The following is a 57,671-nucleotide window of genomic DNA, read 5'->3' as shown; positions in this document are numbered from 1 at the left end:
GTGGCGAAAGCTTCGGGCCGGGGTACTTCGTCAAGCCGACCGTCATCGTCGATGTCGATCAGCGCCACCGCCTGGTGCAGGAAGAAATCTTCGGGCCGGTGCTGGTGGCGATGCCGTTCGATGACATCGACGAGGTGATCGGCATGGCCAACGACAACCCCTATGGGCTGGGGGCGAGCATCTGGTCGAACGACCTGGGGGCGGTGCATCGGATGATTCCGCGGATCAAGTCCGGGTCGGTGTGGGTCAACTGCCACAGCGCGCTCGACCCTGCCCTGCCATTCGGTGGCTACAAGATGTCCGGCGTCGGCCGCGAAATGGGTGCGGCGGCCATCGAGCACTACACCGAACTCAAGTCGGTGCTGATCAAGCTCTGACCTTCAGCCGCTACCGGCCCTTGCACAGGTACACCACTGAACGCGAAAGCTGTGAGGTACCTGTGGCAGCGGGTTCACCGGCGAATCGGCCGGCACAGGCAGCGCAAAAACAACAATAAAGAACCTTGGAGCACACCATGAGGCACACACTCGCCTGCACATTGGCCCTGCTGTTGGCTGCACCTGCCGCCCAGGCCCACGCGCTGTACAACCAAAACGGCACCACCCTCGACGCCGACCTCGAAGCCTTGTTCGGTGCATTCCACAGCGACGAAAGCTACAACCAGGCCGGTAACCGCCAACCCGGCAGCAGCAACTGGCGCGAGGGCTACGTCAAGTACGGCCTCAGTGCCAGCCAGGCCCTGGCCGACAACGGCGCACTGTATGGCGCCTTCAACCTGCTCAGTTCCGCCACCTGGGGCGATGGCGACGCCGCTGGCCTGACCCTGGGCGATGAACGCCGCACGGCCATCGAAGACCTGTACCTGGGCTGGCGTTCGGCCAACCTGTTCCCAGCACTGGGCGAGGATGGCATCGACCTCTCTGGCGGCCGTCAGGTGGTCAGCCTGGGCGATGGCTTCCTGATCCAGGGCGACCCGGTCAACTTGGGCAAGGTCGACCTGGGCGCCAACTTTGACCGCGGCGGCGCCTATTACCTGGCCGCGCGCAAAGCCTTCGACCGCACCGCCGTGCTGCGCCTGGGCGGCAAGCAGGGCTGGCGCGGCGACCTGATGTGGCTCAAGTCCGACAACCACTACCAGGCCGACACCTCCCTGGCGGTGGCCAACCTGGAACACGTCGCCGAGGCCGGCACCGTTGGCCTCAGCTGGATCCGCGGCCTGGACGTAGACCAGCGCTACGCGCAGATCATGGGCCTGGAGCACCGCGACGGCATGGACACCGCCAGCCTGCGCGGGCGTGGCAACCTGGGCGTGAAAGACCTCGAGCTGGCTGCCGAGTACGTGACCCAGGACAAAACCGGCGGGCGCGAGAATGCCTGGTACCTGGAGGGCAACTGGACCTTCTCCGAGCTGCCCTGGTCACCCACTGCCACCTACCGCTACAGCCGCTTCTCCGAAGGCTTCGACCCGCTGTTCTATGGCCTGAGCCGAGGCTACGGTACCTGGTTCCAGGGTGAAGTGGCGGCCAACTATGCCGGGCCGTTCAACAAGAACAGCCAGGTGCACCACGTGGCGCTCAAAGGCAAGCCACGGGACAACCTGACCGTCGGCGCGCTGTACTTCGACTTCGATACGCTGGACACCGACCAGGGCAACCTCGGCGGGCGGGAGCTGGACCTGTATGTGGAGTGGATGGTCAACGACCACCTGCTGATCAGCCCGCTGGTGGGGTTCTACAAGCCTGAGCGCAGTGTGGCCAATGGCGGCACGCAGATGGGCAGCCGTGACACCGGCACCTATATGCAGTTGGTGGTCGGGACCTTTTTCTGACCTGCAACCCCGGGGGGCAAGCGAATAGCAGTTCAGAGGCTCCGATTCGGGACCCTGGGGCCGCCATGCAGCCCTGGGTTCTCAGGCATAGCCCTGCTCTGTGAGCCAACGTCGCAGCATTTTCTGATGCTCGACCTGCTGCCCCTCAAGCACGACACTGAGCGCCTGGCCGGCCTGCAGCACGCGAACTATCGGCGCCAGCTCCACACCTTGCAAATGCCAAACCCCCAGCGGCTGGTCCGTCGTCACCACGACCTCGGCCTCATCCACCAGCCCGTCACGCAGCACCGGCTGCCGCGCCACTCGCACCGCGCGCCAGTCCGCGCTCAGGTGCAGCGGCTGGGCATCCGGCCAGCCCTGACGCCGGGCCCAGAACGGTTGCCCCGCCCGGCGTTGCTCCTGGGCATAGAAATCCCGGCCAATGCGAGCAAAGCGCAGGAACAACTGCTCGATCCGCTGCTGATGAAACTGGCGCGCCAGCCCTGCGCGTTCGGGTTTGCGCAGCAAGGTGTTGATCACCACAGGCGCCTGCAGCGCGGAAGACAGTGACTGGAAAATGCCATTCCCCGACAAGGGGTCAACCGCCATGGCGGCATCACCTACCCGCAGCCAGTCTTCCCCGACGCAATCGCCCGCCAAAATTGCCGTGCTGCTGCGTGCATGCACCTGCGCCGGCTCCAGAGCTCGCGCCCCGAACAGTTCGGCTACAAGAGAACTCTGACCTCGGCGCTCAGCGCAGTAGGCGGCCAGCTCGGACTTGCCCGGCAGCCCAGCGGCGTCCAGCGTGACTTGCCAGTAACAGCGGCCATCCTCCAGCCGCGCCATCCACGCCCAGCCATCCTCCAGGCTTTCCACTGCCGAGGCAGGCGCCCCTGGGCTACCCTGCCAGGCATTGAGCAGGCTGACAGTTTCCGGCCCGCGCAGGCGGTCCGCGGCCAGCGGTGCCTGACGGCCTCGGGCCTCAACGAGAAAATCAGCGATCAGTACCTGCCCATCGTCCAGACGAACACGATGACCGCCCTCGTGCACGAGCTCGCGCACCCGCCCCTCGACCACACTCACGCCCGCACGCTGAAGGTCCTCGCGCAGCGCCCGGTCAAACCGCTGTCGATCCAGCAGAAATTCCTGGTTCATGTGCAGGTGCTGGCCATTCCAGTGCACCTGCCGGGTAGCCGGCATGGCCGCCTGGCTCAAGGCCCCACCAAGGCCCGCATGCCGCAAGCCCTCCAGCACCCGTTGCGAAACCCCTTCAACTGCCGCGAAACGGCGCCACTGCGACACCACCGTCACGGTGTAGCCCAGCCGCCGCAAGCCGATGGCCGTGGCAGCACCTGCAGGGCCGGCGCCCAGCACCACAATGCGCGCATCAGCCACGGCTGGCACCTCGTCGTTCAGGGCCGATGAACGTCGCGTGATCGCGCAACCAGTCATGGACCTGCTGGCGATCCATACCCGGTTCGTCACGCAGCAACGCCGCAATCCTGCCGCTCAAAGCTGCACAGCCCAAGCTCGCGCCCGCTCTGCCGCCCGCACCTACATAACCGCCGAAAGCTGCCTGCCGGGTGCCAAGCCAGGACCACTGGCCGGGCGCGCAACGCGCATCACCGGTAACCCGGATCACCCCAGGGTAGCTGGCCGGGTACACCGGTCCACCCTGTGCCGGGCTGGATGCACACAACAACACACCGCAAGCCAGCGCTTCGGCACAGGCCTGATGCAGCACAGGCCGGTCGTGCTGTAACCCCAGGCTGAGGTTGACCAGCGTAGCCCCCGCCTCCACCAGCCACAGCAGCGCCGCAGCCACCTGCAGGGCACTGGTACTGGCCTGGTCGCTGAACACCTGGGCCACCAGTACCGGCATCGGCCCGGCCTCACGCTGCAAGCTGGCAAGTACCGCGCTGCCATGCCCTAGCTGGTCGGGCAGCATTTCTCCTTCACGCAGCTGACCGTCCTCCAGCCAGAAACGCCGGGCGCCCAGCAAACCGCTGGCCTGCTGCGGCGAACAGCCACTGTCGATGATGCCCATACGCAAGTCAGTGCCCATGCTTGATCACCTCCTGCGGCAGCACCCGCAACTGGCCGTCATGCAGCTGCAAGTGCAGGTCGGCATCGGCGAGTATCGACGCGCGGTGGCTGATCAGGATGCGCGTGCGGCCGGCGAACAGTTGGTCGATGGCCGCGATCACTTCGCGCTCGGTGGCTTCGTCCACTGCCGAGGTGGCCTCGTCCAGCACCAGAATCGCCGGGGCCTGCAGTACCGCACGGGCGATGGCGATGCGTTGCTTCTGGCCGCCGGACAACTGCTGGCCCCGCTCGCCCAGCAAGCCGTCCAGGCCCAACGGCAGGCTTTCGACCAGGCTGTCCAGTCGCGCCAGGCTCACCACACGCTCCAGCTCTGCACGGCTGGCTTCCGGCACGCCGTAGGCCAGGTTTTGCGCAAGCGTGCCGCGGAACAGCACGATGTCCTGGCTGACAACGGCTATACGACGGCGCAGCGCGGCCAGGTCCAGTTCGCGCAGATCAGTACCATCCAGCAGAATGCGTCCGGCGTCCGGGTCGTAGAAGCGCTGCAGCAAGTCGATGAGGGTCGACTTGCCCACCCCCGAGGCACCGCTGATGGCCACCTTCAGGCCACCCGGCACGCATAGCTGCACGTTGTCCAGCACGGTACCTTGCCGCCCTTCATGGGCAAAGCTCAACGTCTCCAGGCGCAATTCGCCCGGCCCGTCCGGAATGGGTTGCGGGTTGGCTGCCGGGCGCACGGCCACGGCCTCGCGCTTCAGCTCCATCACCCGCCCCAGGCTCACTGCCATGCGCTGCACCGCCACGTACAGGCCCAGCAGGCTCTGCACCGGGCCTACCGCCATGCCCATGTAGGTGGAAAAAGCGATCAGCGCACCCAACTGCCACGTCCCCTGGATCACCCACCAGCCGCCCACCAGAAACGCGCAAGCGCGGCACCAGGAAGTGAGCGTGCCGGGGATGGCCTGGGTGAAGAATTCGGTCACCTGCACCTTCAGCAACTGGCGCATGTAACCCTGGCCAAGCTGATCCAGCCGCCCTGCCTCGCGGCCTTGCTGGCCGGCCGCCTGAATGAACTTCATCGCCGGCAAGGTCTCGACCAGGAACGACGAAACATCCGCCGAGCGCTCGCGCAGGTTGCGCACTTCGCGCTCCACCTTGCGCCGCATCCAGCGCAGCCACAGCACCTCGATCGGCACCAGCAGCGCCAGCAACAGCGACAGCTGCCACGACAGCATCAGCATCAACGCCACCGCGCCCACCAGGCCAATCACCGCCGAAACCGCGGAAAACAGCGAATCCACGGCAAAGCGCTGGATCTCTGCCACGTCGCCATCCAGCCGCGAAAGAATGTCGCCCATGCGCCGCCGCCCATAGAACGTTGGCGACAACTGCTGCAGGTGCCGATAAAGGTCATCACGCAGGGCAAACAGGATGCGCCCCGACAGGCGCGTATGCAGGTAGCGGTTGACCCCGGCCAGCACCGTGCCCAGCAGGCCCGCGCCGATCATGATCGCCGCCATGTGCCAGAGGGTCTGGTAATCCTTGGCCAACAGCCCCTCGTCGATCAGCGTTTTGACCAGCCAGGGCTGTGCCAGCGCCAGCAGCGAGGCACCCAGCGACAAACCGAGCAACAGCCCGATGGCGCGCCGATGGGGGCGCACGAAACCATACAGCCAGGCCAACGCCTGGCGCATGAGTACAGGGTCGCTGGAGTCCACCAGCCTTGCGAACAATGGGCCCATGGTTCAGCCGCGCAACTGTTTGAGTTTGCGGTACAGCGTCGCCCGGCTGATCCCCAGTGCCTCAGCCGCGGCCGAAACATTGCCCTGATGGCGCGCCAGGGCGCCGCGAATCAGCTCCAATTCGTTGTCCTTGAGGCTACCGGAGGGCGCCGTGCCACTCGCCAGTTCGTCCAGCAGGCAATCGGTGAGGTGGTCAAGGGTCAGCACCTGTTCACCGTCCTCGCGCATGGCCAGCGCCGTGCGCACTACCATTTCCAGTTGGCGAATGTTGCCCGGCCAGTCGAAGCCTTCGAGCAATGTGGTCAGAGCCGGGTCCAGGGTTACGCCACGGGCATCGGACTTGTCCAGCAGGCTTTGGATGATCTGCGCCAGGTCATCACGCTCGCGCAGCGCCGGCAAACGCAGCGACACACCGTTGACCCGATAGTACAGGTCTTCGCGGAAATGCTGTTCCAGCACCAGGCGTTTGAGGTCGCGGTGGGTGGCGCAGATCAGCGCCACATCGATGTCCTGCTCGTCACCCGCCCCCAACGGCGCTACCCGGCGCTCCTGCAATACCCGCAGCAGGCGCGCCTGCAAGGCTAGCGGCATGTCGCCGATTTCGTCGAGGAACAGCGTGCCACCATGGGCCTGCATCAGTCGCCCGACCATGCCGCCGCGGCGGGAACCTGTGAAGGCGCCCTCGCGGTAGCCGAACAGCTCGGATTCGATCAAACCTTCGGGGATGGCTGCGCAGTTGACGGCCACAAACGGTTTGTCGGCCCGCGGGCTGGCCTGGTGCAAGGCCCGGGCGACCACCTCCTTGCCGGTACCGGTCTCGCCCAGCAGCAGCACCGGCAGGCCATTGCCCAGCCCCTGGCGGGCCATGCGCAGGTTGCGCGCCAGCCTTGGGTCGCCACCGGCCAGGGCGTCGAGTGCTGGCGACTGCTTGCTCAGCGTCGGCTTGCTGGCCGGCGTACTGCCATTGACCCGGCCATGGCGCGGCAGCTGCAGGGCACGGAAGTAGAACGCCCCCTTGGCCGTCTGCACACTACTCACCCCGCCCTGCCACAGGCGTGCGATGAATGCAGGTGAACGCTCGCCGAGCAGGTCCGCGCTGCGCCGGCCAATCAGCTCAAGGCGCGGCACTTGCAACAACTGGCAGGCACTGTCGTTGGCGGCCAGTACTTCGCCGTCCAGGCTCAGTGCCAGCAGGCCATGCCAGCAACTGTTGAGGTACTGCGGGCGGCTGTGGAAGGCCAGCACCAGTTGGTCCGGGTGGCACAGGCCGAACATACGGCTCTCGATGTTGCCAGCTGCCAGCATCAGCGTCGACAGGCTGTCCTGCGGTTGCGCCATCACCCCTTCGCGGGTGATGTCGAGCACGCCGATCACCTCGCCACGCGGGTCGCGCAGGGGCACCGAGGTGCAGGAGAATGGGCTGAGCCGGTCCAGGTAATGTTCACCGCAGTTGATCAGCGTCGGTCGGCCTTCCACCACGGCCGTGCCGATGGCATTGGTGCCGCGCAGCGACTCGCTCCAGCAACTGCCCGGGTGCAGGTCGCGCAGGCCCGCGCGGCTGAGTACGTGGGTCTGGCCTTCGATGGCCAGCACGTTGGCCTGGGCGTCGCCGAGGATGACGATGCCCGCCTTGCCCTGGCGTGCCACCAGGTAGTCCAGTTCCGGGGTGACGGCGTCGACCAGCAGGCGGTTGCGCTCCAGCAGCATGCGCAGGTCGTGGCCCTGCTCCAGCCCTAGGCCGACCTGCTCGCCCTGCAGGCAATCCAGGCCATGGCCCAGGCTGCGGCGCCAGGACGCGTCGATCTCGTCGCGCAGCATCCCCAGCGGCAGCTCGCCTTCGCTGGCCAGCTTCAGGCGGGCCTGGCGGGATTCATGCAGCGGGTCTTGGGCATTTATTATGGGGATATGTCGTGCCATTTGTACTCCAGCGCATGCTCTGGCACGGGCAGTGTAATGGGCCACTGTGCCGCCGCAGTCTGCATTAAAGAGGCTTGGGCATAATCAAAGAACACGAGGGTCGCACAAGTTTACATACACGTAAAGACAGGGGAAATACAGTCTAAAGGTCCGCTATAGAGCAACAGCGATCAGGTGAAAAAAGCAAGATTGACCGCAGTTGATCATTCACGACAAGGCCGTCAGGGTGACGGCCTTGTGCATCATCAGCAAGGAAAGACAACGAGCGCTACGCCCGTTGCGCATCCATCACCTTCCCTCACGTCAGGTCATAGTCATCTATCCTCACCGGAGATGAGCGCCCGAGTGGGTCTTCGTAAATGGTGGGGTTCTTCAGGTAACGCTTCATTAGCTGCTCCGAAGTGAAAGTGTGTATACGTTCGACCGGCATCCACCTATTTCTAGGGTTAACATGATAAGTAACAGGTTTGAAGTTTTCATGTCGCTCCAGCATGGGCTTGCCATCCGCACCCAATACATAAGCGTGATCCTTATACACCCACTCCACCTTCCTAGGCTGCAAGTTGGCCCTCGCAATATCGACTCCAACGATATCTACAATTTCCTGATATGTATGCACGACATCGAATTTGGTCAGGGCCTCGCCTGACGCCCTAGCTTCCCCAACCAGCCCAGCGACTTCCATTGGCCCTCTGTAACCTTTTACCTCAACCCCAAGCTTCATGGCTAAGTCCCTGGCAAAGCTGCTCCCCGAATACTTACTGATAATCGCCGAGTCGCAAACATGCAACTTTAACTCATAACCGTGGTAATTAACATTATGGTGATCCATATAATCAAGAAAGTCGTATGCATTCATTGAACTCCCATTCACATCGATATAACCGGGCCCACCATGCCCTTCAATTACAAGCCGAGGCCTGCCCTTATGGACATCTTCAAAGAGCCTGATGTCTCGACTCAAGTTTCTAAAGTTCGATCCTCCGCCCATTGTCCGGTTAAGGACAAATCTCGTGGAGGACGGCCGCGACGCTGCGGCCGCTGCGCCGCCCGACATGCCAGCAGCCATGCTGGCCAGACCAAAACCGAACCCTACAACAGCCAACCCAGCTGATAAGTCTTTATCGCTGTCTTCCAACATGACTGAAGCGATTTCAAAACTGGCCGCTACCAGTGCCAACCCCGTCGTCGCGGCTGCCACAGCTAGGCTAGCGCCTCCCGTAAAGGGAGCCACCACAACATTGAGCACAGACATCGCGATACGGAATTCCTTGGTATACATTGCCGGTATCGCTTCTTGCCGGCTGTACTGGGCAACGACCTGATGACCGCTCGGGTCATGGTAGTTGACCGGATCACCCGCGCAGTATGCATACGCCGCGGGTCCACCGGCTCCAAATGGACTCCAACTATCCGGCGTGCGAAATGACATCAACTTAGGATCGTATACTCGATAGCTGCCCAAATAGTAGGTGTCGTCCGGTAACAACACCTCGCCCTTGAAGCCAAGCCAATTCTCCCACTCGTCGCCTGCATCAGCGTAGCCATAGGGTGAGTAAGTATGGTAACTGACTGCCCCCTTCTGGTCGACCGTAGCGAACACAGTGCCGGCCGCGTCACGAAGTTCGAACGTGCATGATACCGACGGCTGACTTCCACCCTTCTTATCACGCCGCTGCTGCAGGTAACACCCCGGGCTCTCGTTAAGCAGAATCAGCTGTCGCTGCGTGACACCGCGCCACATAGTAGTGTTCGATGTTACCTGTGAGCGAGCGTACACTTTGCCACCCCGATAATGAAGTTGGAAACCTCGGGCGGAGTCATTATTACCAGCCGTATAAAGGCCCCGAATTCGACCGAGGTCATCGTAGCCGAAAGTCACGCTCACTTTGCCGGGAGCATAGACATTGCCACGCCACTCTGACGTTTTGACTTGCCCATTCTCATAATAACTGGTGCCAAACCCATTCCATCGACCCTTATCGTCACTCTTAATGACGGTTGAACCGTGCTTGCTCAGCAAGCCTGGTTTTTTTTCAGTAAATTCACGATCGATGTGTGCACGCCAACTGGCGGAGCCGGGCGAAGCAGGTCTTGCCTGGAGATTACTAGAAATAACATTACTCAGTACATCGTAGCTGAATGCCTGCTCATGGACAGTGTTTGTATTGTGAACATACCCTTGGCCCGTGGTGCTCCAGGTGATCAGGCGACCCTGCACGTCGTACCCAAATGTTTCTTTGAAGTGCTCTTTGCTGGCTACCTTCAACGTATTTTCTTTTAACTTACCCGCTGATGTCAGCTTGCGTTCCATGACATGAGTGGGCATCCCTTCGCTGCTGAAGGTACGAGACGTTTCGTTACCCATTTCATCATAAGCATACGCCACTGTTACGGTGCGACCGCCCGCCTCATCCTTAACCATTTCCTCCTTGAGATGGCCGTCATCCGCATAGGTAAAGGAAGTCTTGCATGCCTCGCTGCTCAAACCGCTCAGTCGCCCATACGCATCATACGCGTAGTGGGTGACCGTGCCGCCGATATCCGTCACGTCCAACAACCGACCGCGTAGACTGTAACGGGACGACGTTGATAACGTTGCGGCCTTAGCGCCAGACGAACTATCGTGTACGGGGCACGTTTCAATATAGGTAATGGTATCCATGTTCCATCGCGACACGTAGCCTGCCATGGCTGCGGGCCCCGTGAGGGCAGGAGCATTATTCGATCTGGAGGATCCGGGATAGCTGAATTCCTGTGAAACACCATTAACCGTGCGGGTAGAGACTCGCCCAAGGCTGTCGAGGGTCTGACTGCCCAGGGTAATGGCGGCGGCGTCGCTTCCGTGAACAGTGGTCAGGGTCGCATCAGGGCTAAGATGGGTTTGTGAGTATTCACTGCGCAGCTCGATGCCATTACTAACCTGTTTGGTTACCCGCCCAAATGCATCGTATTCGTAGGTTGATGACGGCTGCGAATTCGACGTTTTGCTGTTGAGCAATCCTGCTGAATTATAGCCATAGGCCACCTGATTGATGATTGTTTCCTTATTGCCACTGCATGAACGCGACGTGAAGGATTGGAGTGCACCGTCGGAGGTAAACGCCAAGGTGCGTTTCAATTGGCGTGTCTTGTCACTGCTGCTAGCTTGGGTAAAGGTAAGGCTTTGGGTCGCAGCGTCGTACTGACTGCTGTATTCGAATGAGCCATGGGTAACACGGGTGCCCTCATTGGTCGCCGCCACAACTTTCGATTTCCGGTTAACCTCTTTATTTTCAGCATCTCGCAGTATATGTGTCACCGTGCAGCGTTTCTTGTCCTTATCAGCTGCCCACTGGGTAGTCTGGCTAGATAGTCGCGTGCCTGCCCCATCGTAATCGTACTCGACGAGGCTGCTCACCCGCCCTTTATCATCGCGGGTTATGCTTGCCCACAACAGCCAATTCGTTCCGTCTACACAACGTCGCACCTCTTGCTCACGCCCCAAAGCATCCACAGTCACACGTTGACCTGCGTTGGTTTCGCTGTCGATTGTCTGATAGCGAATATGCCCATTGCTCAGCAGTGCGGTGGAGTACTTCATTTTGCTTGAAGCTTCGTCGCCTTGGCTGTACTGCTCACCTTTAAGCAACCCCCCCGTCGGTAAAACTCCAATCGGTTTGCAGGGCGTTGCTGTCTTTTGTCTGCACCACTTGGTCATTATAACCAGTAATTGTCTGGCTCGATGCGTACTGAGTGCCTCCGACTTCGAGGGTGGTGCTAAGGGTGCGTTGTCGTTTATTCTGAGCATCCACAGCACGGACAATCGAAGTTTTTTTACGTGAACCGGCTATCTCTTTGCCTGTTTTATCAAGCAGGTAAACCGTCTGCGAAGTGACCTGACCGAAATCCGGCTTGCTTGCATCCGCACTGTATTCGAGCCGTTCGACTTGAATCCGTGTTGCGTTCCAATTCTTAAGTTTGAAACCATTAGCATTGAGTACGCTTTGTGCTCTCAGGCTCGCTTCAAGATTTTTCTTCTGCGCACTGTATTCTGACTTCTCGTCATCCGAAGAGGCTTTCTTGATCTGTTCATCCAATGTCGTAAGCCAGTCCCCCGCAGCGCTTGCTGCCAATTCAAAATGTCTGGTGCTGAGGTCTACACTTTCCAAATTGGGCCCTAGCACCATGAGTCGGTGTGTCGGCACGACAAGCGTCGTTGTGGCTATGCCGTCGATTGACGCTCGGGTCAAGGTCTCATAGCCATAATAGGTGACGTGTTGGACCTGTGGCTTGCCATCGACCACGTGACTGACCTTCTGCGACTCAACATGAGCAACAAGCCCGTTGCCGTCTCCAGGGTACTCAATCTTTATTGGCAGGTTGAATGTAGCTTTACCGTAATCGCTATGTGCAAGCGATGCACGAACCGACGAGAGCGTCCAGACACTACTGGTTAACCCCCGATCGCCACCCAGTTCCAGGGGTAACAAGTCGGTGTATTGCATGCCGAATAAGGCCCGATACATCCACGCACCGAAACCGGCCTCGGCGTGCACGGCCCTCCATTCCTCCACCTCATAATGCTTATAATTTTTATAATAGGTCCATTCAGTAATTTGCCCGCCTTCCTCCAGGCGCACCAAGTTACCCAGCGCATCGATTTTCATTACACTTTTTTGCTCGGCATGCTCGCCGGTTTTACACGTCGTTGTCAGAGTGGCTGTGCCAGACGCTTCATCCAGTTCGACCTCATGACGCCGGGAAGTAGTCGCTCCACTTGCGGATGTCAACGTTTCTGACGTCTGCACGCCGTCCTTGTACTCCAGGACCTGAGTCGTGACCTTTGTATCGCTTCGCTTGAACGCAATAGTCGTCTTATCAACCTCATAGGTATATTCACGACTCAGCACATCGAGGCCATCGGCGAGGGAAACGGTATGACATTGAACTTTTTCACCCTTGTACTTCAATGTCTCCGCATCGATCCTTTTCATTGCTTTTTTGTTGACCGTACCGTATTGGGTCTCAAGGCTCACGCCATTGATTCTGCCGCTACTTGTATCGATCCGATAGGTTTGCTCTTCTGCCAGCGCATCGCCCCCGAGCACCTTTACCACCCAGGTGTTTTCTTCGACTTTTATATCGTATGTGATGGTGTGCTGAGCGGTGGGATAGACATCTACTGAAAACTGCGTATCCGATTTCCACTTAAGCTGCACTAAATCCTCAAGGTCGTCGGCGATTGAGAGCAGTCGTGGCTTGCGTGAATGCCTTTCGCCCCAGGTAAAAGTCAGCGACCTGCCTACGGCAGGTACGAAACGCGTCAACAATACGTTGGACACTTCCGAGGGGTGCCCTTCACCGCAACAATCGAATATGTAGATAGCACCATTTTTTGAGATAAGCGCCACCTGACATTCGTCCAACTCATGGTAATAAGAGTATTCCTGCTGATGCTCGGCAAGCTCATGTTCCGACATGCTGTCAAGCTGTGCCTCACCGACAAGCCGCTCACGGCGTTCTTGGGAGTTTGCGTACTCCACCCTTTTCTGGGCAAACACACTGGCGTCCAGCAAAAAACCAGCGCCCTCTTGGCGCCCATGGTTATTCAAAGACGTACTGACCCGTCGACCATCCGGATGCAGAAGTCCTTCGAATTCCAACGTGTACTCATATTCGCCGCTGCGACATTCTTCGTCCCACGTCACCAGTTTTAATTCTTGCGTCCAGGAACCCACTGGCAGCAGGCTGACATCAGGGCTGTCAATAGGAGAGCTTATGGCCAGCTCGAATAACGCCCCACCCTCTTCACTACCTAACATCGCAAGCGGAAGTTTCAACCCCCCTTTCCCGGTCATCGGATTTACTTTAATGCAATCAATTTTTTGAAAATTACAATAAAGACCTTCAACATCCTTGGCAATTGTCACGGCATTATTCGCGTTGGTCATTTCATCCACCTCTTGAGACATTCAGTGCTTGAATTTTCCGCCTGCTGCGATGACAGCATTCGCGACACACAACGCCCTGACAACTGATAAAAATGACAGTAGTCTCCCGACATTTTTCGTGCTCCCACCTTTGCTGACAACCCGCAGAGGCGCCCTTGCGCCCCTTTGCCAAGATGACAACTGCTGTTTTTGATAATTGCAGCTGAGCGCTAGTGTGGTGTTTCAGAAATACCACACTAATGTCTCTATGCTCGCCGCGAGGACAGCCACATGCGCGTTAGGCTGAACTTTGCCTCGTGCTGCGCCGAACGCCTCTCAGCCCCTCGAGTTGTGAAGTAAGCGAGAATCTGAAAACAGGCGCTATGAAATGGAACAAGCCGAATACCCGGCGTCTGGGGCACCTGAAGCATATGCACTATGAAAGGAGCCAAGTCGCAGCTGCTGCCGGGAGGGTGGGGTTGAGGCCTTTGGGCGGCCCCTGCGACTTGTGCATCATCGCTGATCCCGGGGCCGCTTCGCGGCCCGTTCGCGACGCAAGGCCGCTCCTACAGAGGCCTGCGTCGGCGGAGTGTTTCAAGCGACGGGCATCAACCTGACCCTATGGAAGGCCGACTGCCTTATTTGTGAGGGAGCTGTCGCACGGTCAGGTGGTCGAACACCAGCATCGCATCATCTTCTTCGGTATCGACCACCACGGTCAGCACCTCGGGCCCGTCGATGATCATCTCCTTGGTGCCGTACCGCATGGCGCCTGGCCCCTCATCCGACAGATCCTCATAATCACCGCCTATCGCGGTTTGAACCCCACAGTAGCTGTTGCACCCCCAGGCGAAGGTGACCAGCCGACGCCCTGCGCCTTCGAGTACCAGCTTGATCGTAGAGTCTGCTTCCAGGTGATGGCCCTTGATCAGGCCTTTGCTGCCCTCATGCGGCCCGTCACTCACGCCCCTCGTTCGTCGGTCGAGCTGGAACTCGACGCCGTGGGTAACCAGCCGCGCGCAGGACCCGGGCTGTACGTCTTCGAAATCTATGTGTGGTGTGGGCGTTGGTCGACCTACTGCCTGATCCCCTTCGGCATAGCCGAAGCTCATGATTCCAGACCGGTCTGTCGGGAATCGCACATTGATCACCGGGACCAGTTGCTCGTAGAGCTGCTGGTAGCGAAGCTGGTCATACTGCGCCTTGGCAAGCGCTTCGCGCTCCCCTTCCACATAGAAGAAGGAATGCACCGGCAACGCTCCCCCTTCGCCTTGCTTCCACACCGGCAGCAACACTTCATTGTTCACAGCCCATTGCGCATCATTCAGGCCCTGACGGGCCTGTAGAGCAGTATTGAACGCACCGGCCGACGCCGCCTCTGTTTGGCGCAAATTCCAGCCGCACACCCGGTAGTTTTCAGCCTGCGGATACCTGGCCAGCCATTGCTGCGCGGTATTAACCGCCAGGGCCTGGCAGGTGTCGGTGGTTTCTTCAAACCCTCTGATCGGGCCACAGCCCTGCAGGGTCGACCTCTGGTTGGTGTTGGCATTGATGGGAAACGTGCAGAGTACATTCAGATGGGCAAGGCTACCCGGCGGGGCGTATTGCGGAGGGTAAAGGGTCAAGCCATTCTGGTTACCGAAGGGCTTGCCGAAGTTGCTGTCGCGGCGCACCCAGGAAAACGCCACGCTTCCCTTTTCCAGCTGGCTGTCGCTAGGTTCCCAGGGCAAAAATCCGATACTGCTGCTGGTTGTACGCAGCGCGATGCCGCTACACAAATAGCCGGGCTTGTCCGGCCCACCGCAGTCGTCGGTGGTGCTGTTGTACCACGTGTTCAGTTGATGCAGCGCCGTCTCGCCGCGTGCGTTGAGCACACGCGTCGCATCAGCGGCCAGTAGCGGTGGCGTCGAAATGCCAAGCAGGAGGGCAGCGATCAGGCGAGATAAGTTCCTCATTACGGACTTCCTCTGTCATCCATGGGATGTCCGCCGATTAATTCACTTGTAACAGTTTGCCGCTACTGGCAGAAATGACAGGGCGTGCTTCAAACTGGGCCAGCCTTTGCGGGTAAAACCACATCTGGGAGCGGGTTTACCCGCGAAGGGGCCCTCAAGGTGGATCACGGCTGCTGATTCTGGCTCAGGTACTTGTCCACTGTAGCCTTGCCCTCCCCCGCATCTCCCGCCACCTGCCACAGCCGCCGTTCAATCCCTTGCGCCAGCAAGTGCCCTACCGCTGACTCGATCGCCGACAGCACGCACAGCTGCGCCGGTTCGTTGGTGGTGTAGCCCACCTCGGCCTCCAGCAACTTCTTGAACTCGATGAACTTGAACACCCCCGCACTGCGCCCCACCGAATAGATGGTCTTGCTGGTCATCACGTTGGCCAGCACCTGCCCGGTGCGTACGTCCACCGCGCGCAGGTTCACGGTCACCTGGTCGACCCGGTATTCGCGGGAGATGTCGATGCCCAGGTAACGCGCCCCTTCCCCGCCACTGCGCACGTTGGTGTCGTAGGCGATGATGCCGCCTTCAAGCATCAGGTTGGCCGCCTGCAGCGGTGGCAGCTCGCCCATGATGTTCTCCGCCACATCCGGCTTCTTCTGCGAGGCGCGGATGATCTTGCGCTCGGTCAGCAGGTTCTGCAGGCCTTCACGCTCCAGCACCACGAACCAGCCACTGGCACTCAGGGCATCCATCAACATGCTGGCCGCGCCCTGGGTGACGCTGGTCGAAAACGAACTGGCCGGGGTCGGCTTGTACTGCCCAGTCTGGTCACGGAAGCCATACACCACCGCCATCAGCCGGCCTTTGGGGCGTGGCATGTTGATCAGGTCGTAGTAGGTCGAGGCCCGAGGGGTCAGGGTCGGGGTTTCCGAGTCCTGTTCGGCCGACATAGGGTCGCGCAGGCTGCAGCCTTGCAGGCCGTGCAGGGCGGCGAGGATCAGCAATGTGCTCAACAGACGTTTCATGGTGTTCTCTCCCCAACTCAAAGCCCTTCCCTCTCAGGGGTTCAGGCCGCTGACCTCAATGATCGAGATTTCTCCGGTGACGCGGTCGGTGACCTTGATGCTCAAGGCACCCGAGTCGTCGATCACATCGATCAGGAAGGCATCGGTTGCCATGCTGCCCGTGCTGCCATTACTGATGTTGTCCAGCAACTGCGAGAGCATTCGCGACTCCAACTGGTTGCTGAAGCGCTCCAGGGCCGTGGTGCCCGAAAAGGCGGAAGCACGGTCCTTGAGGTCGGGGTCGTCGTAGTCGTTCTGTGCCTGGGCGTTGTTCAGCAGCCAGGTGCCGTTGAGCGGGTTGCCACCGAAGGCCGGGTTGACCGGGGTGTACACCAGCTCCGTGGCCTGGGCGGCACAGGCGCTGGCCAACAGGCAGGCGGCGATGCAATGGGGAATGCGGGTTTTCATAGCTCGTCCCTCTCCAGATCGGTGGTGTCCTGCAGCAAGCGTTGCAGCTTGCGTTGAATGATCTGCTGCTTGACCAGGTCGGCGGCCGCGACAGCCTCGTCTTTGAGTTCCGTGGTGTTGGGTGGCAGGAAGCGCCGGTACAGCACTTCGCGCTCGAACTCCACGGTAACCAGGCTGCCCCAGCGGGCATCCGGGCGTTCGCGCACCACCAGGTTGAAATCCAGGCGGCTGGTGGCACGCAGGCGGTCGGCGAAGTAGTAGTAAAAGTCGTGGCCGATGTGCGAGATGGTGTTGTCGACGATGAAGCCCATCATCTCGTCCTCCTCAGCCGCCTTCAGCAGGCTGCAGGGCGATGCCGCCAGCAGCAGGCTCAGGCACAGCGCAGCCAGGCGTTTCATGGCGAGTCTCCCGCGCCGGCCTGGGGCTGGGCACCGGTGGGGCTGTCGGCGAACGCCTGCTCGGCGACGAACTGCCAGTCGCTGTAGTGTTCCAGCCCTTCGAAGCCCGACCACTCGGCGGTAAAACCACTGTGCTTGAACGGCGTGGCATCCGAGCGGCTGTGTACGCCGGTGATGCGGCCATCGATCGAGCGCAGCAGGCCCCAGTCATCGCTGTTGGTGATCGGGTCCGGGTAGAGCCTGCGGATGTGCCGCTTGGCCTCGGGAAAACGGTTGTCCTGCAGCAGGTCGGCCAGCTCCTGCGGGTACTGGGCCAAACCCGGCGAGGCGCGGTAGTAGCTGCGCAGGGCCTGGGCATACTGGCTGCCCACCCACAGCAACTGGCGCTCGTGATCGCGCCGGGCAACGCTCGACCAGACTGTCCCGGTGGCGGCCAAGGCCACGCTGCTGACCGCAATCAACAGCAGCACACCCAGGTAGGTGAAACCGGCACAGGCCTTACCATTCGGCATAGAGGCTGCCATCACGCGCCCTCCCTGTAGCACCGCTTTTGATATCGGCCACGCCGCCGGCCACGCCCTCTGGCGGCGGCAGCAGTTGCCAGGCATCGCTGCGTTCGGTGATCGGGTCGACCGGGGTGCTGCGCAGGTAGCGCAGCTCCACCAGTTGCTCCAGCGAATCGGGGTAGTGCCCGGTGTCGCCGTAGAAGTGGTCCAGCGACTCGCGCAGCACCGCCAGGCTCTGGCGCAGCGTGGCCTCGCGGGAGCTCTCCAGGCTGTTGAAGTAACGCGGCATGGCGATGGTCATCAGCGTGGCGATGATCGCCATCACCACCAGCAGTTCGATCAGGGTGAAGCCTTGGCTGCGTTTCATGGCCGTCACCATTGCCCGTAGGGGATGTTGTTGAGGCCTTTGCCACGGGCCTTGGAGTACACGTCGAAGACGTCTTCGCCTTCACGCGGGCTGTCGGGGCTGCTGTCGTAGGCACGCAGGCCCCAGGCCCCCTCGTCGTCATCCTTGGCCGCCAGCAGCGGGTCGTGGGGGATGCGCCGCAGGAAGTAGAACTTGGCCCCTTTGGCACTGCGCACATCGCGCACGCCTTCGACCAGCACCTGCAGGTTTGGCGGGTAACCGCTGGCATCCAGGCGCTTTTCGATGTAACCGGCGTCGAAGGCACGCTTGTAGGCGTCGATGGCATCGCGGATCTGGTACAGCGCCTCGCGCAGCTGTTGCTCCTTGCCGCGGCGCACCACGGTTTCGGTCAGCGGCGCGGCCATGCTGGCGAGCAGCCCAAGCAGTGCCAGGGTCAGCACCACCTCGATCAGGCTGAAGCCTTGCACGCGGCGTTTCATGGCCGTGGGCTCCCGTTGGCGGGCACTACGGCCATCTGGCTTTCGACCACCGGCTTGTCACTGGACGGCGCAGTGCCCGGCACCTCCATCGGTGGCAGTGGCGCCATTTGCCGCACCTGCAGGCTCGACTCGGTGCCGGTGGCGAACTCCATGTCAGACGGGCTCTGGTACGGCAGGTTGCGCACGATGCGCGGGGTGATCGCCAGCACCAGTTCAGACTTGCTCATGTCGTCCTTGTTGCTGCCGAACAAACGGCCCAGGCCGGGAATGTCGCCAAGGCCCGGGATCTTGTTGCCGCTGGCGTTGTGGTCGTTGCGCACCAGCCCGGCCAGCACCTGGGTTTCGCCGTCGTGCAGGCGCAGGCTGGTCTGGGCGTTGCGGGTATCGACCTGGACCGGGATGGTGCCCTGGCGCGTGGCTTCCAGCGGGGTGGCGTTGCTCACTTCGAGTGCGATCTTGATCGCCACTTCGTTGTTCAGGTGCACGGTCGGCTGCACTTCGAGCTTCAAGCCCACATCCAGGTAGGTGACACTCTCGGTAATCACCGGGCCCTGGGTCGAAGGCACCGAGGTGGCGCTGATGATCGGCACCCGCTGGCCAATGTGGATACGCGCCTGCTCGCGGTTACTGACGCGAATCACCGGGCTTGCCAGGGTGTTGATGTCTTTGTCCTGGGCATTGATCTTGGCCTGCGGCGCCGGCGAGATGCTGATGCGGCTGGAGTCGATGCCGCGCAGTTGGTCGAGCACGCTGACCGACTTGCCGTCGGAGGTCAGCACGCCGAAGGTGTTGGGCCATTGCAGGCCGAGGTCGAGGATGCGCGAAGTGGCCACCTCCATCACCTCCACTTCCAGCACCACCTCGGGGTTGGACTGGTCCTGGGACTGCAGCAGCTTTTCGGCCATGCGCACGGCATCGGGGCTGTCGCGCATGGTCAGGGTGTTGAGGCGCTCGTCGACGAACACGTCACGGGTCTTGAGCATGGTCTTGACCATGTTCAGCGCCGTGTTGGCGTCGATGCTGGTCAGGTAGAACGTGCGCATGACCAGTTCCTGATAGTCCTTGGTCTTTTGCGGCGAGTCGGGGTAGATCATCAGGGTGTTGTCGTTGACGATCTTCTGGCGTAGCTGGTTCTGCTCCAGCAGCAGGGCCACGGCGTCCTCGATGCGCACGTCACGAACGAAGATGGTGGCCTTCATGTCCGGGCGCAGGTCCTTGTCGAAGATGAAGTTGATGCCGGCGACCTGGGACAGCACTTCGAAGATGGTCTTCAGGTTGGCGTCGCGAAACTCCAGGGTCACCGGGCGTTCCAGCTTGCTGCGCAGCTGCGGGAACGGCTGCGCGGTGCGCGCCTGGACGTTCTCGATGTCACTGCGCAGGGTCATGCCCTTCTGGTTCTGCGGGTCCAGGCGCAGCACTTCGCGCATGTAGCGCTCGGCGCCGAACAGGTCGCCCTGGCGCAGGGCCGCCTGGCCAAGGGCGACACGTTCGTCGAGGGTGCGGATCAGCTCCAGCTGGCGGATGCCTTCCTGGGCGCGGCGGTTGTTCGGTTCGATGCTCAGCACCCGGCCATAGCCCATGCGCGCACCGGCGAAATCGTGGCGGATGCGGTCGCTGTCGGCCTGGCTCAGCAGCGCCTCGACCGCCGCCTGGCGGCCATGGGCCAGGGCGATGTTCAGCTTGGTGTCGCGCGGGTCTTCACGCAGGGCCTCTTCCAGACGCGCGATCCCGGCTTCGTACTGTCCCTCCTTCATCAGTTCTGCGCTGTCTTCACGTACCGCACTGGAGCCGCAGCCTGCGATGGCCACGCACAGCGCCAGAAGCAGGAACGGAGCAGGCTTGCACAGCTTTGACGACTTCATGGTGCGCTCCCGACAGACAAGGTCTGCGACTGGTGCAAAGGCAGGTAGACCAGGTCCAGCTCATTGGCCGAGACCCGATCGAGGCGGTAGGTGTCTTCGATGACGTCGCCCTGGCGCACGACGTACAGTTTTTCGCCGCTCTGCAGAAACACCTGCAGGTCGTCGCGATCGCCCAGGCGGCCGACGAACTGGAAGGGCAGCGCCGGGGCGGTGGGCGCGGCAACCACCACAGGCGCGGCGATGACCGGTTGTTCGGTGACGGTGGCCAGGGTTTGCGGTTTGCTCCAGCGCTGGCTCGGGAACAGATCGGTAGAGACCCGTTGCGACCCCTTCGCGTCAGCTCCGCGCCCCGATGTGTCCGCTTCCACACGGTCAGGGGTACTCACAGAACCTGTAGCAGCAGGCTTGCCCGCGAACAGCCCCACACTGTCCTCTTGGCCGAACCAATGCTCCGGCGCCCACGCCAACGCGGCAGAAAGCCCTAGAAACCCGGCCCAGATCACCGCACGTTGAGTCTTCATCACGACCTCGACAAGTAGAGGGTCATGCGCAGGCGGGCGTTGAGCTCGCTGTCGCCGATGCGTTTGCGTTGCAGCTCGAGGTCTTCCAGCACCAAGGTTGGCAGCTGGCCCAGCAGGCCCTTGAGGAAGCCGCGGATCTGCGGATAGCTGCCGCGCACCGGCAGCACGATCTGGTAGCGCGCCAACTGGGTTTTCGGGTCGATGCCCAAGGCATATTCGCCGCGTGCCAGGCTGATGTGCTCGGCACTGGCCAGGTGATACAGGCGCTCGATCAGCTCGCTGGCCTGCGGCTGCCCAGGCAGTTGCTGGCGCAGCGTGTCGAGGGCCTGCTGCTCGGGTTTGACCGCGATCTTCAGCTCGCCCCGCTGCACCCGCCCCACTTGCACGCTGGCATCCGCCTCGCTCGCGCGCAGTTCGCGCACGGTTTGCCAGTGCGGCAACACAGCGGCCAATGCCACGCCGACGGCCAGCAGGCCAACGGCGACAGCGGCTAGGCCCACCGGGCCGATGCGGCGCAGACGCTCCTGCATGATCAGGCTGCTCAGCGGGTCAGGGACGCGCATGGCCGGTCTCCCAGGTAGCGGTAAGGGTGAAACGCACCGGGTGCTCCGGCTGGCCCACCATCACCTCGTGGTTGAGCAAGGAAACATCGCTGAGCTCGGCGCTGGCCTCCAGGCGCTGGTGGTACTGCAGCATCGCCTCCAGGTTGCGCGCCTCGGCGGCGATGCGTACCTGGCCCTTGCGTGCATCCGGGGTCAGGCCAAGCAGCGCGACATCGTCCTGCGGCTGCGCTTCGAGCATGGCGAACAGCTGCTGCCAAGGCCGTTGCAGCTGCTGCGAGACACTGCGCATCTGCGCCAGGCGCTCGGCCTGTTCGCGGCTGGCAGCACTGCTTTGCGGGGCCGCAGTGGCCGGGCGCCGGCCCAGTTGCAGTTCCAGGCTGTGCAGGCGGCCTTCCAGGTCGACCTGCTCGACTTGCAGGCGTTGTTGCAGCACCACCAGGGCGGCCACCACGGCGCAACCCAGGGCCAGTAGCGACCAGGCCAAGGCGCCGCTGCGCCGGGGCTGGAATTCCAGGTCGAGGCGGCGCATGTCAGGCCACCGCCCGCCACATGGCGCACAACGGGTCGGCTTCGCTGGCCGGTTGGCACAGCTGCACCGCCGCCAATTGCGGCACGTCGCCGCGGCCGGGTGCATGCAGGTACACCCGTGGCAGATGCTCCCCGTACAACTCGCAGGTGCGTTCGATCAGCGCCTGCAGGGCCTGGTCGTTGTCGGCACAGCCTTGCGCCAACACCTGCTGCCAGGCACCCCCGGCGGCCAGCAGCAGCACGCTGCGGCGTGGCTCGGCGAGGACAAACAGGAAGTCGCCCTGCCCCAGCTGCGCCGAGCAACGGTTGTAGGCGGCCATCAGGTATGGCTGCACCGAACGCAGCTGCAACCGGCTTTCCCGCCCCAGTGCCTGCAGCCGTTGCAGCAAGGCCTCTGGCAGCGCGGTGGCAATGCGCGCGGCGCCTGCCGGCTCCGGCGAGAGGACGATGCGCCAGTCGCCCAGCGACTGCCCGTAGAGGTTTTCAAAGCATGCCCGCGCATAGGCATCGAGTTCGCGCGGGTGGCCGATGGCATCGCTCCAGGGCACCAGGCAGAAGCGGCTGTAGCGGGCCGACAGCAATACCCGCAACTGGGCACCGCGTACGGCGTGCTCGGCAAGCAGCGCGGCCAGCGCCTCGAGGGCGGCGTCCCAGGCCGGTTGGGCCGCCTCGCAGCTGAATTCGCGGCTGCCTAGCCACTGCTGTTGGTTGGCGTGCCAGCGGCCCAGGCCTACACCCTCGGCGCCGAGCACGGCACAGTATCTATGAGCACCACGATCACGCGATAAATGTGACACGGTTGATCTCCTCAAGGGTGGTGCGGCCTTCACGGACCAGGTCCAGGGCCGAGGCGCGCAGCAAGCGCAGGCCGCGCTGGCAGGCGAGTGTCTTGATCTGCGAGAGGGGGCGGCGTTCGACGATCATCTGCCGCAGGTCGTCGTCCAGATGCAGCAGCTCGGCGATGGCACTGCGGCCGCGAAAGCCACTGCCGCGGCACTGCCCGCAACCCTGGACGCGGACAAACGTCCAGCCGGCCACGGCGTCACGGGTCAGGCCTGAGGCCAGCAGGGTTTCATCGTCCACCTCGCAGGCTGTGGCGCAGTGCGGGCAGGCCAGGCGAATCAGGCGCTGGGCCAGGATGGCGTTGAGCGCCGAGACGAAGCTGTAGGGGTCGACCTGCATCTGGCTGAAGCGGCCGATCACATCGAAGACGTTGTTGGCGTGAATGGTGGTGAATACCAGGTGCCCGGTCAGGGCCGACTGCACGGCGATCTGTGCGGTGTCGGGGTCGCGGATCTCGCCAACCAGGATCTTGTCCGGGTCGTGGCGCAGGATCGAACGCAGGCCGCGGGCAAAGGTCAGGCCCTTCTTTTCGTTGACCGGTATCTGCAACACACCGGGCAGTTGATATTCGACCGGGTCTTCGATGGTGATGATCTTGTCCACGCCATGGTTGATCTCGCTGATCATGGCGTACAGGGTGGTGGTCTTGCCGCTGCCGGTGGGGCCGGTGACCAGGATCATGCCGTAGGGCTCGGCGGCCAGCCGGCGCAGGGCGCGCAGGGTGTCGTCGGCAAACCCCAGGGCCTGCAGCTGCACACCGCTGACCTTGTCGGACAGGTCCTGTTTGTCGAGCACCCGCAGCACGGCGTCTTCACCAAAAATGCTGGGCATGATCGAGACGCGGAAGTCGATCTGCCGTTCGCCCACGGCCACCTTGAACCGGCCGTCCTGGGGCACGCGCTTCTCACCGATGTCGAGCTCGGCCATGACCTTGATGCGCGAGATCACCTGGTCGGCGAAAGCGCTGCCGCTGGCCTTGCCGGCACCGTTGAGCACGCCGTCGATACGGTACTTGATGGTCAGGCCCTGGCCGGTCATGCCCAAGTGGATGTCGCTGGCGTGCAGCTTGAGGGCGTCGTAGAGGGTCGAGTTGACCAGTTTCACCACCCGGCTCTGGTCTTCGCTGATGCTGGTCAGCGACAGGCGTTGCAGCGGGTCGCTTTCGCTGCTGGCTTCGCTGTCGTGGTCAAGGGCATCGACGGCATGGAAGCTTTCTTCGTGGCGGGCCAGAAACGTCGCCAGCTCGGCGGCGTGAGCCAGGTACAGTGGCGCGCCTTGCAGCACATCGTCGATCCAGGCCAGGCGCGAAGAGTCGAAGGGGTCGGCGAACACGCCCAGCAGTTCGCCTTCGCGCTCGATCAGCACGAATTCGCGTTTCAGGCACTGGGCCAGGCTGACCTTGTCGAAGCGTGGGCTGCTGGCCAGCAGGGCTTGGCTGTGCAGCACCGGGTAATGCAGGGTGATGCCCAGGCGGTGGGTGAAGGTGCCTGGGGTGTCGTTGGCCAGGCGTTCCAGACAGTTGAGCAGGCGTTCTTCACCGGCTTGCAGACGGGCCTGGGCCAGCAGGTCACGCGGGTAGGCACACAGTGGCTGTGCTGGCTGCAGGGGTGTGGCGGCTGTATCGACTGCTTCGGACATGGCCTGCGACTCCACTCAGGGGGCGCGTCGCAGGCTGGCTCAGCCAGGGTAGCGGGCGCCGCTATTCCCCTGTGAGCAGTTGTTCGTCGTCAGCACCTGGGGGCTTTGCGCCATTGCGGCGGCGTTCGGCCAGTACCCAGCTACCATCGTACAACTGCAGGGGGAACGATTCGTTCCTGGTCTGGCGTCGTTCGACGAACCCTTCTGCCGGGTTGTCCGTGGCCCTGCGCCGGCGCTCGATGCCCATCAGGTCGAAGATCGCGCGGGCCAGTTCCGCCAACGGGAACGGCTTGAACAGGACATGGGTCACACCCAGTTCGGCGGCGCGCTCACGGACCTCGGCAGTCGGGTGGGCGGTGATCAGCACGAAATGGCACTGCCTGTTCTTGCGCACGGTCTCCAGAACCTGAAACCCCTCCATGTCGGGCAAGCGGTAATCCAGCACGATCACTTGCGGTGCCAGGCTTTCAGCCTGCTCGATACCACTGGCACCGTCGTGGGCAACATGAACATCCAGGCCTTGCGCCTGCAAATACGCTTGCAGGTTCTGCGCGAGGGTCTGTTCGTCATCGACTACCAATACTCTGTTCACCAAGGTCGACTCCCCAATACTGCCCGGTTACCCGGTCTGCGAAGTGCGGCCTCGATAAGGCTTGAGCAGGCTTCGTGCCAGGCGTGAATAATCATGCTGCACCACTGTAAGTCGTTGATCTGGCAAGGCTGCCCGAAGGCGCCCAGCCTGCTGCGCGCAGCCAGGCTCGCCCAGTTCCCCACATCCGGGGGACCTGATGGCACTTTGCCAAGTCGTTATCCCCCAGCTTTGGGGGAACACCATTGCGGGCCTCAGTCGGCGATTTCCACTTTAGCGGATTCGCGCAAACGTTGGCGCACGGTTTGCCGAGCCTGCGCCTGCAATTGCCCGATGAGCGTGGCCCTGGCCAAGCGCAGGCCCTGTTCTCGTATGACAGAAGGATTATCACTTTGGTTCTGCGCTCCTTGCAGGGTTTGCCGATTGGCCTCGTAGAAGGCCTCTACTTGTGCCTGGCTGGGCGCGTCGACCGCACTCAGTTGGGCATACAGCTGCTGGGCTGCCATCTCGTGACGGGTGTACTGAGCGTACTCTGCCCTATTGAAACCCGCCTCCGCCAGCCGCCGCTCGAACACGGTCGGGCTGCCGAATGCAGCCTCCACTTCGCCAACATGGGCAGCTACCTGTGCGTCACTGATGGCGATGCCCTGGCGCTGGGCTTCCTGCCACAACAGCTCCTTGTCGATCAGCTCATCCAGGGCCTGGTCACGCAGGCGTTTGTACAGCGTCGGGTTGCGGATGCTGGCTACCGCCCGCCCCTGGGCTTCGAGGTATTCCGTGAAGTAACGCTCCAGGCGCAGGGTATCAATCTGCACACCGTTCACCCGCGCTGCCGGCACATCGGCCCAGCTCGCCGTGGTGGTCAGCAACAACAGGCACAACAACAGGGTACGCATGGCAACCTCCGCTCAAAGGGCGTCCGGCACAGGCCGGTACGGGGTAACCGAGGTGAATCGCGGCCCCGGCAAGGCCACTGCCACCACATGGGCACCGGCCATGCCCTGCCGGCGGCCGGGGCCAAAGCCCAGGGCCGGGGTCAGGCCGGTCGTGACATCGTGCAGGCCTTCCAGGGCCGTGATCAACTGCTCGCGGCTGGCATCCCGGCCAATCTGCTTGAGGGCTTCGGTGAGCAGGCGCAGGGCGCACAGGGTATTGACCTGCAAGGACGCCTGGCGTGGGTCGAGGCCCTGGCGTTGCTGCAGGCCGGCCAGGGTTGCCAGGCCCTGTTCGGTCCAGTCTTCGGGTACGAACGGATAAGCCAGGAAGACCCGTTGCGACCACTGCTCAGACAGGCTTGCCAGCCCCCCGACCACCTGGCTGGAGGCCGCGAACAAGTACGGTTTGCGACCTGCCGCCTGCAGCGCTGTGGCCAGGTCGGCAAAGGCCTGGGCGCGGCCGAGAAAGACGATGCCCTGGCCGTCCACGGCCTGGCCATCGAAGGCCTGGATGGCGCCAGGTGCCCAGCCTTGCTGCACAAGCTGCTCGCGCACCTGCTCGGCCAGCGGCGCTTGCTCGTTACCGGCGTAGACCACGCGCAGGCCATCCGGGCCGAGGCCCAAGGCTTCGCGAGCATGGCCGGCCAGGCTCAGCAGTTGCACGGGCAAGCCCGGCAGAGGGTCGAAGATCTGCGCACTGCCGCCACTGCGCGGGGTGCTGCCGATCAGCGGCACATTCTGTTGCGCCAGCACGGGCGCCAGACGCTGGTCAAGCATCGGTGCCAGGGGGGTGATCAGGCTGAACACCTGCTCGTGTTCCAACAGCTGGCGCAGCGCCTGTTCGGCGCTGTTTGGGTCGTTGCCGGGGTCGAGCACCACCAGCTCCAGGCGCCGCCCATGCACACCGCCTTGCTGATTGAGTTGCGCCAAGCCGTCTTCAAGCACCGCGCGCACCACATGCCCCGCTTCGGCCAGCGGCCCAGAAGCGGGGAGCAACGTCCCCAGCCGCAGTACGCCCTCCTCCACGCCCGGGTCGCGGTCCTCGGCCAGGCGTTTGAGGTAGGCCGTGAGGTTGCGCTGGTCGGCCAGGGTCAGCTCGAAACGCGGCATGGCGGTGTCGAGGTGGTTGCCGGCAGGGTCCACACCCCGCTGGATCGCCCTGGCAAGGCTGGCGTCAGTGTAACCCGGGTAACTGCGCCCGTTGGCCTGGCGCTCGCCCTGCCCCAGTGCCAGGCGCTGCCATTCGAGGCTAGGTGGGCGAACACCGCCCTCGGCGCGGCCGCGCCCGTCGCTGCCGTGGCAGCTGGCGCAGGGCAGCACGCTGGCCGGCACGCTCATGTCGCTGGCGCCCACCCGCGCCAGCAATTGCGCGTCACTGCTTGACAGGCCTTCGCGGTACAGGCGCTTGCCAGCCTGTTCGTGCTCGCTGAGGTCAAGGGCGAAGGCTGAGCTGGCAACGCTTAAACCTAGCGTCAACAGCAGGGCGTTGTATGCGCGGCCAAACCCGCCTGCACTCATGATGTTCACCGACCCGCCAGCGGTTGGGTCAGCAGCTGCATGCGCTGGGCGATCGCCACAGGTGGTGCATCCGGGCGGATCTTGCTCCAGCGCTTGCCTGCCACGTCACCGGCAATCAGTTGCGTGGAATGCTGCTCGGGGCTGGGCAGGAACTGGCCGATACGGCCCAGTACCAGGTCGACACTGGCCTTGTCGCCCGTCAGGAACAACCAGTTGGGGCCATCCACACCCTGCTTCTGGGCAAAGGCCTTGAGCGCCGCCGGGGTGTCGTTGAGCGGGTCGCTGCTGATCGAGACGAACGTCACCTGCCCTGCCAACACCGGCCCCATGGCCCCACGCACCTCCCGCAGTTTGCGGGTGATCAGCGGGCAGGCGTCGGTGCAGTGGGTGAAGATCACGTTGAGCATCACCACCTTGTCCTTCAGCACATCACTGTAAAAGCGCAGCTCGCGGCCGTTCTGGTCCTTGAGCACGGTATCGGTGAACCAGGTCTGCGCATCGCGGGTACCGCCGCCACTGCTCATCGCCTGGGGCGCGGGCTGTGGTTCGGGGGCCTGGGGCGCATGGCCGTCATGGGCGAAGGCCACCGAGGCGAGAATCCACAGGCAGCCGCCCAATACCAGCCAGTCGAAACTGCGCATACCGACGCGGCGAGAGGTCGAATGGCTCATGGTTGCACCTCGTTATGGTCGGCGATGGGTTCGGCGCTGTGCTCGGCAATGGCCGTGCTTTTGGCATGCACCCGGCGGGCGCTCAGGCGGTTGATCTCCGCGACCAATACCGTCGGGTCGGTGAAGCCGTAGTAGCGGGTCCAGTGCCCGCTGCGGCCATCACCCACCAGGATCAGCGGCGGGTGCTGGCTCAGGTCGGCACTGAAGCTGCCCAGGCCTTTGAGGGTTTCGGTGATGGCGTACGGCGTACCGGTCAGCCAGCTCCAGCCTGGCCCTTTCTGAAAGGCCTTGGCGTAGTGCTGCAGGCGCTTGGCGTCATCGCGCTGCGGGTCGACGCTGATCGACACCAGGTGGATCTCATCGCCGACACGGCCGCCCAACTGCTGCTGGACCTTGCCCATGATCGACGACACCACCGGGCACACCGTGGTGCAGCTGGTGTAGATGAACCCCATCACCACCAGGTGATCCCCGACCAGGTCCTTCTCCAGGCGCACCGGCATGCCGTCCTGGTCGAGCAGCGAGACATCGGCGAAGCGCAAGCTGGCCTTCTCCTGCCGCGCGGCGGGCGGTTGCTCGGCAGGGCCGCCGTGGTCATGCCCGGCGTGGGCCAGGGCCAGGTTGCTGGACAACATCAGTGGCAGCGCCAGGCTCAGGCCCAGCCGTGTAAAAGCATGCTTGGCGTTCATCGCACACTCCTTATTTGCATCTGGGTAGCGTCCCCTTGGGCAGCCGTGGAGACCGAAACCGGCAGGACGCGCAGGCTGGTGTAGTTTTCTTCGGCAAACTTGCGGCCAAGCGACGGCGACTGCACATGCAGGTACCAGGCGCCGGCTTCAGGCAGGGTCAATGCAGCCTGGTAGATGCCCTCGCCCACTTCTTCGAGGCGCAGGTTGCGCGGCATCGACGACGGCGCCAGGAAATAGCGCAGGCTCAGGTCGCTAAGGCCCAGCCGCGGCTCGCCGTCATCGCCAACGATGCGCACCCGCGCGGTGAAGGCGCTGTGCTGCGGCAGCGGCTGTTCAAGGCCGAGAAACTCGGCATGCGCGCCCTTGTGCTTGCGGGCATTCGGCGCTGCGGCGACATCGGTGCTGAAGCAGTGAATGATCTGCGGCTGGTTGAGCAGGAAGGCCACATCGAACTTGCCGGCCGCCGGCATTTTCACCGTCGAGCCGTACACCCCCGGGGCCACCTCGCGCAGGCTGCGGTCGACGACGATGGCGGCGCGGGCCTGATGGCCGCGGTTGTTGTAGCCGGACATCGGCGCGTTCATGCCCTCGGCGTAGAAGTAGGTGGTGTTGTCCACCGGGTTGACCACGAACACCGAGTTGTCGTCACGCGATACCGACAGCCCCTGGGCCAGCGGCAGGTCGCCGGCCTGGCGCGGCGCGGCGGGGCCTGCGTCGAAGCCTTGGACGATCGGCGAACGCCCCTGCCCAAGGCTGCCCAGGTTGATCATGCTGACCCTGGGCGAGGCCAGGCCACGCACGTAGGCATAGCCCTTGGTGAAGGTCAGCTGATACGGTTCGGCCGCCACCGGGATGCGGTGGATCAGCGTGTCGGTACTGGCGTCGATCACCAGGGCCTGGTTTTCCAGGGTGTTGAGCACGATGCCGTAGCGCCCGTCACTGCTGAAGCGCATCGGGCCCAGGCCCTGTTCGGCCGTGAGGGTGTGGCGCAATTGATGGCTACGGCCATCGAATACCCGCACCGTGCCTTCTCTGCCGTCGACCACGTAGACCGCCTGGGACAACGCCGAGTAGCTCACCGACAGCGGGTGCGGGCCCACCTCCAGGGTCTTGGTCAGGCGCATTTCGGGGATATCGATGATGCTCAGGGTGCCGCTGTCGCGGTTGCTGACGTAGGCGTAGCGCGAGTCGCTGCTGAAGGCGATCTCGTGGTGCCCGGAGCCGGTGGCGAAGGACTTGAGCGTACTGCGCCCGGGCACATCGATCACCGTTACCCCACCCTTGGCCGGGTCACTGCTGTTATTGCCCACCCAAAGACGGTGCTGGTCAGGTTGCAGCACCACCCGCGTCGGTTGCTCGCCGGCGTCCAGGTCCGCCACGCGGGTGAAGGTTTCGGTGTCGATCACCGACACCTTGCCGCGCTCGGGGATCGACACGAACACCTGTTTGTCGTCGCCGGTGGCCGTCCAGTCCATGGGGCTGCCTGGCAATTCGATGCGGGCCATGGTGCTGGTGACACCGCCCACCGACACCGTCGGGTCGATCACCGTCAGGCTGGCGTCCTTGTTCAGCATCAACAGGAAGTAGCCGTTGAGGTCGAGCAACGGCCGGGCGCCAATGCTGCTTTTCAAGAACAGTGCGACACGGGCCTTGCAGCTTTGGTCACGATCGCCGACCGGTGCCGACTGGGCTGGGTCGATCCAGGCCCCCGGCGCCATGCCCGACAGCGGCTGGCCACTGGTCTGGTCGCTGACCTTGAAGCGGATGCTGGCAAAGGCGCCTTCGCGCAGCTCGCCCCCGGCCAGCGGGCGGACCTCGAACTCCACGGTCACGCCGTCCCGGCTGAGCCGATGCAGGGCCTGCGGGTCGGCAGGCTCCTGCAACAGCTCGCGCGGGTCGCACCAGAGTTTTTCATAGGCAACGCCCAGGCCGATCAGCGCTACCCCCAACAGTACCCCCAAGTAAGCAGGGCGAGTCTTTTTGTTCATGCTCGCGCTCCCATGTCGTTATTGTGCTGCAGCCGTTGCCGGCGGCGCTTCGTTGGTTACCCGCAAGATCCCCCACAACCCCGAGAGGTTGCCGTAGGCGGCGTAGTCGCGGAACAGGTAGTCCCCCGGCACCGCGTTGGCCCCGCCTGCGCTGGGCAGCATGAAGCTGAAGTGCGCTGCCGGCAGTACGCTTTCCTGGGCACCGATGTAGATGGACATCGGGTTGTAACCGAAGCGCACCGAGCCGATGCCGGGCAGGCTCATCGGGTAGCCATTGACGTCATTCTTCTCGGCCTGGTAGGCGTGCAGCGGCCACAGGTGCCCGTCCAGCTGGTAGGTGATGCCGCGGCTGCCACCGCTTGGCATCAGCACATGGCTGCGCGCCGGCTGGCCAGGCTTGGCCCACAGCACCGGCGTTTGCGGGTCGCCACCGACCAGGGCGTTGCTGTAGGCCATGTGGGCATTTGGCACATCGGCAAAGCCATTGCCGTCGGCGTGGCCGAAGGGTGCGTCCGGCGCCATGCCGAAGCGCAGCCACAACGGTTCGGTCTTGTAGTTCATGGCCATGTTGCCGTTGTCTTTAGGGTCGCCCGGCACGCCATTGCCCTCAGTAGCGATACCTTCCACAGGCCGGCCATCAGCCCAGCGCATGTTCATCGAGCGCTGCCACACCGTGACAAAGTCGCGGTAGTCGGGCTGGCCGCTGACTTTCACCGTCGCCTGGGCACGGCTGGCGGTGTCCTCGGTGAAAGTGGCAGCCTGCGGCAGGATGCTCATGGCACCCACCAGGCCTTTTTGCGGTTGCTTGATGAAGTCCGACGGGGTCAGGTTGAGGCCGCCGAACTCGATCGCCGTGGTGTTGATGTTGTCTACCGTACGGCCCAGTTGCAGCACCGGTTTGCCTTCGCGCTCCAGGTGGCCGGCGTAGTACTGGTACACCTTGGACGGGTAGGCGCCGCTGTTGCCGGCACGCGGCGGCACGGTCTGCACCGGGTTGAGGCCAACGTTGGCACCGTCGGACTTGGTGATGTCGTAGGCCAGCAACTGGGCATGCAGGCCCACATGGCTGGAAGGCCGCATCAGGTTGTTGTTGAAGGCGGTGGAGCCTTCGCTGCCGTTGCGGTCACGTTTGACCACGTTCTGCATCACTGCGGTGCTCGGCAGGTCGGGCATCACCAGCGGCAGGCGGTTTTCCAGGGTGATGCTGATGCAATCACCGGCGCTGGCGCGCAGCACCAGCGGCTCTACCGGCACGCCGGGCTTGAGCTTGCCGGTGCTGGCATCCAGGTCTGCCTTGCGCACATACAGCACAGCGGTCGGGTCGTGCAGCGGCGCGCTGTGGCCACCGACGGTGAAGGTGGTGCCGTCCTCCTCGTCGACCACCGTGACCTGCGGGATGCTGGTGGTGCGGCTGTTGAACACCAGGGTGCCGCCGGCGGCCTTGAGCGGGCCACCGACATGCTGGCCAACCCCCGCCGGGTCGGCGATGCTGACACCCTGGCGGTTCTCGAGGATGTCGTTGGCCAGTGCGGCGACGATCTCGTAGTTGCGCTTGATCGTCGCCCGGGTGCCGATGCCATTGACGTTGGCCGTGGTTTTCGGGCAGATGCCGTCAAAGTTCACGGTGTTGCGCATGGCCACCGGCTGCGGGTTGTTCGACAGCGGGAACAGGTCCGGGCGCAAGGTGGTGTAGTTGCGCATGATGCCCCAGATGCCATTCCAGTAGCCTTCCAGTGCCGCGTCCAGCGAATACAGGTAGTCGCCGTTGGTGGCGGCGGAGCTGGAGATCATCGACACCGGCGCCATGAAGCCCAGTTGCTCGGAGATGCCGAGCATCTGCGACGCTTTCCACCCCGAGTTGGAGCTGCTGCCAAAGCCCGAGCCGTTCTGCAGCCACTTGACCCCGTGCAAGGTGACGTTGTGCTCCTCTTCATGGCCACCGGCATGCATGCGCAGCCGCACGTTGTCGCCCGAGTAGGTGCGCAACATTGGCGTGAACGGGTCGCCGGGTTCGCTGCCGGCGGTGTTGATGTGCGGCGGGAATACCGTGGTGCCACCGGTGGGGCCCACCGCCGAGGTGATCGCCGAAGGCGCCATGTTCATCGCCGGGATCGCGCGGTCAATGCGGCTTTGCAAGGCATAGCTGAGGTCGCCGCCCAGGCCGTCGGCCTGCATGCCACGCTTGCCGTCCGGGGCCACCTTGTTGGGGTCGAACACCCGCAGGGCCAGCGGCTCGTTACGGTAGTTGACGACGAACATGCCAGGGTCATCCACCGAAATGGCCTGTGGGCACGGCCGGGTCGGGCACCCTGGGCTCAGCCCGCCACGCGACTCGACCACCGATTCGAGCAGCGACGAGGCTTTCTGCCGTACCGGAGGGTTGATGGCGTAGCGGAAGCTGTCGGCAGTGGCCGGGTACGCCTGGCCATTGGGAATACCGTCGGGCCCCGCGCCAACGTACACGCCCGCTTCATAGGCATGCTGGAAGTCGCTGTACTCGAGGAAGAACTCGCGGTAGCTGTCGTTACGGCCATCGCCGTCATGGTCACCGGTCTTGATCACCGCCTGCCACGAGGTCGGCCCGCCGTCCTGGCGAGACGGGTTGTACAGCTGCTCGCCGGTTTCGGCGTGGTACCAGGTAGAGCCGGCAGGCTCGGCCAGTACCGTGGCGTAAAGGCCCAACTGCTGGTGGGTCGATGGGCCAAGGTGGTCGTGGGTGAAGATGGTGCCCAGGCCACGGTCGACGTTATGCACGTTGACCACCGGGTCGGCGAACCAACGCTGCATCGCCGTGCGCGCGCCCAGCCAGTCGGCCCGGCCGAAACGCCCGAAGTAAGGGTGTTGCTTGGCTTTCGGGCAGGCGGCGGTACCGTCCCGGCTGTCGCCTTCGGTACAACCGTTGTAGGCACGAATGGCATGCACGCGCTCGACCACGCTGCCGGGCGAGAGGATGCCGTCCTCGTAGTTCCAGCCGTTGGCCGCACCGTCGGCTGCGGTGAGGTCCCACTTGGGCAGGTGAATATGCTGGCCGATCACGTCGGTCGGGGTGCGTACCTGGTAGTCGTCCATCTCATAAATGGAGGGGATCAGGTTGGTGTGCTGGTACATGGTGCAGTCGAAAGTGTTCATGCGCATCACCAACGGCTCTGGAGGGCGCTGCTTGGTGATCACCGGCCAGGCGTCTTCCCAGAGGGCGATGATGCGTGCCTGCGGGAAGTGGTAGCCGACCTTGTTGTAGACCGCATCGAACTGGATATTGGCGCCCTTGTAGATGCGCGGGCGGTCGGCGGTGAAGGCAGAAGCGCCGCGGAAGTTCATGCCGGTCAGGCTCTCGCCGCTGGCGTACTCGCCCACCCCCGACGACTGGGTGAGGCGCTTGCCACGGTCGTCCATGCAGGGTTCAAAGAACGGCGCACCGGCGGTCGGCAGGGCGCCGTTGGTGCGGAAGTTACGCGCCACCGGTTGGCTGCCGGGTATCAGCGCATAGCTGGGGTGCTCGGCCTTGGCGTGGAATTTCATGGCTGCCTGCTCAACTTCCGTGCCCTCTTCGGGCAGGTAGATCGGCTTGGCTTTGTGCACCACCTTGGAGAAATCCAGCTTGGTGGTGGTGGTCTGTGCTTCACCCCCTGCCGAAACACCATCCAGTGCATGCCGGCCGAGGCCACCATCCCAACCATCGACCTGGTTGGCGTCCAGGTTGGCCCACAGGGCGTTGCCGCTGTTCTTGAGTTGCTGGGCTAGTGCAGGGTCGAGCATGTCCAGCGGCGGGGTGGGAGGCCGTTGGCCGACGCTGCTTTCCATGCCACCGATCCAGAACGGATAACCGGGGTTTTTCAAGGTGCCGTCGGCGTTACGGTTGCTCTCGCTGCGGTCGACCAGTGCCAGCGAGCCGACGGCCTTGGGTTCAGCTACGCCATGGCCATGGTCATCGTCGCCCTCCTCGCCGTCGTCATCCTCCTCGTCATTGGCTGCCACCCGTTGCTCGGCAAGCTTGGGTACCACGACCACCTTGCCCGGCATGGGCGCCATGGCTTTGCCAGGCAGTGGGACGATGGCGGGGATGGGTGTGCCCGCAATGATCTCACCGTCGGGCAAGGCCCGCGCGCCAACCGCCGGTTTGCCGCTGCGCAGGGCAAACGGGGTGCTGTGGTAGCCGTTCGCGGCCTGGCCACTGACCTCCAGCCGGGTGCCTTCCTCGAACACATCGTGCACCCGCCACATGGCCCACATGCCCTGGGCGAAGTGCGGGTAGAAGTGGCAGTGATAGATGGCATCGCCGGCCACCCGGTTACGGTTGCCAGAGCCACCGTTGGCGATCTCGTAGGTGTAGCCGATGCCCGGGCCGATACCCTGGGCGTCGACGTAGTCGGAGTTATCGTCGTTGGGGTTGAACAGCCACTGGTGCCCGTGCAAATGGAAGATGTGCTGTTCGTGACCGTTGTGCGTGTTGCGGAACTTGGTGAAGTCACCCATGTAGCTGTGGTGGACGTTGGCCGGTTCTGACGGGTACAGGGCCATGCTGGCCTTGACGCCGATGGCGCTGGCCGGCGGCGTCTCGCCTGGGCGGATGTTCTCCAGGCCAACGTTGGCCGGCACATCCACCAGCGTGCCGATATCGCCCACGGTGTGGGCGCTGAGGAAGAACTCTTCGTAGGCGCAGGACAAGCAGTCGTGCATCGGGCCCACGCCCAGGCGGTTGGCCACCACTTCGGCGCCCATGCCCCCAGAACCGTAGTTGATCATGAACGAATCACGGGTCGGCTCCAGTACATGGCCCATGACCGGGTCGGCCCAGTAACCGGGGAAGGCCTGGGTTGCTGCCACTTCGTCAGCGAACTGCGAGGCGAAATCACGGAACGCGTCCAGCCGGTTGGGCAGCGCCGGGTTACGTTTGTTGACGCTTTCCAGCGGATAGGTCGAACGCGGGAAGCTGCCATCTGGGTTGGGGCCCATGACAATGGCATCGGTCTCGCTGTTGAGGATCTCGTTGCCATCGACCATGGCGATGATCGGTTTACCGGCCTTGCCTTCGGTGATCCAAGGCTCGGCCTGGGGGTAGCGTGCCTGGTAATCGATAACCGGTTGGCCAGTGGCGGTGCGGCCGGTGCTGGCCAGGCGCATCTCTTCTTCTGTGAGGGTGTTGCGGAAGGTGCGCCCGCCTTTGGGCACCACCACCACCTGGCCGAACAAGCCATTGGCAACGTTGCCGGCACCGCCCTGGCCGCCGAAGGTCGCGCCTTGGCTGGTGGCGGCGAACGCCCCTTCGCGTTCGGCATACAGGGTGTAGCTGCGGGTATTGCCCGGTGACACCAGGAAGTTGCCGTTGCGGCCGGTGTTGGCAGCAATATCGCCAATGCTGTTGACCGCTTGCATGCCGTTGACCTGGAAGCCTACGTGGCGGTCGCTGACCTGCTCATCGGCAACGAAGTGCTCACCGCCTTCGTTTTCGAATTCGGTTTCCGGCCCTTCCTCCTCCTCACCTTCGGCCTCGTTCTCTTCGTGGTCGATGCCGTGCTTGTTGGGGTTGGCCTGGTAAGCCAGCAGGTTGGTCAGGTTGACGGTGAGGCAATCGCCTGCCGCCACGCGCAACACGATCGGCCGTGGACGCTTGTCCGGGCGCAAGGTGACTTTGCCAGGCACGGCGGCGCCACCTTTGCCGAGCGGGACCTGGTGCTCGTCCACCACATCCTCGCGCAAGGCGAACATCATGCCGTTGGCGTTTTGCGCGCCGAGGCGGTTGAACATCAGCGGCTGGTCCAGTGCCACCACATTGGCGACCAAGGTGCGCTGGCACTGCACAGCTGCCTCGCTGGTCGCTTCCCAGCCGAGCAGGGCCAGGAAGAATGATGACAGGACGGGGCCTTTGAGCGGGGTCGACATGCTGCACCTCCGGAACACAGGAACTCTGCGAGGAGGTTCAGCAAGGTATATGCCACATGTGAATTGCTATTAATTTCAGTGTGTTACGCGATCAACCGAAACAGATTGGGGAGGATTCCCCAACGGCTTTCCCCGATTCGGGGGATGGGGCTGCTGCGCAGCCCATCGCCTTAACCCATCAACCCACGCACACAGAAATACAAGATCGAAGGCCCCATCAGGCAGCCCAGCCCGGTATGGAACGTCGCCGTCAACGCGCCGTAGGGCACCAGCCGCCGGTCCGTTGCCGCCAACCCTGCCGTCACCCCCGACACCGTCCCGGCCAAACCGCCGAACACCATGGCCGAACGCGGGTTGTCCAGGGCCAGCAGGCGCGCCGATACTGGCGTGAACACCATGACCAGAATCGCCTTGATCAACCCCGTGGCAATCGACAACGCCATCACATCGGAGCTGGCACCCAGGGCCGCCCCCGTCACTGGCCCGACGATATAGGTGACGGCGCCCGCGCCGATGGTGGTCATGCTCACGGCATCGCGGTAACCGAACGCGTAGGCGACCGCCGCACCGACGATAAACGGCAGGACCGTGCCCAGCAGCAACGCCACGGCGCCAATCATCCCGGCCTTGCGGGCCTCGGTGGCCTGCACTTCGAAGGCCGTGGCGACGATGGCGAAGTCTCGCAGCATCGCCCCGCCCATCAGGCCGATGCCTGAGAACAGCGCCATGTCCGCCAGGCCTTTTTGCCCGCCGGTAACAGTGCCGCCCACCCACGCCAGCACCAAGCCGATGACGATGGCGATCGCCGAGCCGTGCACCCGGCCGAAGGTCAGGTATTTCGACATCAGTACCGACAACCACATGATCGCACCGACCACCGCGAAGGCCGTGATCAGGCCGTTGTGCTCCAGGGCATTGTCCATGATCGGCCACATGATCAACGACCTCCTGCAGGGGCAACCTGCACCGGGGTTTCGGGGGCGGGCTCAAGCGCGGGCAAGGGTTCGCCGCGGTGGCTGCGGCTGATCAGCGCGATGGTCGCACCGCACACCAGTACCGCGCCGATCGCCGCCAGCAACGCCACCGGCCCGCCATGCAGGGCGGTGACCACATTCTGCTGGGCGGCCATGGCCACCACCACCGGGATGTACATGGCGCCCCAGAAGCCGACGCCGAACTCGCACGCCTCGCTCATGCCGCCATGGCGCTGCCTGTACAGCCGCGCACAAATCAGCAGGATCATGGCGATGCCGACCCCGCCCACGTTGGATTTGACACCCAGCAGCACGCCCAGGAAGTCGCCGACGATGACGCCGGCAAGCGTGCATACCGCCAGCAGAGCCACACCATAGATAATCATTGTTGTTGTCCTCAGGTAGTGTCGAAGTTGCTTGTTGTTGTTCTTCGTAAACACACACTTGCGCGGCTCACGCGGTCAATGTGGGAGTTGCCAGATTGTCGGGGCCGCTTTGCGGCCTTTCGCGACACAAGGCCGCTCCTACAGGCATCGCTCCAGCCTGCCATCATCGGTTCTGGGCCACCTCCTGGCGCAGCAGCGCGTCGAGGGTATCCGGGCGGGTGCCTTCCACGCTCACCACCCTGCCCTGTTCAAACACCGGCCGGGCCAGGCCGCTGAGCACATTGCCCGGCGGTATTTCCAGGTGCAGGCGTACCCCGCGTTCATAGGCGTTGCGCAACGTGGCACGCCAATCCACCACCTGTGCCATGTTGCCGGCCAGGTCGTCGCGCAAGCGCTGTATATCGAAGATTGGCCGTGCACTGCTGCCACTCAGGTAGGTGATCGCAGGCCGGCGCAGCTCGACCGTGGCAAAGGCCTTGGCAAGCTCTGCAGCCGGGCCGGCGAGCAGCGGGCAATGGGATGGCACGCTCACCGCCAGGTGCCGTGCGACGCCTTGGCCCTGGCTGCGCGCGCGGCGTGCCACCGCGGCCATGGCCGCCTCGCTGCCGGCAATGACGATCTGGTTTTCACTGTTGAGGTTGGCGACGTAGACCTCACCGCCCACCGCCCTCAGCAAACGCTCGACGCTAGCCAGGTCGAGGCCGCTGAGTGCGGTCATACCGTAACCGTGCGGATAGGCGCACTGCATCAGCTCGCCACGCAGGGCCACCAGCCGCACAGCATCGGCGAACCCCAGGGCACCCGCCGCAACCGCAGCGGGATAGGCGCCAATCGACAGGCCGGCCACGTAGTCCGGCGCAGGGCTGCGCTGCATCAGCCAACGGGCCCAGGCAACCCCGCTCAGCAACAGGCAAAGCTGCACCGCACGGGTGCCCTGCAGGGCCTCCTGGCTGTCCAGGCCCAGGGCGCTCTGGCCCAAGGTATCACTGGCCTCTTCCAGTAATTGACCGGCGCCGTCAGGCAGACGATGCAACATGCCCACCTGCTGAGCCCCTTGGCCGGGGAACGCGAACAAGCTGCTCATGCCGCGCACTCCAGGGCAGCCCAGGGGTCGCTGACCAGGCGCGCGCCGAGCGGCGATTTGAGCAATACGCGCCGGGCACAAGCTGCCCACTCGCGCAGGGCGACGGCGCCTGCCGGTGTTTCCAGCTGCACATCAATGCGGCACGGTGCGCAGTCGAGGATGTCCAGCAGTTCCAGGGCCTTTGCGCGCGTCAAAGGGTGCGGTGCACGCAGCACCAGGTCCAGATCGCTGGCCAGGTGCAGCACGTTGATACCCGTGGCCAACTGATAGCCCACCCCACCCGTCGGGCCCCAGGCCAGCCCGCAGGTGTCGAGCACCGGGGCCACCGAGGCCAAGGCCTGTAGCGCAGGCCAAGGGCTCGGCGCGCACCCGCGCAATGCCTCAGGGCTTTGCAGACGCAGGATATCGCCCAGGCGCATCTGCGTGCCCAGCCGCTGATCCCGGCTTTGCCCGCGCACGCCCACCGCCACCCAGCCGTCAGCGCAGGCTGCACGGCGCACCACCACAGGTTGGCCGCTTGCCACCACCTGCAGCGCCCACTGCGGGGTATTGTCAGGCAGCGCAGACAGGGGCAAGCCCCAGAGCAGGTCGTGTGGGCGTGGCGTGTTCATCTCAGGCCCCCTGCCACTGACGACGCAGGTGCTCGCGCACCTCGCGCGACGCCCGCCGGTTCTCGCCCGTCAGCCGCGATGACAGGTCGGTCGAGCTGCCGATATCGCGCACAGCGTCGGCCAGGCAAGTACGCACCCGGGCCAGGTCGTCGGCGCTTGGCGTCTCGGCGTTGTCCACGCCAAGGCGTCGCCACAGCAAACCCAGCGAGGCGTAGCTGTCGAGGTCGTAAGCCATCGGCGGCACCTCTGCGGCCAGGGCTTCCAGCGCTTCGACGCTGCGCAGGGTAATGCGCGCGGCGGCGGCCTTGCCCATGGCATGCACCATCACACCAGCGTCATCCAACGCGATCAGGCGCTGGGCTTGATAGCCATGCGCCAGAAAAGCACCCGACATCGCCTTGCCGACCAGCAAGCCAATCACCGGGTGCCCGGCCAGGCGCGCCTGGGCATACGCCTGCACCGCACCGGCCAGGGCCTGGTGAATGCCCAACGCTTCTTCGCGGCGGCCATAGGCCTGGCTCGGCACATCGATGACCGCGACAATCGCGCGCTTCTCGCCGTGGCGGTCGGCCTCGACCGCCTCGCTCACCGCCTTGGCCAACCCCCAGCCTTCCAACAGGCCTACTTCACCCGCGCGGGCCCGGGGGAACGGATTGTGCGCATCTGGCACCACAGCAATGAAGCGGGCCAGGCGGTTGTCCAGTTCGCCGTCGATCACCTGCAGCGACGCAGGGTAGCCCAGCAACGCTTGGCCGCCGGCCAGGCCCGGCAGCCAGTTCGAGGCACGGTTCATTTGGCTTCTCCTTGATAGAGGGTGCGCACGGCGGCGGCATCCAGTTGCGGGCACTCATCGCCCAGGCGCGACAGCCGCTCGAGGAACCAGGCATGGCGGCTGGCCCGGTCTGTGGCTGGGGTGTCGAGCAGTTGCAGAAGCTGCTGACGGATGGCATCCACATCGTCGGCGACGTAGCCATCCACCAGCCCGCTGGCATGGCGCTGCTCGCCGCCGGTGAGGCTCCAGATGAACGGCCGGTCCTTGGCGTCGTATTCGTCGATGCCCGCTTCCTGCTCGATCACCTGCGGGCCGTTGAGGCCCAGGCGCGCCTCGCGGGTGACCAGCAAGTGGCTGCACAGCCCGGCAGCGATGGACATGCCGCCGAAGCAGCCGACCGTACCTGCGATCAGGCCGATCACCGGCTGGTAGCTGCGCAACGCGACGATCGCGGCCTGGATCTCGGCAATCGCCGCCAGCCCAAGGTTGGCTTCCTGCAAGCGCACACCACCGGTTTCCAGCAGCAACACGGCGCTGGTCGGGGTACCGTTGCGGTTGTCTTCGATGGCCAGCTCCAGCGCACCGGCGATCTTGGCCCCGCCCACCTCGCCCATGCTGCCACCCTGGAAGCCCCCTTCGATAGCGGCGACCACGGTATGGCGGCCGTTCAGGCGGCCCTTGGCGATGACCACGCCATCATCGGCCTGGGGCACGATGCCCTGGCGTGGCAGCCAGGGCGACATGAGCCGGTCGAACGGGCCCAACAGTTCGCGGAAGCTACCCGGGTCGAGTACGGCGCGGGCCCGCTGGCGCGCGCCCAGTTCGACAAAGCTGCGGCTTTGCAGCAAGCGTTCGATGTCCGTCATGGGGCGATCTCCTCGAAGCCTTGCTCCAGCCGCAGGCGCACCACGCCAGGGGTGGCGCCGAAGTCATGGATGTCGATGTTCACAGCGGGCCACTGGCGGCCTTCGAACAGGCGCTGGAACAGTTGCGCCCAGCGGGCGCCGCTGCCGTTGACCGAGGTTACGACCTGAATCTGCAGGCTGCCGGCGGTGCCGGGCTCGATCAGCACCTCCAGGTCGCCGGAGCTGACGCAGCCCACCACGGTGCGGCCACGGCCAGGTTCGGCGGCGGCGAATTGAAAGGTCAGGGTTTCCATGTCACAGGCTCCCGGCGTTGTCGAGGAACAGGCAGGCGGCCAGCAGATCGGCGGCGCCGCCCGGTGAGGCATTCAGGTGCAGCAACTGCTGGTCTAGCCGGCGCAGCTGCCGGCGCCCGGCCAGGGTGGCACTGCCACCCGCCTCCAGCACGGCACGGGCGCCCTGCTGGACCGTGGCCAGCCCTTGCGGCCCGGCACGCCAAAGCACACAGGTGTCGGCCAGGGCCGCCATGATCGCGAGCAAGGCATCGAGCCGTGCTTGGTTTTCACGGGCGCCGGCAGCGCGGCTGCGGTGCAGTTGCGGCAGCCCGTGAGTGATCACAGCAGGGAACCCCAACTGCGCCTGCTCACGGGCACCGCCGCTGCCATAGCGGCGCTGTATCTGCACACCATGGCTGTCTTCAGGGGTTGCGCCTGGGTCGTCGATCAGTGCAATGCGCCCGGCGCGGGCGGCCAATGCAGCGGGGCCAGCCTGGGCACCCAGCGCACTGGCGGCCACCAGCAGGCCCAAGGCCCAGATCGCGCCGCGGTGGGTGTTCACCCCGCCCGTGGTCGCCAGCATCGCCGCTTCGCCCTCACGGCCAATACGGCCCAGGGCTGCGCGCAGGGGCACGCCGATCTCGCCAATGGCCTCGGCCGCTTCGGCCATCTGCCGCAGGCAGGGCCACAGGGCCAACGCCGAGGCATGCATCAACGCCAGCGTCATGTCCGTGTGGGCACCGTTGCTGCGACGGTCTACCAGGCCCGGTTTGGGCGACAGGTCGGCTTCGTCGATCAGCGCATCGACTGCCAGGTCGGCCAGGCGGTCGGCCAGGGGCAAGGTGTGCAGGTTGAGTGCTTTCATCACCAGCTCCTGAACCGTGCGGGCGGGTTGTACAGGCCGCCAGACCAGTCGACCAGGTCGGCAATACTGCGCGCGGCCAGCAGCTCGCGGCTGGCGTCGGTGCGGCGGATGCCGAGGTCTTCGGGCAATGCCACCAGGCCTTGCTGGCGCAGGCGTTGGGTGTCTTTGGGGTCGTGCCGCAGGCCAATGGCGGTGACGCCGGCTACGGCAGCGATCATCTGCCGGCGCTCTTCGAGGGAGCGCGCCTTGTACAGGTAGGCGATGCCTTCTTCGGTGAGCAGGTGGGTGACGTCATCGCCGTAGATCATCACAGGGGCCAGGGGCATGCCGGCTTTTTTCGCCACTTCGACTGCATCGAGGGTTTCGACGAAGGTGGGCTTGCCGCCCTCCTGATAGGTTTCGACCATCTGCACCACCAGCTTGCGGCCGCGTTCGAGCATTGTCTCGGGCACGGTCATGTCGAGCCAGGCCGGGGTTGCGTGGCGGCGGCCGCGGGGGTCATGGCCCATGTTCGGCGCACCGCCAAAGCCGGCCAGGCGGCCGCGGGTCACGGTCGAGGAATGGCCATCGCCATCCACCTGCAAGGTGGCACCGATGAACAGGTCGACGGCGTATTGCCCGGCCAGCTGGCACATCATGCGGTTGGAGCGCAGCGAGCCATCGCGGCCGGTGAAGAACACATCCGGGCGCTGGGCGATGTAGTCCTCCATGCCCAGCTCGGTGCCGAAGCAATGCACGCTTTCGACCCAGCCGGTCTCGATGGCGGGTATCAGGGTGGGGTGAGGGTTGAGCGTCCAGTTGCGGCAGATCTTGCCTTTCAGGCCCAGGGATTGGCCGTAGGTCGGCAAGATCAGTTCGATGGCTGCGGTGTTGAAGCCGATCCCGTGGTTCAGCGACTGCACCTGGTGTTTTTCATAGATGCCACGGATCGCCATCATCGCCATCAGCACATGCACCGGCTTGATGTGGCGCGGGTCGCGGGTAAACAGCGGCTCGATGTAGAACGGCTGGTCGGCGACCACCACGAAGTCGACCCAGGACGCAGGGATATCGACGCGCGGCAGGTCGTCGACCCGATCCACCAACTGGTTGACCTGGGCGATGACGATGCCATCGCTAAACGCGCAAGGCTCCACCAGGGCCGGGGTGTCTTCGGTGCTGGGGCCGGTATAGAGGTTGCCATCGCGGTCGGCCATGAAGCCTGCGACCAGTGTCACGTTGGGGATAAGGTCGACCAACAGCCGCGAGTAAAGCTCGATATAGGTGTGGATGGCGCCGACTTCGAGCAGGCCGTCTTCCAGCAACTGCCCGATGCGCAGGCTTTGTGGCCCGGCGAACGAGAAGTCGAGCTTGCGGGCGATGCCACGCTCGAACAGGTCCAGGTGCTCGGCACGGCTGACGCTGGGCATGATCATGTGCAGGTCGTGCAGGCGCGCTGGGTCCACCTTGGCCAGTGAGCGCGAGAGGAAATCGGCCTGCTTCTGGTTGTTGCCTTCCAGTACCACCCGGTCTCCGGGGGCGAGCAACAGCTCCAGGGCCTCGACGATACGGTCGGTGGGCAGCACCACGCCGTCGGCGAGGTGGCGGGCCCGGTCGAGGCGGCGCTGCTTCTCGGCGCGCCGCCGCGACCATTGCAGCGGTGGATTCTTCGTTGTTGTCATGGTGACTCCACGGGTTCGCTGTCGTGGGGTCACCTTAGGGCGGTGCGGGCATGGGCATCAATCAAGCTGGGTGCGCGATCGTTACGCTAAAGTTAATAATTGGGGGCTCATCCACGCCCACCAGACCCTTAACAGACTGCTAGAGTGACAAAAATGCAGGACACCCCTGCAGATTTACCGATTGTGCACGGCAAATTCGCATGACAGGATCCAGCTATCCTCCAGCGAACTCCAGACTTCACTTGGAAAATCAATAACAAAGCAGGGAGAACGCGATGACCGCGCATGCTCACACTTCGGCAACGGATCATGTCTTGGCCGAGGTCCGTAACCAGATTGGCCACCTGACCCTGAACCGCCCCGCCGGCCTCAATGCCCTCACCCTGGACATGGTCCGCAGCCTGCGCCAGCACTTGGACCAGTGGGCAGAAGACCCGCAGGTGCGCGCCGTGGTGCTGCGTGGCGAAGGGCCTAAAGGGTTCTGCGCCGGGGGCGATATCCGCTCGCTGCACGACAGTTACAAAAACGGCGATAACCTGCACGAAGACTTTTTCGTCGAGGAATACGCGCTCGACCTGTGCATCCATCACTACCGCAAACCGGTGCTGGTACTGATGGACGGCTTCACCCTCGGGGGCGGCATGGGCCTGGCTCAGGGGTGTGACCTGCGTGTGGTCACCGAACGCAGCCGGCTAGGCATGCCAGAGGTCGGCATCGGCTATTTCCCGGACGTTGGCGGCAGCTATTTCCTCCCGCGCATCCCGGGTGAACTGGGCATTTACCTCGGTGTTACCGGCAGCCAGATCCAGGCAGCCGATGCCCTCTATTGCGGGCTGGCCGACTGGTACGTGAGCAGTGACGCCCTCAGCGCCCTCGACCAGGGCCTGGACAAGCTGGCCTTCGGTGACCACCCGCTCAAGGACCTGCAAAGCCTGCTGGCCAAACTCGGCACCCAGGTACTGGACGACGCACCACTGCAGAAGCTGCGCCCGATCATCGACCACTTCTTCGCCCTCCCCGACCTGCCGGCGATCATCGAGCAACTGCGCGCCGTGAGCATCGGCGACAGCCACCAGTGGGCCCTGGCCACCGCCGACCAGCTGGAAAGCCGCTCGCCACTGGCCATGGCAGTTACCCTGGAGATGCTGCGCCGCGGCCGCCACCTGGCGCTTGAAGCGTGCTTTGCCATGGAACTGCACCTGGACCGCCAGTGGTTCCAGTACGGCGATATCGTTGAGGGCGTGCGCGCCCTGATCATCGACAAGGACAAACAGCCGCGCTGGAACCCGCCAACCCTAGCCGGGCTCGAGCGCCGGCGGGTCGACCAATTCTTCGAAGGCCTGTGAGCCCGGGAGTACACAGATGCAAGACCTGGAACTGAGCGAAGAACAGATCATGATCCGCGACATGGCCCGGGATTTTTCCCGTGGCGAAATCGCGCCCCATGCCCAGGCCTGGGAAAAGGCCGGCTGGATCGATGATGGCGTGGTGCGCAAGATGGGCGAGCTGGGGCTGCTCGGCATGGTCGTCCCGGACACCTTTGGCGGCAGCTACACCGACTACGTCGCCTACGCCCTGGCCGTGGAAGAGATCGCCGCCGGTTGTGGCGCCACCGGGGCGATGATGAGCATTCACAACTCGGTGGGTTGCGGCCCGCTGCTGGCCTATGGCACTGCCGAGCAACAGCAGGCCTGGTTACCGCGCCTGGCCACTGGCGAGGTGATTGGCTGCTTCTGCCTGACCGAGCCGCAGGCGGGGTCCGAGGCCCACAACCTGCGCACGCGTGCCGAGCTGGTGAATGGCGAATGGGTGATCAACGGCGCCAAGCAGTTTGTCAGCAATGCCCGTCGCGCGGGCTTGGCGATTGTCTTCGCCGTGACCGACCCGGCGCTGGGCAAGAAGGGCCTCTCGGCCTTTCTGGTGCCCACGGACAACCCTGGTTTCAAGGTCGAGCGCAGCGAGCACAAGATGGGCATCCGCGCCTCCGACACCTGCGCGGTGACCCTGGACGACTGCCGCATCCCTGCCGCCAATATCCTCGGCGAGCGTGGCAAGGGGCTGGCCATCGCCCTGTCCAACCTCGAAGGCGGGCGTATCGGCATTGCCGCGCAAGCGTTGGGCATCGCCCGCGCCGCGTTCGAAGCGGCGCTGGCCTACTCGCGTGATCGGGTGCAGTTTGGCAAGCCGATCAACGAGCACCAGAGCATCGCCAACCTGCTGGCCGACATGCAGGTGCAGGTCAATGCCGCGCGCCTGCTGATCTTGCATGCGGCCCGCTTGCGCAGTGCCGGCAAACCGTGCCTGTCGGAGGCTTCGCAGGCCAAGCTGTTCGCCTCGGAAATGGCCGAGCGGGTGTGCTCCATGGCCATCCAGGTGCATGGCGGTTATGGTTACCTGGAGGACTACCCGGTAGAGCGCCATTATCGGGATGCGCGTATCACGCAGATCTACGAGGGTTCGAGCGAGATCCAGCGGATGCTGATTGCGCGGGAGCTCAAGCATTATTCACTGTAACAGCCGGCTAGCGCGGCCGCTGTTGGGGCGGTCGCGCAACCTGGCTCAGCGCCAGTAGCGCGCGTCATCCACTACCCGCGCATGCCCTTCGAACAGCGCGGGCAGTTGCTCTTTGAGGTAATCGATCCAGGTACGCACCTTGGCATCCAGGTAGTGGCGCGACGGATAGATCGCATACAGCGCACTCTCACGCAGGCGATACGGCGCCAACAACCGGCGCAAACGCCCCTGCTCGATCGCCTGGCTGGCGGTGTAGAACGGCAGCAGCCCGATGCCCATGCCCAGCTCGCTGGCCAACAGCATCGCATCGGCCACGTTGGTGAGGAAGCTGTCGCGCGGTGCGATCACACAGTGATCGACACCTTGGGGGAACACCCAGTCGCCTTCGTACATCGGGTACGCCATGCGCAGGCAGCGATGCCCATGCAGGTCTTCCGGCCGCTCGGGCACGCCAAAGGTCTCCAGGTAACTGGGTGCCGCGCAGGGGATGCTGAAGATGTTGCCCAGCGGCACGGCGATCAGCTGCGAGTCCGGCAAAGCCTCGTCCACGGTGATCACCACGTCATGCCCTTCGGCCAAGGGGTCCGGGTTGCGCTGAGACAAGGTCAACTCGACCACCACCTCCGGGCACAGCGCGTTGTAGCCCGCCACCAGCGGCATCAGCAGCAGGCCCAGGCCATGCGGGCAGTGCAGGCGCAAACGCCCACGGGGGGTAAGGTGCGCGCCTCGCGCCTCGCCGACGGCTTCTTCGGTCAGCAGCATGATTTGCCGCGCGCGCTCCAGAAACCGTTCGCCCGCCTCGCTCATGCGCAAACGGCGCGTGGTGCGGTGCAGCAGGCGGGTCTGTAGCTGGTTCTCTAGCTCGGCAACGATGCGCGAAACCTGCGCCGCAGAAATGTCCAGGGCATTGGCGGCTGCGGCGAAGCTGCCGCATTCGACCACACGGGTGAAAGTACGCATGGCATGCAGCATGTCCATGGGGGGTGGGCTCCTTGATCGGTCTTATTCTTACGTTCCAGGCAGGAATCTATCACGGCTTAGCCCATTTATTGTGGATCACCAATGAATACATCATTGGTAAAACATTGAAGAAGGAGCCTGCCATGAAACGTTCGATCGCCGTCCTTGCCTTTGCCGCTACCCTCGCCTCGTTCGGCGCCTTTGCCGACGCCAGCACACAGCAGCCGGCCGCGAGCACGGGCAACTACGAATACGGCATGCCGCTGGATGTCGCCAAAGTCATCTCCATCACCCCGGCCAGCAACGCTGCCGACTGCCAGGTCGGCACCGCGCATATGGTGTATGTCGACCACCAGGGCCGTACCCGCGAGGTCAACTACCGGGAAATGGGCAACTGCTCGCAGCAGTGAGTCAGGCCAGTACCTGGGTGATCCAGCTGATCTGCCGAGTGAAATCGCGGCGCTTTTCCTCGGGTATCGTATCCCGAGCGCGTTCGAAGTTGGCCAACGTCTGCTGCTTCTGGCGCAGCATGCGCTGCCATTTGGTCACGAACGCCGGGGCCTTTTCACGCATCAGCAGCGGGCCGAAGTACAGCTCTTCGGCGGTGTAAGCCACTGCCTCACAAGGTTCGGCGACGATAATTTCGTAGTCGAAGCGGTTTTCGCGCAACAACTCTTCACTGACGATCCGATAGCTGTTTTGCATCAGCCACCCGCGCAGTTCGCACTCATCGCCGTTGGGTTGCAGGATCAGGCGCTCGCTGCCACTCAAGCGATGCTTGCCGCGCTCTAGAATCTCGCACATGGTTTTGCCACCCATGCCGCAGAGGCTGACGGCCGAGATCCGGTCGGCCATTTCGATCGCGTCCAGCCCATCGGCCAGGCGAATAGTGATATGCGCCTCCAGGCCGTTGCGGCGCACGTTGCGCTGGGCCGAGGCAAAGGGCGTGTGCGCCACTTCACCGGCCACGCCTGCTTCGATGGCGCCACGCAGCATCAACGCTACCGGCAGATAACCATGGTCCGAGCCGATATCGGCCAGGCGCGCGCCTTGCGGCACATGCGCCGCCACGCGCTCCAGGCGCATGGAGAGTGTCTGTTCGTTCAACGTAAGCCCCTTGCTCGAAAACCGGGCGCGATTCTGACGACCACGGCGCGGCATTACAATGCGCAAAAGCCGAATGGCGCAGGTGACGGCAAGGGCGGCGGCTATTTGCGCGCCTCCAGTATCAGGTTGAACGGTGTTTGTGTGGCGCGCTGGAACCCATGTGAAACCCGCCTCCTCGAACACCGCGCGTAACCGCGCCTCCCCAGCCTGGGCACCCTCCTACATCCGTTTCAGGTCAGTCACGCCTGTGCCAGCGCGCGACCGCCTTGTTTGTCCGGCACAATATTGAGGCGGACGCCAAGGGGCCGCGCGCAATGCCTCAGGAATAACTGGCCCGAAACGGATGGAGTAGCGACGGTTCGGCGCCCCGACTTGCTCGCGAATAGCGTTATGGCGCGACACCTGGGCTTTCACCACCCGACGGCGGATTCAACTGCAGCACCTCATTGGTATATGTCCACTCCTCCTGCACCTTGTCCGGATGCTCGTTCAGCCGGATGCCATAGGACGGCACGATCTGTTTGATCTTCGCCTGCCAGGCTGCTGAAGCCACCTTGTCCTTGAACACCTTGTTCAACACATCCAGCATGATCGGTGGCGCAGTCGAGGCGCCAGGCGATGCCCCCAGCAGGCCGGCGATGCTGCCGTCCTTGGACGTGACCACTTCGGTACCCAGCTTGAGCACACCACCCTGGGCCTCGTCTTTCTTGATGATCTGTACACGCTGGCCGGCTTGCCACAGGCGCCAGTCTTCCTTCCTGGCTTCGGGGAAGTAGGTGCGCAGCGCTTCGAAGCGGTCATCGTCGGACTGCAAGACCTGACCGACCAGGTACTGCACCAGGTCGAACTCGCGCACCCCTACCCTGACCATCGGCCAGGCGTTGTGAACACTGGCGCTGGCGAACAGGTCAAGCAACGAACCCTGCTTGAGGAACTTGGTCGAGAAGGTAGCGAACGGGCCGAACAGGATCATGCGTTTGCCATCGAGCACACGGGTATCCAGGTGCGGCACCGACATGGGCGGGGCGCCGCTCGCCGCAATGCCGTAGGCCTTGGCCATATGGCGCTGGGCAATGGCCGGGTTGTCGGTTACCAGGAACGACCCTCCCACCGGGAAACCGGCATAGTCCTTGGCCTCATCGATACCGGACTTCTGCAACAGCGGCAGCGCCGCGCCCCCTGCACCGATGAACAGGAACTTGGCATCGGTGGCGGCCTGGCTGCCGTCCTTCAGGTTCTTGTACTCCACATGCCAGGAGCCATCTTCGTTACGGGTAATGTCCTGGACCTCGGTCGACAGCTTAAGGTCGAAGTTCGGCCGGGTCTGCAGGTAGCCCACGTACTGCCGGGTGATCTCACCAAAGTTGACGTCGGTGCCGATCGGCGCCCAGGTCACGGCCAGTTTCTGGTTGGGGTCGCGCCCCTCCATCATCAGAGGCACCCACTTGCGGATCTGTTCGTGGTCTTCGGAATACTGCATCGGCTTGAACAACGGGCTGGCTTGCAACGCCTCGTAGCGCTTTTTCAGGAAGCGGATGTTGTCGTCACCCCAGACAAAGCTCATGTGCGGGGTGGTATTGATGAATGAGTGGGGGTTCTTCAACACGCCCTGCTTGACCTGCCAGGCTAGAAACTGTCGGGTCACCTGGAACGACTCGTTGATCTCCACCGCCTTGCTGATGTCGATCTTGCCATCCTTCTCTGGCGTGTAGTTCAGCTCCGCCAGGGCCGAGTGGCCGGTACCGGCGTTGTTCCAGCCGTTGGAGCTTTCTTCGGCCACCTTGTCCAGGCGCTCGACCATCTCCATCGACCAGCCTGGCTCCAGCTCATTGAGCCAGACAGCCAGGGTCGAACTCATGATACCGCCGCCCACCAGCAGCACATCGACCTTCTTGGTTTCAGCCGCCTGGGCATTGAGCATGCCCATCGCCAGCGCCAGGCCGGCCAGCGCCCACTTCGCCTCGATCGTGATTTTCATGTCCTCTCCCGCACGCCTCGTAGCTGTCCGTAAAGTCCAGCACAAGCTTAGCTGAGGGTTTTACTGGGGCACCTCGATCACTGGGGCTTGCAATCAGGCCGCGCTCAAAATACTGTATGAATATTCAGTGTTTCGAGTCAGCCACCATGCAGCTCATCGCCAAACTCGGCATTCTCGCCGACGCCGCCAAGTACGATGCTTCCTGCGCCAGCAGCGGTGCGCCCAAGCGCAGCTCGCGCGGCGGCGACGGCCTGGGCGCCACCAATGGCATGGGCATCTGCCACAGCTATACGCCGGACGGCCGCTGCGTGTCGCTGCTCAAGGTGCTGCTGACCAACTTCTGCCTGTACGACTGCCAGTACTGCGTCAACCGCCGCTCCAGCAACGTACCGCGGGCGCGCTTCACCCCGGAAGAAGTGGTGCGCCTGACCCTGGACTTCTACCGGCGCAACTGCATCAGCGGCCTGTTCCTCAGCTCGGGCATCATCCGCTCGGCCGACTACACCATGGAACAACTGATCCGCGTGGCACGGTTGCTGCGCGACGAGCACAACTTCCGCGGCTACATCCACCTCAAGACCATACCCGACGCCGACCCGCTGCTGATCGAGGAAGCCGGGCGCCTGGCCGACCGCCTGAGCGTCAACATCGAGCTGCCGACCGATGCCAGCCTCAAACGCCTGGCACCGGAGAAACACGCGCACACCATCCGCCAGGCCATGGCGGTCATCCACCAAGGCCAGCAAGCCGTAGCCAACGAGCCGAAGGCGCCGCGCTTCACGCCCGCCGGGCAAAGTACCCAGGTCATCGTCGGCGCCGACGCCACCGATGACAGCACGCTGCTGCGCAATGCCGAGTCGCTGTACCAGGGTTACGGTCTCAAGCGTGTGTACTACTCGGCCTTCAGCCCGATCCCCGACAGCCCGGGCAGCGTGCCCCTGGCGGCGCCGCCACTGTTGCGTGAGCACCGCCTGTACCAGGCCGACTTCCTGCTGCGTGGCTATGGCTACAAGGCCGGCGAACTGCTGGGCCATAGCGGCAACCTGGCACTGGACATCGACCCCAAGCTGGCCTGGGCGCTGGCCAATCGCGAAGTTTTCCCGCTGGATGTTAACCGCGCCGAACCGGCCTTGCTGGCACGTATCCCGGGCATCGGCCTGCGCAGCGTGCAGCGCCTGGTGGCGCTGCGCCGTGAACGGCGCATCCGCTATGACGACCTGATCCAACTGCGCTGCGTACTGGACAAGGCCCGGCCGTTCATTGTCACCAGCGACTACCGCCCGACCCAGGCCGAGCTGCGCAGCGGCCTGCTGCGCGAACGCCTGCGCGAGCCACAAGCGCCTGTGCAGATGGGGTTGTGGGGGTGATCGCGCTCGACTGTGATAACCACTTCGCCACCTGGCGTGACCAAGCCCGAACGCTGCTCGGCCATGGCATCGACCCGGCCGAGGTGACCTGGTCGCAAGGCCCTATCGATGATCTGCTGGCCGTGCCGGCACCGTTGCCTGAAGGCCCTGGCCCGTTTCGCGGCAAAGTGCCGGCGGCGTTACTGAGCCAGTTGGCACAGGCCGCCTGCTATCGCGGCGCGCAACGCTGGAACCTGCTGTACGAAGTGCTCTGGCGCGTCGCCCATGGCGATCGCACCGCCATGCTCGCGGGCGACCGCCTGGGCAGTGAGCTGCACCGGCGGATCAAACAAGTCAGCCGTGAGGCGCACCACCTGCATGCTTTCGTGCGCTTCGTCCCCCTGCCCGAGGCGTTGGCCGAGCGACTGCAGCTGGACCTGGTCGCCTATCACGAGCCCGCCCACGACATCCTGCACGATGCCAGTGCGCACTTTGCCGACCGCCTGGGCCGACAACGCTGGTTGATCGCCACACCCACCGATGGCATCCGCTTCGATGGCCAGGCCTTCGATTACCGCCGCCACTGCCCCGATGACTGGCGGCAGTGGGCGCGCCATGCCGACGACCCCGGCGCCGAACTGTGGCGCACCTATTATCGCCACACCTTCAACCCTGCCCGCCTCAACCCGGACGCGCTGCGCCTGCATATGCCCGGGCGGTTCTGGCGGCATTTGCCGGAAGGCATGCTGATACCCCAGCTTGAAGGCCTGGCACGGCAGGGCAAACAGCGGGATGGGCAGGCGCTGGAAGTGGCCTCGCAGCGCGGCAAACGGATTTGTAGAGGTGAGTAACGCACGTGCTTACCGCCCCCGTTTTCAACGGCATGACCGAACATGGGGTCTTTGCAGGCCCGTCTGAACGCAGCGTGGAACTGTTAGTTTTGTCAGTAGCAGCACTTAGTAAGGCACGCCTATGATCGCCGCAAAGTTCGCCATGGTTCGGCTCGATAAGGACTGTCTCGTGAGCCCCTATCAAGGCCCCGTCTGGACATCATCAGGTAGATTCCATGTCGATCAGAACGTGCATACTTGCTGGCGCAGCTACGGCGCTGTTCTTCGTCGCAACGCCTTCAATTGCCACAGAAGCGCCCTTCTCGCGCACCCTTTTTCTGGGCGACAGTTACACCGACAGTGGCTATTACCGGCCGTTGCTACCTCCTGGGGTTCAAGCTGGGCTAGGTAAGTTGACCACCAATCCGGGCAAGGTCTGGTCAGAGCATTTGGCTGACCACTATGGTGTGGATGCAAGCGCCAACGGCAATGGCCAGACGGGCGACAATTACGCTGCGGGTGGTGCGCGAGTGAGCATGCCGGCGGCCGGTGAGCTTGGGCCGATCCCCTCGCTGACAGACCAGCTGGCTCAGTACTTTTCGACCACTGGTGGTGTCGCTGATCCCCGGGCGCTGTACACGGTCTGGGGCGGCATCAATGACATGGCGTCTATTGTCGACCCTAGCCAAGTGCCAGTCGTGGTCAGTGCGACAGTGACTGACCAGATTGGCATCGTTGCTGACCTAGAGCGAGCCGGTGCACGCTACGTATTGGTGCCCAACCTGCCGGATATGGGGCTTATCCCGCGCATTCGCGACAGGGGGGCAGAGGCCATGGCGCGGATAACGCCTCGCTACCAAGCTTACAATGATGCACTTTACGGTGGGTTGAGGCAGGCTGGCTTGGCGTTCATTCCCCTGGATGCGTTCAGCTTCATGCAAGCGCTGGCAGGCAACCCCGACAGCTATGGTTTCACCAATGTCACTGATGCCGCCTGCGGACGAAAATTGGCGTTGATCTGCGGCCCGGCGGACTACGTCGTCCCCAACGCGGATATGACCTACTTGTTTGCAGACGATGTGCACTTGAGCACAGCCGCTAATCAAATGCTCGGGCAGTACGCCATTTCGGTGCTCGAAGCGCCGCGATACCAGCAAGTCCTCACCCACTCGGCGCACACGGTGGGTCGAAGCCGCGCTGATCAGGTCAGCCAACACGTAGGCAGTCGGCCCGCAGACGGTTGGCGCTGGTGGGGTAGCCTTCGTCACGACACTCAGCGTTATGATCATGGCCGCCTGTACGACGGCTCGGCCCCTGCTGGCTTGTTTGGCGTCGATTGGTCCCGCAACGGCGTTGTAATGGGAGGCTTCGCCGGTGTTGGTCGCATGGAGGCTAACGTCGGTGCGCATCAAGGGGGCTACACGCAGTCCGACTCAACCCTCGGCCTGTTTAGTGGCTGGTACGGTGAGCGAATGTGGGTGAATGGCCAGGTCAGCTATAGCTGGCTGGATTATGACGTCACCCGTAAGGTTCAGATCGGACCTGCTACCCACACCCACAACGGTACTCCAGAAGGGCACAACCTTACGATGGCCCTTAACACAGGTTATGAGTTCGACAATGTGGGCGATTTGCGACATGGGCCGCTGGCCGCAATCATCTGGCAGCGGGTGGAGTTAGATGACTATGTCGAGAGCAATAGAAGCTTCACCGCCATGGGCTATTACGATCAAAAGGTTGACTCGACCGTGGGTCGAATTGGTTGGCAGGCCCGTCTACGAGCAAGTCGTTTTGAGCCTTATGCACAGATCACCTACGATCAGGCGTTTGAAGGCAGCAAGCAGGCCAACGCATGGCTGCAAACCGTACCTGGAGCTGGCCCGTATCGGGTGCCGGGGCTGGAGTTCGACCGTTACTACGTGACTGCGCTGCTGGGGGTGCGGGTAGTGTTAGGCGATGTGAGCGCCAGTATCGGAGTTACAACGACCACCCTGCAGAGGGAGGCCCAGGACGCCAGCTTGTTTGCGAGTTTCAGTGGCAGCTTTTGAGCGATGTGTGGACAGTCTGCATCTAGCCAGGTGTAACGCACACAAGAGCGGTTGGTGGAACTATGTCATACCAATGAGGTACCTGATCGAGGGCATGAGCAGGATGCTTCCTGATACAGGCGAGCGACTAGACCCTCGGCAATAGCGATGGCCTGTCACTCAACCCACCCAGCAATCAAGCAAACAACCGGGCCAGGCACCCCAGCTTCTTCTTGTACGACCGCCGTGCCTCCAACGCCTGCTCCAGGCTCACCGCCAAGAACCGCGCCTGCTGATTGGGCTGCATCTGCCCGATCAGGTCCAGGTCGGCGCTGATCACCGTGCCGATCATGGCATACCCGCCGCCCGACACCGCATCGCGGTGCAGAATGATCGGCTCCAGCCCCGCTGGCACCTGGATCGAACCGATCGGGTAGCAGCTGTCGACGATATTCGAGGGGTCCGAGCCTGCGCCAAACGGCTGCTCACGTAGCTGGAAGCTCAATGCGCTAGCGCCCTTGTAGCGGTAGCCGATACGGTCCGCCTCGGAGCCGACGGTCCACGCCTGAGTGAAGAAGCTCTGCGCCGCCGCGTCGGTCAGGCGATGGAAATACAACCCCGGCACCACCCGCACTACCACCTCGCCACCCAGCGCCTGGCGCAGGGCCATCGGCAGGCTCGCGCCAGCCCGGGTCTTGCCGCTGGGCACACCGACCGGCAATACATCACCCGCCATCAACTTGCGCCCGTGCAGCCCGCCCAACGCACCCAGGGCGTAGGTCGAACGGCTGCCGAGCACTTCGGGTACATCGATACCGCCGGCCACGGCCAGGTACGCCCGGGCACCTGCGGTGGGGAAGCCGAAACGCAACACCTGCCCTGCCCTGACCGCAAACGCGGTGTCGGGGCGCTGCTCACGGCCGTCGAGCAAGGCGGGCATCTGCGCTCCGCATACCGCCACCAGCGCATCGTGCTGGAACTCAAGCTCTGGTCCCACCAGCGCGCATTCCAGCCCTGCTGCACCTGCCGGGTTGCCGACCAGATGGTTGGCGGCGCTCAGGGCATATTGGTCGAGCGCCCCGGACGGCGGAATGCCCAAGTGGTAATAGCCTTCGCGACCAAGGTCCTGTACCGATGTGGCCAGGCCGGGTTTGAGTACCTTGATCATGCCAGCACCTCCTGCAGCGTCTTGGGGTAGCCGACCGGGTCGGCGAGGAAGGCATCCAGGGAAAACGTCACCGGGCGAATGCGCAGGTTGAAGTGGCCCTCCTCCACCTCCGCCACGGCTTGGTCATAGGCTCGGCGGTCGATGGGCTTGAACTGCACGATGTCCCCAGGGCGGAAGAACACCATGTGCGCCTTGAGGTAGGCCAAGGTCTGCTGCGGGTCGTAGATCGGCGCCGGGGTGACGCCGAACATCTGGTAGCCGCCCGCCCCGCGTACCGAGTAGATGCACCCGAAACAGCCGCCATGGCCGAGGGTCAGCTTGGGTGTGTCGGTACGCGGACGCAGGTACTTGGGCACCTGCAACTGCCGCTCGCGCTCAACCATCTGGAACATGAACGGCAGGCCGGCGACAAAGCCGACCATCGACACGAACCAGGGCGCGCCACTGTGCGCGGCGATGAACGCCTGGACATCGGCCAGGCCGTTGACCCGCGCCGCATACTCAAGGTCCGTGCTGCTTGGGTCCTGGTGACGGTCACGAAAACGCATCAGGGTTTCGTGGGTCCACGGGTCGTTGTACAGCACCGGGATTTCGATGATGCGGGTCTGCAGCGAGCGCTCGGCCACCGCCTCTGCCTCGGCGCCGCGTACCGCTTCGAGCAAGGCCTGGGGGGCAATGCGGTCAGGGTCGAAGCGGATCTGGAACGAGGCGTTGGCCAGGCATACGTCGAGTACGCCCTCCAGGCCAAGTCGCTCCACCGCGCGGGTGACGGCCATGCCCTTGAAGAAGGCTTGCAGCGACATGCTGTCACTGACTTCGGCAAACAGGTGCTCGTCGGCACCGAAGCTGTAGCGGATTGGGGTAGAAGCAACCGGCTCGGCCATGACTGTTCCTTTTTTTGGAATCTTTATAGAAAGGCAGGCGAAATCAAATCAATGCAAGGGCCCCGGCCTCCAAGCGCCGGGCGCCGCAGCTACTCAGCGTGGCGCACGCACCGCGATACCCGCCTGATCGAGCGCCTGGCGCGTAGCCTCGACCAGGTCGAGCGCGCCGGGGGTATCGCTGTGCAGGCAAATGGAATCGAATTCGATGGCCAGGTCCTGCCCCTCTACCGTGCGCACCAGGCCTTGCTGGCAGGCCCGCAGCACACGCTCGGCGACGGCCTGGGGGTCATGGCCGCGCACGTTGCGGGTGAACACGATGGAGCCGCTCATGGCGTACTCGCGGTCGGCATAGAACTCGCGGATCACCGGCTGCCCGAGTGCCTGGGCGACACGGCAGATCACCGAGCCCGGCATGCAGTACAGCAGCAACTGCGGTTCGATCACGCGCAGGTTCTGCACCAGCAGTTGTGCAGCCTCCTCGTCGCGCGCCAGATGCATGTACAGCGCGCCGTGGGGCTTGATGTGTTGCAGCGTCACCCCCTGGGCACG

General features: G+C 63.6%; 49 protein-coding genes and 1 pseudogene (2 of these 50 cut by a window edge). 8 read left to right on the top strand and 42 right to left on the bottom strand.

From position 1 onward, the window contains the following. Together HU770_RS10640 and HU770_RS10635 are read left to right on the top strand one after the other, a co-directional pair. Nucleotides 1-377, top strand: partial view of an aldehyde dehydrogenase family protein gene (locus HU770_RS10640; protein ID WP_186663635.1) — the 3' portion only. The gene continues 1,117 nt to the left of window position 1, outside the view; the window shows 377 of its 1,494 coding nt (coding positions 1,118-1,494); its start codon lies off the left edge, out of view; the stop codon is at nucleotides 375-377. A gap of 137 nt (nucleotides 378-514) precedes the next feature. Next, nucleotides 515-1,828 (top strand): hypothetical protein, encoded by a 1,314-nt coding sequence (locus HU770_RS10635; RefSeq protein ID WP_186663634.1) that lies wholly within the window; start codon nucleotides 515-517, stop codon nucleotides 1,826-1,828. An 81-nt stretch (nucleotides 1,829-1,909) separates the two neighbouring features. On the opposite strand, the gene HU770_RS10630 is transcribed toward HU770_RS10635, so the two are convergent. From HU770_RS10630 to mdcA, 35 genes are all read right to left on the bottom strand, one after another. Continuing rightward, nucleotides 1,910-3,202: a tryptophan 7-halogenase gene (locus tag HU770_RS10630; protein WP_186663633.1), complete on the bottom strand. Its 1,293-nt coding sequence runs from the start codon at nucleotides 3,200-3,202 to the stop codon at nucleotides 1,910-1,912. Further along, complete coding sequence (locus tag HU770_RS10625) at nucleotides 3,195-3,872, bottom strand: peptidase S8 and S53 subtilisin kexin sedolisin (protein WP_186663632.1); 678 nt, start codon at nucleotides 3,870-3,872, stop codon at nucleotides 3,195-3,197. Before HU770_RS10625 ends, HU770_RS10630 begins: the two co-directional genes overlap by 8 nt. Further along, nucleotides 3,862-5,595, bottom strand: coding sequence for an ABC transporter ATP-binding protein (locus HU770_RS10620; protein ID WP_186659141.1), 1,734 nt, complete (start codon nucleotides 5,593-5,595; stop codon nucleotides 3,862-3,864). Before HU770_RS10620 ends, HU770_RS10625 begins: the two co-directional genes overlap by 11 nt. A 3-nt stretch (nucleotides 5,596-5,598) precedes the next feature. Then, nucleotides 5,599-7,512: a sigma-54-dependent Fis family transcriptional regulator gene (locus HU770_RS10615; protein WP_186663631.1), complete on the bottom strand. Its 1,914-nt coding sequence runs from the start codon at nucleotides 7,510-7,512 to the stop codon at nucleotides 5,599-5,601. A 298-nt stretch (nucleotides 7,513-7,810) separates the two neighbouring features. Beyond that, nucleotides 7,811-11,095 (bottom strand): RHS repeat-associated core domain-containing protein, encoded by a 3,285-nt coding sequence (locus HU770_RS10610; protein WP_186663630.1) that lies wholly within the window; start codon nucleotides 11,093-11,095, stop codon nucleotides 7,811-7,813. 40 nt (nucleotides 11,096-11,135) lie between these two features. Then, the gene (locus HU770_RS10605; RefSeq protein WP_186663629.1) at nucleotides 11,136-13,445 is read right to left on the bottom strand and encodes a hypothetical protein; all 2,310 of its coding nucleotides are present in this window, start codon (nucleotides 13,443-13,445) and stop codon (nucleotides 11,136-11,138) included. A 617-nt stretch (nucleotides 13,446-14,062) separates the two neighbouring features. After that, complete coding sequence (locus HU770_RS10600; RefSeq protein ID WP_186663628.1) at nucleotides 14,063-15,379, bottom strand: hypothetical protein; 1,317 nt, start codon at nucleotides 15,377-15,379, stop codon at nucleotides 14,063-14,065. A gap of 164 nt (nucleotides 15,380-15,543) precedes the next feature. Continuing rightward, nucleotides 15,544-16,395, bottom strand: a complete 852-nt coding sequence (locus HU770_RS10595) for a CsgG/HfaB family protein (protein WP_186659155.1) — start codon at nucleotides 16,393-16,395, stop codon at nucleotides 15,544-15,546. Between the two features lie 33 nt (nucleotides 16,396-16,428). Further along, on the bottom strand, nucleotides 16,429-16,842 hold the full coding sequence (locus HU770_RS10590) for a curli assembly protein CsgF (protein WP_033697605.1): 414 nt from the start codon (nucleotides 16,840-16,842) through the stop codon (nucleotides 16,429-16,431). Further along, nucleotides 16,839-17,240 (bottom strand): curli production assembly/transport protein CsgE, encoded by a 402-nt coding sequence (gene csgE, locus HU770_RS10585; protein ID WP_033697604.1) that lies wholly within the window; start codon nucleotides 17,238-17,240, stop codon nucleotides 16,839-16,841. The genes HU770_RS10590 and csgE overlap by 4 nt, the downstream gene beginning before the upstream one ends. Then, nucleotides 17,237-17,764 carry a type II secretion system protein gene (locus HU770_RS10580; RefSeq protein WP_186663627.1) on the bottom strand — a complete coding sequence of 176 codons (528 nt, stop codon included), beginning with the start codon at nucleotides 17,762-17,764 and terminating at the stop codon, nucleotides 17,237-17,239. Before HU770_RS10580 ends, csgE begins: the two co-directional genes overlap by 4 nt. Beyond that, entirely contained in the window at nucleotides 17,739-18,113 is a 375-nt protein-coding gene (locus HU770_RS10575) for a type II secretion system protein (RefSeq protein ID WP_186659163.1), read from the bottom strand. The genes HU770_RS10580 and HU770_RS10575 overlap by 26 nt, the downstream gene beginning before the upstream one ends. A gap of 5 nt (nucleotides 18,114-18,118) precedes the next feature. Beyond that, nucleotides 18,119-18,592 carry a type II secretion system protein gene (locus HU770_RS10570; RefSeq protein WP_033697600.1) on the bottom strand — a complete coding sequence of 158 codons (474 nt, stop codon included), beginning with the start codon at nucleotides 18,590-18,592 and terminating at the stop codon, nucleotides 18,119-18,121. Beyond that, nucleotides 18,589-20,454, bottom strand: coding sequence for a secretin N-terminal domain-containing protein (locus tag HU770_RS10565; RefSeq protein WP_186663626.1), 1,866 nt, complete (start codon nucleotides 20,452-20,454; stop codon nucleotides 18,589-18,591). The genes HU770_RS10570 and HU770_RS10565 overlap by 4 nt, the downstream gene beginning before the upstream one ends. Next, complete coding sequence (locus tag HU770_RS10560; RefSeq protein WP_186659168.1) at nucleotides 20,451-20,975, bottom strand: hypothetical protein; 525 nt, start codon at nucleotides 20,973-20,975, stop codon at nucleotides 20,451-20,453. The genes HU770_RS10565 and HU770_RS10560 overlap by 4 nt, the downstream gene beginning before the upstream one ends. Beyond that, on the bottom strand, nucleotides 20,975-21,538 hold the full coding sequence (pilO, locus tag HU770_RS10555) for a type 4a pilus biogenesis protein PilO (protein ID WP_033697594.1): 564 nt from the start codon (nucleotides 21,536-21,538) through the stop codon (nucleotides 20,975-20,977). Before pilO ends, HU770_RS10560 begins: the two co-directional genes overlap by 1 nt. Continuing rightward, on the bottom strand, nucleotides 21,525-22,067 hold the full coding sequence (locus HU770_RS10550; protein WP_156310325.1) for a pilus assembly protein: 543 nt from the start codon (nucleotides 22,065-22,067) through the stop codon (nucleotides 21,525-21,527). Before HU770_RS10550 ends, pilO begins: the two co-directional genes overlap by 14 nt. Nucleotide 22,068: 1 nt before the next feature. Further along, a complete protein-coding gene (locus HU770_RS10545) occupies nucleotides 22,069-22,863 on the bottom strand; it encodes a hypothetical protein (RefSeq protein WP_186659171.1) in 795 nt (264 codons plus the stop codon). Further along, nucleotides 22,844-24,547: a GspE/PulE family protein gene (locus HU770_RS10540; protein WP_186659174.1), complete on the bottom strand. Its 1,704-nt coding sequence runs from the start codon at nucleotides 24,545-24,547 to the stop codon at nucleotides 22,844-22,846. Before HU770_RS10540 ends, HU770_RS10545 begins: the two co-directional genes overlap by 20 nt. 61 nt (nucleotides 24,548-24,608) lie before the next feature. Next, nucleotides 24,609-25,142 (bottom strand): response regulator, encoded by a 534-nt coding sequence (locus tag HU770_RS10535; protein ID WP_186659177.1) that lies wholly within the window; start codon nucleotides 25,140-25,142, stop codon nucleotides 24,609-24,611. Nucleotides 25,143-25,390: 248 nt separating this feature from the next. Next, complete coding sequence (locus HU770_RS10530) at nucleotides 25,391-26,032, bottom strand: SurA N-terminal domain-containing protein (RefSeq protein WP_186659180.1); 642 nt, start codon at nucleotides 26,030-26,032, stop codon at nucleotides 25,391-25,393. Between the two features lie 12 nt (nucleotides 26,033-26,044). Further along, the gene (locus tag HU770_RS10525) at nucleotides 26,045-27,589 is read right to left on the bottom strand and encodes an ABC transporter substrate-binding protein (RefSeq protein ID WP_186659263.1); all 1,545 of its coding nucleotides are present in this window, start codon (nucleotides 27,587-27,589) and stop codon (nucleotides 26,045-26,047) included. Nucleotides 27,590-27,594: 5 nt separating this feature from the next. Then, nucleotides 27,595-28,260, bottom strand: coding sequence for an SCO family protein (locus HU770_RS10520; protein WP_186663625.1), 666 nt, complete (start codon nucleotides 28,258-28,260; stop codon nucleotides 27,595-27,597). Then, nucleotides 28,257-28,949 (bottom strand): SCO family protein, encoded by a 693-nt coding sequence (locus HU770_RS10515; protein WP_033697582.1) that lies wholly within the window; start codon nucleotides 28,947-28,949, stop codon nucleotides 28,257-28,259. The genes HU770_RS10520 and HU770_RS10515 overlap by 4 nt, the downstream gene beginning before the upstream one ends. Beyond that, nucleotides 28,946-30,937 carry a cytochrome D1 domain-containing protein gene (locus tag HU770_RS10510; RefSeq protein ID WP_186663624.1) on the bottom strand — a complete coding sequence of 664 codons (1,992 nt, stop codon included), beginning with the start codon at nucleotides 30,935-30,937 and terminating at the stop codon, nucleotides 28,946-28,948. The genes HU770_RS10515 and HU770_RS10510 overlap by 4 nt, the downstream gene beginning before the upstream one ends. 18 nt (nucleotides 30,938-30,955) lie before the next feature. Then, entirely contained in the window at nucleotides 30,956-36,817 is a 5,862-nt protein-coding gene (gene mnxG / locus HU770_RS10505; protein WP_186663623.1) for a manganese-oxidizing multicopper oxidase MnxG, read from the bottom strand. A gap of 170 nt (nucleotides 36,818-36,987) precedes the next feature. Further along, entirely contained in the window at nucleotides 36,988-37,752 is a 765-nt protein-coding gene (gene madM, locus HU770_RS10500; RefSeq protein ID WP_033697574.1) for a malonate transporter subunit MadM, read from the bottom strand. Between the two features lie 2 nt (nucleotides 37,753-37,754). After that, nucleotides 37,755-38,177 (bottom strand): malonate transporter subunit MadL, encoded by a 423-nt coding sequence (madL, locus tag HU770_RS10495; RefSeq protein ID WP_186663622.1) that lies wholly within the window; start codon nucleotides 38,175-38,177, stop codon nucleotides 37,755-37,757. Between the two features lie 163 nt (nucleotides 38,178-38,340). Then, the gene (mdcH, locus tag HU770_RS10490; protein ID WP_186663621.1) at nucleotides 38,341-39,261 is read right to left on the bottom strand and encodes a malonate decarboxylase subunit epsilon; all 921 of its coding nucleotides are present in this window, start codon (nucleotides 39,259-39,261) and stop codon (nucleotides 38,341-38,343) included. Continuing rightward, nucleotides 39,258-39,872, bottom strand: coding sequence for a malonate decarboxylase holo-ACP synthase (locus HU770_RS10485; RefSeq protein WP_186663620.1), 615 nt, complete (start codon nucleotides 39,870-39,872; stop codon nucleotides 39,258-39,260). Before HU770_RS10485 ends, mdcH begins: the two co-directional genes overlap by 4 nt. A 1-nt stretch (nucleotide 39,873) precedes the next feature. Next, a complete protein-coding gene (mdcE, locus tag HU770_RS10480; protein ID WP_186663619.1) occupies nucleotides 39,874-40,665 on the bottom strand; it encodes a biotin-independent malonate decarboxylase subunit gamma in 792 nt (263 codons plus the stop codon). Next, nucleotides 40,662-41,510 carry a biotin-independent malonate decarboxylase subunit beta gene (locus HU770_RS10475; protein WP_186663618.1) on the bottom strand — a complete coding sequence of 283 codons (849 nt, stop codon included), beginning with the start codon at nucleotides 41,508-41,510 and terminating at the stop codon, nucleotides 40,662-40,664. The genes mdcE and HU770_RS10475 overlap by 4 nt, the downstream gene beginning before the upstream one ends. After that, nucleotides 41,507-41,803 carry a malonate decarboxylase subunit delta gene (locus tag HU770_RS10470; protein WP_033697564.1) on the bottom strand — a complete coding sequence of 99 codons (297 nt, stop codon included), beginning with the start codon at nucleotides 41,801-41,803 and terminating at the stop codon, nucleotides 41,507-41,509. Before HU770_RS10470 ends, HU770_RS10475 begins: the two co-directional genes overlap by 4 nt. Nucleotide 41,804: 1 nt before the next feature. Then, nucleotides 41,805-42,647, bottom strand: coding sequence for a triphosphoribosyl-dephospho-CoA synthase (locus HU770_RS10465; protein WP_186663617.1), 843 nt, complete (start codon nucleotides 42,645-42,647; stop codon nucleotides 41,805-41,807). After that, nucleotides 42,647-44,308 carry a malonate decarboxylase subunit alpha gene (gene mdcA / locus HU770_RS10460; protein WP_186663616.1) on the bottom strand — a complete coding sequence of 554 codons (1,662 nt, stop codon included), beginning with the start codon at nucleotides 44,306-44,308 and terminating at the stop codon, nucleotides 42,647-42,649. The genes HU770_RS10465 and mdcA overlap by 1 nt, the downstream gene beginning before the upstream one ends. Nucleotides 44,309-44,583: 275 nt before the next feature. Between mdcA and HU770_RS10455 the strand changes: the two genes are divergently transcribed. Continuing rightward, a complete protein-coding gene (locus HU770_RS10455; protein ID WP_033697561.1) occupies nucleotides 44,584-45,654 on the top strand; it encodes an enoyl-CoA hydratase/isomerase family protein in 1,071 nt (356 codons plus the stop codon). Between the two features lie 16 nt (nucleotides 45,655-45,670). Next, entirely contained in the window at nucleotides 45,671-46,822 is a 1,152-nt protein-coding gene (locus tag HU770_RS10450) for an acyl-CoA dehydrogenase family protein (protein ID WP_186663615.1), read from the top strand. A gap of 45 nt (nucleotides 46,823-46,867) precedes the next feature. Here the strand turns inward: HU770_RS10450 and HU770_RS10445 are convergent, their stop codons facing one another. Further along, nucleotides 46,868-47,800: a LysR family transcriptional regulator gene (locus HU770_RS10445; protein WP_186659223.1), complete on the bottom strand. Its 933-nt coding sequence runs from the start codon at nucleotides 47,798-47,800 to the stop codon at nucleotides 46,868-46,870. 125 nt (nucleotides 47,801-47,925) lie between these two features. On the opposite strand from HU770_RS10445, the gene HU770_RS10440 reads away from it, so the two are divergent. Further along, complete coding sequence (locus HU770_RS10440; protein ID WP_186663614.1) at nucleotides 47,926-48,192, top strand: DUF2790 domain-containing protein; 267 nt, start codon at nucleotides 47,926-47,928, stop codon at nucleotides 48,190-48,192. A gap of 1 nt (nucleotide 48,193) precedes the next feature. Here the strand turns inward: HU770_RS10440 and HU770_RS10435 are convergent, their stop codons facing one another. The 3 genes and pseudogenes from HU770_RS10435 to mqo all read right to left on the bottom strand — a co-directional run bounded on the left by HU770_RS10435 (nucleotide 48,194) and on the right by mqo (nucleotide 50,867). After that, the gene (locus tag HU770_RS10435) at nucleotides 48,194-48,889 is read right to left on the bottom strand and encodes a tRNA (adenine(22)-N(1))-methyltransferase TrmK (RefSeq protein ID WP_186663613.1); all 696 of its coding nucleotides are present in this window, start codon (nucleotides 48,887-48,889) and stop codon (nucleotides 48,194-48,196) included. Between the two features lie 101 nt (nucleotides 48,890-48,990). Then, a pseudogene (locus HU770_RS10430) lies at nucleotides 48,991-49,105 on the bottom strand (SAM-dependent methyltransferase); the annotation flags it as partial. A gap of 172 nt (nucleotides 49,106-49,277) precedes the next feature. Further along, entirely contained in the window at nucleotides 49,278-50,867 is a 1,590-nt protein-coding gene (gene mqo, locus HU770_RS10425; RefSeq protein WP_186659232.1) for a malate dehydrogenase (quinone), read from the bottom strand. 146 nt (nucleotides 50,868-51,013) lie between these two features. Between mqo and HU770_RS10420 the strand changes: the two genes are divergently transcribed. The 3 genes from HU770_RS10420 to HU770_RS10410 all read left to right on the top strand — a co-directional run bounded on the left by HU770_RS10420 (nucleotide 51,014) and on the right by HU770_RS10410 (nucleotide 55,091). Beyond that, a complete protein-coding gene (locus HU770_RS10420; protein ID WP_186663612.1) occupies nucleotides 51,014-52,234 on the top strand; it encodes a putative DNA modification/repair radical SAM protein in 1,221 nt (406 codons plus the stop codon). After that, entirely contained in the window at nucleotides 52,225-53,064 is an 840-nt protein-coding gene (locus HU770_RS10415) for a TIGR03915 family putative DNA repair protein (RefSeq protein WP_033697553.1), read from the top strand. The genes HU770_RS10420 and HU770_RS10415 overlap by 10 nt, the downstream gene beginning before the upstream one ends. A gap of 215 nt (nucleotides 53,065-53,279) precedes the next feature. Beyond that, nucleotides 53,280-55,091 carry an autotransporter domain-containing protein gene (locus tag HU770_RS10410; protein ID WP_186663611.1) on the top strand — a complete coding sequence of 604 codons (1,812 nt, stop codon included), beginning with the start codon at nucleotides 53,280-53,282 and terminating at the stop codon, nucleotides 55,089-55,091. A 175-nt stretch (nucleotides 55,092-55,266) separates the two neighbouring features. Here HU770_RS10410 and HU770_RS10405 read toward each other — a convergent pair whose 3' ends face one another. From HU770_RS10405 to HU770_RS10395, 3 genes are all read right to left on the bottom strand, one after another. Further along, nucleotides 55,267-56,238 carry a biotin-dependent carboxyltransferase family protein gene (locus HU770_RS10405; protein WP_186663610.1) on the bottom strand — a complete coding sequence of 324 codons (972 nt, stop codon included), beginning with the start codon at nucleotides 56,236-56,238 and terminating at the stop codon, nucleotides 55,267-55,269. Then, nucleotides 56,235-57,122: an allophanate hydrolase subunit 1 gene (locus tag HU770_RS10400; RefSeq protein ID WP_186663609.1), complete on the bottom strand. Its 888-nt coding sequence runs from the start codon at nucleotides 57,120-57,122 to the stop codon at nucleotides 56,235-56,237. The genes HU770_RS10405 and HU770_RS10400 overlap by 4 nt, the downstream gene beginning before the upstream one ends. A 93-nt stretch (nucleotides 57,123-57,215) precedes the next feature. Further along, on the bottom strand, nucleotides 57,216-57,671 hold the 3' portion of the coding sequence (locus HU770_RS10395; RefSeq protein WP_186663608.1) for a 5-oxoprolinase subunit PxpA. 303 nt of this gene lie beyond the right edge of the window; 456 of the gene's 759 nt are visible here — the last part of the coding sequence; the start codon falls outside the window, past its right edge; it ends in the stop codon at nucleotides 57,216-57,218.

Source organism: Pseudomonas sp. SWRI68, from assembly GCF_014269165.1.
Taxonomy (GTDB): domain Bacteria; phylum Pseudomonadota; class Gammaproteobacteria; order Pseudomonadales; family Pseudomonadaceae; genus Aquipseudomonas; species Aquipseudomonas capeferrum.
Note: the sequence above shows the minus strand (reverse complement) of the source record. Positions and strands in the feature narration are given on the sequence as shown.

Bases quoted from the DNA above. Each gene is read 5' to 3' on its own strand.
- HU770_RS10620 (WP_186659141.1), bottom strand. From the start codon at position 5,595: ATGGGCCCATTGTTCGCAAGGCTGGTGGACTCCAGCGACCCTGTACTC.
- mnxG (WP_186663623.1), bottom strand. From the start codon at position 36,817: ATGTCGACCCCGCTCAAAGGCCCCGTCCTGTCATCATTCTTCCTGGCC.
- HU770_RS10635 (WP_186663634.1), top strand. From the start codon at position 515: ATGAGGCACACACTCGCCTGCACATTGGCCCTGCTGTTGGCTGCACCT.
- HU770_RS10470 (WP_033697564.1), bottom strand. From the start codon at position 41,803: ATGGAAACCCTGACCTTTCAATTCGCCGCCGCCGAACCTGGCCGTGGC.
- csgE (WP_033697604.1), bottom strand. From the start codon at position 17,240: ATGAAACGCCTGGCTGCGCTGTGCCTGAGCCTGCTGCTGGCGGCATCG.
- mdcH (WP_186663621.1), bottom strand. From the start codon at position 39,261: ATGAGCAGCTTGTTCGCGTTCCCCGGCCAAGGGGCTCAGCAGGTGGGC.
- HU770_RS10560 (WP_186659168.1), bottom strand. From the start codon at position 20,975: ATGAAGACTCAACGTGCGGTGATCTGGGCCGGGTTTCTAGGGCTTTCT.
- HU770_RS10580 (WP_186663627.1), bottom strand. From the start codon at position 17,764: ATGGCAGCCTCTATGCCGAATGGTAAGGCCTGTGCCGGTTTCACCTAC.
- madM (WP_033697574.1), bottom strand. From the start codon at position 37,752: ATGTGGCCGATCATGGACAATGCCCTGGAGCACAACGGCCTGATCACG.
- HU770_RS10550 (WP_156310325.1), bottom strand. From the start codon at position 22,067: ATGCGCCGCCTCGACCTGGAATTCCAGCCCCGGCGCAGCGGCGCCTTG.
- HU770_RS10465 (WP_186663617.1), bottom strand. From the start codon at position 42,647: ATGAAAGCACTCAACCTGCACACCTTGCCCCTGGCCGACCGCCTGGCC.
- HU770_RS10520 (WP_186663625.1), bottom strand. From the start codon at position 28,260: ATGAGCCATTCGACCTCTCGCCGCGTCGGTATGCGCAGTTTCGACTGG.
- HU770_RS10485 (WP_186663620.1), bottom strand. From the start codon at position 39,872: ATGAACACGCCACGCCCACACGACCTGCTCTGGGGCTTGCCCCTGTCT.
- HU770_RS10475 (WP_186663618.1), bottom strand. From the start codon at position 41,510: ATGACGGACATCGAACGCTTGCTGCAAAGCCGCAGCTTTGTCGAACTG.
- mdcA (WP_186663616.1), bottom strand. From the start codon at position 44,308: ATGACAACAACGAAGAATCCACCGCTGCAATGGTCGCGGCGGCGCGCC.
- HU770_RS10590 (WP_033697605.1), bottom strand. From the start codon at position 16,842: ATGAAAACCCGCATTCCCCATTGCATCGCCGCCTGCCTGTTGGCCAGC.
- mqo (WP_186659232.1), bottom strand. From the start codon at position 50,867: ATGAAAATCACGATCGAGGCGAAGTGGGCGCTGGCCGGCCTGGCGCTG.
- madL (WP_186663622.1), bottom strand. From the start codon at position 38,177: ATGATTATCTATGGTGTGGCTCTGCTGGCGGTATGCACGCTTGCCGGC.
- HU770_RS10420 (WP_186663612.1), top strand. From the start codon at position 51,014: ATGCAGCTCATCGCCAAACTCGGCATTCTCGCCGACGCCGCCAAGTAC.
- HU770_RS10440 (WP_186663614.1), top strand. From the start codon at position 47,926: ATGAAACGTTCGATCGCCGTCCTTGCCTTTGCCGCTACCCTCGCCTCG.
- HU770_RS10565 (WP_186663626.1), bottom strand. From the start codon at position 20,454: ATGAAGTCGTCAAAGCTGTGCAAGCCTGCTCCGTTCCTGCTTCTGGCG.
- HU770_RS10610 (WP_186663630.1), bottom strand. From the start codon at position 11,095: ATGAAGTACTCCACCGCACTGCTGAGCAATGGGCATATTCGCTATCAG.
- HU770_RS10605 (WP_186663629.1), bottom strand. From the start codon at position 13,445: ATGACCAACGCGAATAATGCCGTGACAATTGCCAAGGATGTTGAAGGT.
- HU770_RS10525 (WP_186659263.1), bottom strand. From the start codon at position 27,589: ATGAGTGCAGGCGGGTTTGGCCGCGCATACAACGCCCTGCTGTTGACG.
- HU770_RS10540 (WP_186659174.1), bottom strand. From the start codon at position 24,547: ATGTCCGAAGCAGTCGATACAGCCGCCACACCCCTGCAGCCAGCACAG.
- HU770_RS10510 (WP_186663624.1), bottom strand. From the start codon at position 30,937: ATGAACAAAAAGACTCGCCCTGCTTACTTGGGGGTACTGTTGGGGGTA.
- HU770_RS10455 (WP_033697561.1), top strand. From the start codon at position 44,584: ATGACCGCGCATGCTCACACTTCGGCAACGGATCATGTCTTGGCCGAG.
- HU770_RS10410 (WP_186663611.1), top strand. From the start codon at position 53,280: ATGTCGATCAGAACGTGCATACTTGCTGGCGCAGCTACGGCGCTGTTC.
- HU770_RS10615 (WP_186663631.1), bottom strand. From the start codon at position 7,512: ATGGCACGACATATCCCCATAATAAATGCCCAAGACCCGCTGCATGAA.
- HU770_RS10625 (WP_186663632.1), bottom strand. From the start codon at position 3,872: ATGGGCACTGACTTGCGTATGGGCATCATCGACAGTGGCTGTTCGCCG.
- HU770_RS10515 (WP_033697582.1), bottom strand. From the start codon at position 28,949: ATGAACGCCAAGCATGCTTTTACACGGCTGGGCCTGAGCCTGGCGCTG.
- pilO (WP_033697594.1), bottom strand. From the start codon at position 21,538: ATGCGCGTCCCTGACCCGCTGAGCAGCCTGATCATGCAGGAGCGTCTG.
- HU770_RS10595 (WP_186659155.1), bottom strand. From the start codon at position 16,395: ATGAAACGTCTGTTGAGCACATTGCTGATCCTCGCCGCCCTGCACGGC.
- HU770_RS10400 (WP_186663609.1), bottom strand. From the start codon at position 57,122: ATGGCCGAGCCGGTTGCTTCTACCCCAATCCGCTACAGCTTCGGTGCC.
- HU770_RS10450 (WP_186663615.1), top strand. From the start codon at position 45,671: ATGCAAGACCTGGAACTGAGCGAAGAACAGATCATGATCCGCGACATG.
- HU770_RS10575 (WP_186659163.1), bottom strand. From the start codon at position 18,113: ATGAAACGCAGCCAAGGCTTCACCCTGATCGAACTGCTGGTGGTGATG.
- mdcE (WP_186663619.1), bottom strand. From the start codon at position 40,665: ATGAACCGTGCCTCGAACTGGCTGCCGGGCCTGGCCGGCGGCCAAGCG.
- HU770_RS10570 (WP_033697600.1), bottom strand. From the start codon at position 18,592: ATGAAACGCCGCGTGCAAGGCTTCAGCCTGATCGAGGTGGTGCTGACC.
- HU770_RS10530 (WP_186659180.1), bottom strand. From the start codon at position 26,032: ATGCGTACCCTGTTGTTGTGCCTGTTGTTGCTGACCACCACGGCGAGC.
- HU770_RS10600 (WP_186663628.1), bottom strand. From the start codon at position 15,379: ATGAGGAACTTATCTCGCCTGATCGCTGCCCTCCTGCTTGGCATTTCG.
- HU770_RS10445 (WP_186659223.1), bottom strand. From the start codon at position 47,800: ATGGACATGCTGCATGCCATGCGTACTTTCACCCGTGTGGTCGAATGC.
- HU770_RS10405 (WP_186663610.1), bottom strand. From the start codon at position 56,238: ATGATCAAGGTACTCAAACCCGGCCTGGCCACATCGGTACAGGACCTT.